Raw genomic sequence first — 57,671 nt, 5'->3', positions numbered from 1 at the left:
GCCACCGCCGGACGCGCCGCACGCCATGAGCGCACCCGCCAGCCCCGCCACCGCCGCCGCGCAGAAGCTGAGTCAGCACCCGCGGTTCCTGCGGGTGTGGGCCAGCCAGTCCGCCGGGGCCGTCGCCGACCAGATCCTGCCGGTCGCGTTCGCGCTGTACGCCGTACAGCGCGGGGCCGGTGCCGGCACCATCGCCGTCATCCTCGCCGGCCGGGCGATCGCCCTGGTGGTCTGCCTGCTCGCCGGCGGCATCCTCGCCGACCGCGTCTCCCGGCCCCGGATCCTGTTCACCGCCGACCTGATGCGCACCGCCATCGTCCTCGGCACGCTGCTCGCCCTGAACGATCTGCCCCTGGCCGCGCTCGGCATCGTCACCGCGCTCTCCGGCGTGGCCGAGTCCCTGTCCCGGCCGGCCATGCGGTCGTTGATCCCGGCGCTGCTCCCCGCCGGCCTGCTGGAGCGCGGCAACGCCCTGATGTCCGCCGTGCAGCGCTCCGCGACCCTCCTCGGGGCGCTCGCCGGCGCCGCGATCGTCACCGCCATCGGCATCCACGCCGCGCTGGGCCTGGCCGCCCTCCTGTTCGCGACCGGCGCCCTCGCGGTGCTGGGCGTACGCGACGTCGCCGCCGACAACCGGCCCCGGACCAGCGTCCTGGCCGACGCCGCGGCCGGCATCGCCACCGTCCGGCGCCGTCCCTGGGTCGCCGCCGTCATGGCTGCCGTCGCGGTCCAACTCTTCGCCGGCACCGCGCCCAGCCTGACGCTGCTGCCGCTGATCGCCGCGGACCGCCTCGGCGGCGAACTCGCCTACGGGCTCGTCCTCGCGGCGGCCGCCGCCGGCGCCCTCCCGGCCATCGCGCTGGCCGGCCGGTGGCGACCCCGGCGACCCGGCACGGTCAGCATGCTCGCCCTCACCACCTACGCCGCCCTGCCCGCCAGCCTCGCCTTCGCCCTGCCGCTACCGGTCACGGCGCTCTGCTTCGCCCTCGGCGGATTCGTCGTGGAGATCTACTTCATCTCCTGGCTCTCCGCCCTGCAACGCGAGATTCCCGCCGAGGTGCTGGGCAAGACCCTCGCCCTGGACCAGCTCAGCGCCTTCGCCCTACTGCCGGTCGGTTACGCCCTCACCGGGCCGGCGGTCGCGGCGTTCGGGATCCAGCCCACCCTCGTCGCGGCGGCCGCCCTGACCGCCGCGGCCAGCGCCGTCACGCTGCTGGTCCCCGGCGTCAGCACCTTCAGCGACCCCGGCCGCGCCCACGCCACCGGCTCGACGGCGGGCGGCGCGGACCGCAGCGGATGACCCCGTCGGGTACGCGCAACGGGCCGTGACCGGCTGGCGGTCACGGCCCGTTGCGCGCGGTGGACACCGCCGTCAGGTCAGCCCACCCGGGCGGCGCCGGCGGTGACGCCCGTGACGCCGCTGCCCGACTTCGTGACGTGGTAGGTGACGGTCGTGCCACTCCAGAAGTGGAAGGTGAGCGTCACCCGGGCCCCCTCGTCGACCTCCGCGAAGAAGGCCTCCGTCAACGTGATGCGGTTGCCGGTGTAGTCGGGGGCGAAGGCCACGTCGAACTCCTTGAACGGCGTCCAGTCGTGCGGGCCGGCGTTGCTGCCGTCGGCGTACTTCGCCTCCATGGTGGCGAGCTGGTCACCCCGGAACTGGGTCGGCACGGCGAACGAGGTGGTGTTCCCGGTCGCGTTCGATAGCACCGGCGGGTCGTAGGTGACCACGTCGACCCGCCACGGCACCCCGGCGGAGAACCGCGCGTGCAGGGTGGCGTTCACACCGTACGCCCGGCTGCCGACCAGCCGGGTCAGCGCGCTCGCGGTGAGCGTGAGCTGGTTGCCCGACACGGTGTAGTCGGTGCCCCGCACGAGGGCGGTGCCGCCCTGGTACAGCCCCTGGAAGGTGGTGCCGTTCGGGTTCAGGGTCAGCGACCTGGCGGTGATCGAGCCGGTACGCGGCACGTACACCTGGTCGGCGGAGGCGGTCCCGGACCGGCCGGTCCAGCTCGACCTGATCTGCGCGAACAGCTCCGGGTCCTTCCACCGGAAGCCGAGCCGGTCGAAGTGCTGCCCGTTGTCCCAGAGCTGGGTGGTGATCTGCCTGGTCTTCGCGTACCAGCCGAGGAACTCGAAGAACTTCAGCTTCTCGCCCTGCTGGATCGTGCCGGTGTGCCGGTCGAAGCCGAGCAGACCGTACTCGCCGATGACCACCGGGATGCCCTTGGCGACGAAGGCGTTGTGCACCCGGTCGAAGGCGTCGGTCAGGTCCTTCTGGGTGGTGGCGTCGAACCGGGTGCCCCCGGCGACGTTCACGCTGAACGGCCAGTAGCCGTAGAAGTGCACGGTGGCGATGAGGTTGCGGTCGCCCAGCTGGGTGAAGGTGCTCGTCAGCTCGTCGATGCGGGGTTGCTCCGACGAGGTGTGCAGGGTCGGCAGCACGAGCATCCGGGTGGCGTTGTTGCCGCCGGAGGCCCGCACGATCCGGTGGAAGGACGTGTTCAGCTCGTGCAGCAGCTGGGCGTTCTGGGCGTCCCCGGAGCTGTTGGCGAACTGCGGCTCGTTGACGCTCTCGAAGTGCAGCTTCGGCGAGGCGTCCCGGAACGCGGTCGCGATCTGGGTCCAGAGCGCGTTGTAGCGGCTGAGGACGGTGGTCCGGTTGGCCGGCATCTCGTTGATCCACTGCCACGAGTCGTGGTGAATGTTGATCATCACGTAGAAGCCGTCGTCCAGGGCCCAGCCGACGACCTCCTTGATCCGGTTCAGCCACGCCGGGTCGATGGTGTACGCCGGCGCCGGGCCGTGGTGGTTGCTCCAGGTGACCGGGATCCGGATGCTGTTGAAGCCCTGTGCCCGGATGGCGTCCAGCTGCGCCTGGGTGACCCGCGGGTTGCCCCAGGCCGTCTCGTCGCTGCCGACCGCGTCGAACGTGTTGCCGAGGTTCCAGCCCGGCTGCATCGCGGCCACGTAGGCCAGCGGGTCGCCGACCGGCGGCGGAGTGGTCGGCGGCGGAGTGGTGGGCGGCGGAGTGGTCGGCGGGGCGGTGGTCGGCGGCGCGGTGGTGGGGCCGACGCCGCCGGTGCAGGTGACGCCGTTGAGGGCGAACGACGTGGGGGCGGTGTTGGCGCCCGACCACGAGCCGTTGAAGCCGAAGGACACCGTGGCGTTGGTGCCGATCGCGGCGTTGTAGCCGACGTCGGTCGCGGTGGCGTCGGCGCCAAGGGAGGTGACGTTGGCGTTCCACGCCGAGGTCACCCGCTGCCCGGAGGGGAACGTCCAGGTCAGCCGCCAACCGTCGATCGGGTCACCGAGGTTGGTCACGCCCACGTTCGCGGTGAAGCCGCCGGGCCACTGGTTGGCCGAGTACGCCACCCGACAGCCGGCCGCCGCCTGCGCGCTCACCGCGAACGGCAGACCGAGGCTCACCAACAGCAGGGTGAGGGCGCTGGTGAACAGGCTCAGCCGCCATCGGGTTCTTCTCGTCGTGCCTCGCATCTCGGCCATGACGCTCCTCGCCTGGGGTGCCGCTGGGACGGGCTCGCGGCAGGCGCCACCACGAACGCGGCCGCACCCGATCGCGAACCGCAGATTAAGTTTGGATTCCAAACTTTGTCAATCGGCATACCTCTATCTGAGCGAGGGCGCGGGACAGCGACGCGGGGCGGCCGGAGGTTCGACCGCCCCGCGCCGTGCCTCACTGGTTGCGGCGGTACACCTCGATGTACGCCGCGGCGCGGTACTGCTGCCGCACGTCCTGGGCCAGCACACCGATCCACAGCGGGCCGGTGCCGGTCTTCGAGCTGACCGTCGTGTGCGCCTGATCCAGGGCGCCGGTGGGCAGGAACGCCGGCTGCTCCACCACCGCGGAGTGGTACGCGTCCGTGCCCCCCAGCCACCAGACCAGCACGTCCCTGGCCACGACGTTGCGCGCGTTGTCGATCCGCCCGAGGGTCTGGTACTCGTCGGCCAGCACCTGCGGCAGGAAGCCGCCCCACACGGTGTACCTGTGCGCCCCGAAGGTGCCCAGCGAGTAGCCGTGGCAGAAGAACCTCTGGTCACCGGTGACGGTGGGCCCCGCCCGCCACGCCTCCACGCGGGTGCCGAGATCGGTCCGTACGGACAGGTTCATCCCGCTGACGTTGTTCGCCAGCGCGGGCTGGTGGAGGATCTGGTCGCCACTGGTCAGGTCGAACGGCTGCATGGGACTCCTCGGACGCACGTGCGGCGGATGTGAGCAGGGTTCGACCCTCGGCCATCCGGTCACGCACGGCAAGCGTGCGGTCACCAACCCGACCCGGGCGGGAGCGCGGTGCTACGACGCCGGAAAGCCCAGCCGCGCGTTCCGGTCGGGGTCCGCCCGGACCACGTCCATGACCCGTGCCGCCACGGTGGCCGTCCGGCGGTCGCGGAGATCCAGCACGGTGCCGGGAACGCTCACCCGCTCGGTCACGAGCAGCCGCATGATGTCCAGCAGGGCGTCGAACCGGCCGGTCAGGTCGAACCGCCGGCCGTCGGGTCCGACCACCACGGCCGGGCTCACCCCGGCGGCGAGGGCGCTGCGCTCCCAGTCGATCTCGTACGACCGGCCGTCCGGGCCGACCCGCACGACGAGCTGCTTCGTGCGGTGCAGCAGCGCGAGGTAGGTCATCGGCACCGTCAGCTTCTTGCCGACGTCGATCGGGCGGGTGCCGTCGGCGGGGAAGACGCGCAGGACGGTCTCCAGCACCGGGCCGCAGTACTGGAAGGTCGTCGTGCCCCGCAGTTGCAGCAACCGGCCGCGGATCAGGTGTCCGCCGCGGCGTGCCCACCGGCGGTCCACGCCGCCGAACGCCCCCTTCTCGCCGGCCAACACGTCGACCACCCACCTGGCCCGCCCGTCCGGCACCGGCTCGGGCGTCGGCCACCCGCCGGCAGCCCGTTCGACCAGGCCCTGGAGCCGCCTCGCCACGGCGGGGTCGACGCGTCGCAGGTCGATCGTGTCGCCGTCCATGGTGATCCGGCCGGCGGCCCCGGTCCCGGTGATCCGCCACAGCTCCAGCAGGAGATCCGGGCGCCCGGTCAGCGCGGCGTACCGGCCGTCGAGACCGAGCAGCCCGCACGTCCGGACGCCCGACAACAGGGCGCTGCGCGGCCAGTCGATGTCGAACTCCTCGGGGACGTCGGGTTGGACGACGGCGGCGAGTCGCCCCGCGGTGACGGCCGCCAGGCACAGCGACGGCACGCGCCACGTCTGCGTCGACTCGAACGGTGCGCCGCCCTCGGGATGGACCCGCAGCCTGAGCCGGATGCGCGGCTTCGGCTCGTCGGGGTCGACGTCGCCCCCGTACTCCTGGTACGTCGCCTCCCAGTCCTCGCCGTACGACACGAACGTCGCCTCGCGCACCTCGGCCACGGCCAACCGGCCGCCCTGGATCGGGGTCCGGGCGCGGGGCGTCCACAGGACGAATGTGTGATCGTCGCAGTGGAACGCCGTGGAGACCCGGTCCCGGTCGGTGATGACCCGGAAGTGCTTCCGGGTGAAGCGGAACGCCGCGACGGCAATCGCGAGGGTGAACACCAACCCGGTGAGAAGGAAGGCCAGCGGGACTCCCCGTTCGCCGCCGCCGGCATCGGCGACGCCCAGGGCGCCGCAGACGAGCAGGATCGGCCCCGCCACTCCGAGGAGGGTGAAGAGCGCGAGGTTGCCGACGAACGTACGGGCGAAGTTCTGCACTGCCCCTCCTCGGCCGGTGTCGGTCCTTGATACCACCCGCGCGAGACTTTCCGGAGGGCAGCGCGCCCGGCCGGAGTCGGCGGTGCCCGCCGACCGTGTGGGCGGCGGGCACCGTGGTGTCGGGCGTCAACCGGCGCAGCAGCCACCGGCCTGACCGCCGGCGGGCGCGGCCTCGAGGGTCGCCAGGTGCAGCGGCGTGGACAGCAGGCCCCCGGAGAGGCCGGTGGCGAGACCACGACCGGCCGGCTCGACGGCGGGAGCGGGACCGCAGCAGCCGTCGCCGTCGACGGCCTCGGTGGGGTTGCCGTTGCACACCCCGGTCTCGGGCAGCTCCAGCTGGACGTCGCGGGCGGCCTCCCAGTCCCCGGCGAGGGCGGCGACGACGGAGCGGACCTGCTCGTAGCCGGTGGCCATGAGGAACGTCGGCGCCCGACCGTAGCTCTTCATGCCGACGGCGTAGTAGCCGGTCTCCGGGTGGGACAGCTCGTCGACCCCGTGCGGGGGCACGGTGCCGCAGGAGTGCTCGTTCGGGTCGATCAGCGGGGCCAGGGCACGGGTGGCACCCATCACCGGGTCCAGGTCCAGTCGCAGCTCGGAGGCGATCGAGTGATCGGGCCGGAAGCCGGTCGCGGCGACGATCCGGTCGACCGTGATCGACTCCTCGCCGCCGTCGGCGTGCCGGACGACCACCGCGACGCGGCCCCCGGCCGGGGCGAGCGCGTGCACGGAGAAGCCGGTGAGCAGCCGGATCCGGCCGGCGTCGACGTGCCCGCGCAGCCGGGTGCCGAGGGCGCCGCGCGCCGGGAGGGCGTCGGCGTCCCCGCCGCCGTAGGTGCGGGTGGGGCTGGCCGAGCGGATCGCCCAGGTGACCGTGGTGCCGGGTTCGGCGCCCGCCAGTTCCGCCAGGGACAGCAGCGTGTTCGCGGCGGAGTGACCGGCGCCCACGACGAGGGTGTGCCGGCCGGCGAACCGGGTCCGGTCCGCGCCGAGAACGTCCGGCAACGCGTGCTCCAGGAAGGCGGCGACGTCGGCCTCACCACGGGCGGGCAGGCCGCAGGCGCCGAGGACGTTCGGGGTGGACCACGTGCCGGAGGCGTCGATGACCGCACGGGCGAGGATCTCCTCGCCGTCGGCGAGGCGGATCAGGAATGGGGTCCGCTCGCGGCCGGCGGTGCGCAGCCGGTCCAGGCCGAGGCGGCTGATCGCCTCGACCCGGGCGCCGTGGCGCAGGTGCGGCTTGAGGCCCGGCAGGTCCGCCAGGGGCTGGAGGTAGTCGCTGACCAGTTCGGCGCCGGTGGGCAAGGCCCCCGGGTCGGGGACGACCCAGCCGGCGGCGTCCAGGAGCCGGCGGGCGGCGGGGTCCACGTTGTACCGCCACGGGGAGAACACCCGCACGTGGCCCCACTGCCGTACCGCCGCGCCCGGGGTGTCGCCGGCCTCCAGGACGGTGAAGGCGATGCCGCGCTCGTGCAGGTGCGCGGCGGCGGCCAGGCCCACCGGTCCGGCGCCGATCACCACGACGGGCAGGTCGTTCAGGTTCTTCATCAGACCACTCCACTGTGTAGACATTTATCGAATCAAAAGGGTTGAGTGCGGCACCGTCACCGGGGCGGGGCCGGTCAGGTGATGACGGGACTGCGCCGCTCGAGCAGGACGACGTCGCGCCACCGGCCCCGGTGGCGACCCACCCGTTCGCGGACGCCGACGACCCGGAAGCCGGCCCGCCGGTGCAGGCCGAGGCTGGCGGTGTTCTCCGGGAAGACACCGGACTGGATGGTCCAGATGCCGGCCGCCTCCGTGGACGCGACGAGCGTGTCCAGCAGGAGCCGGGCCACGCCACGCCCCCGCGCGCCGGGGTCGACGTAGACGGAGTGCTCCACCACGCCGGCGTAGACCGCGCGGGTCGAGGTCGGCGAGACGGCGACCCAGCCGACCACGGTGCCGCCGTCGACGGCCACGAAGCGGTGCTCGGGCAGCCTGGCCGCGTCGAAGGCGGCCCAGGTCGGCGCGCTCGTCTCGAAGCTGGCCTCGCCGTCGTCCAGGCCGGCCTGATAGATCGCCAGCACCCGCTCGGCGTCGTACGGACGCATCGGGCGGACGGCGGTGTCGGCCATCAGCGGGCTCCGTGCGGACCGGAACCGGCGACGGCCGGGGCGGGGCCCGGTTCGTCGCCGGCCCCACCGGCCCTCGCCCGACCCGCCGTCGACCATCGGTCCTCGCCGACCATGCCGTCCCCCTCCACGAGCCCTGCCTTGACGTTCGTCTAAGCAGACGGTTGCACGTTGATTAGAAGAATGTCAACCTAGAGGAATGTCGAAGCAAGCGGCGCCGCTCGCCCTCCTGGATCTCACCGCCGACGCGGCCTGCTGCCCTCCCCTGGCGCAGCGCCGCGTGCCGGCCGAGACGGCCGCGGCGCTCGCCCCCGCGTTCAAGGCGCTCGGGGATCCGGTGCGGTTGCAGCTGATGTCGATGATCGCCTCCGCGGAGGGCGGCGAGGTGTGCGTCTGCGACCTCACCCCCGCCTTCGACCTCACCGGCCCGACGATCTCGCACCACCTGAAGACACTGCGCGAGGCCGGCCTGGTGGCCGCCGAACGGCGCGGGACCTGGGTCTACTACCGCGCCCGCCCGGCCATCCTGCGCCAACTCGCCGCGCTGCTCACCGTCGAGCCGGCCCCCGCCCCGTAGACCACGGCCGCTGTTCCCGCACGGCGGCGTCGAGAGGCTCCCGGGGCTGCTCACCCGCCGTCGGGCTCCTCAGGTCGATGACCGGCAGGTCGGGATCCCGCCGGCGGTCGGGCCGGGGCCGGTCCGCGTCAGCCGGCCGCTTCGACGTACGCCGCCAGGTTGGCCAGCGACGAGGCGATCCCGGCCTCGTGGTCCGCCTGGTCGATGCCGGGTGGCACGTCGGTGGCGGTGACGGTCACCAGCGTCCCCGCGCCGGTGGCGGCGAGGTGCCAGGTCATCGTCATGGTGCCCGCGTACGACGGGTCGTCGGCCTCGAACACCGCCCGCTGCACCACGCGCTCGGGGGGCACCAGGGCGGCGAACCCGACGTCTACGACATCCGTCGCATCCGACGTCTTGCCGGGGCTGTCGGCGGCGTCGAGGTAGGTCAGCACCATCCGGAACCCGCCACCGGGGCGCGGATCCCACCGCTCGACCCGCCCGCGCATGCCGTCCGGCGGCAGCCATGCCTCAAGCGACTCCCGGTCGAGCAGGGCGCCGTAGACGGTCGCCGGTGGTGCCGCGATCACCCGGCTGGCGCGGTCGGTCCTTCCCATGACCCGATCCTAGGACCGGGGCTCCGGCAGGCCCGTCCTCACCGGCCGGCCCGCGGGCGGTGGGGGTCAGCTCAGTTTCGAGCCGGTCACCGTGGGGTTGCGGGCGCCGAGGAAGAAGATGCCGGGGTAGCCGCGCGTCTCGAAGCCGTCGCTCGGGTTGCGGCGCAGGGTGGAGTTCTCGATCCGCATGGTGCCGGTGCGGTCGTTGCTGACGAAGAAGACGGCCCCGCCGCCCTCGTTCGCCCTGTTGCCCTCGATGATCGTGCCGGCGATCCGGACGGTGAACCCGTTGCCGTCGCAGTAGATCGCCCCGCCGCTGCCGCCGCCCGGCGTGCCGGCCCTGGCCGGGTTGGCGCCGGCGCCGACCGCCCGGTTGTCGCGCAGGACGCTGTTGAGCACCACCCAGCTGACGCCGATGCTGCTCACCGCGCCGCCGTTGGCGCAGACGCCGCCGTCGAACGTGCTGCCCACGACGTACACCGGCTTGTTCTCGTACTGGCTGAGTACCCGGATGGCCGCGCCGCCCAGGTCCGGGCCGGTCCGGTCGCAGCGGTTGCGGACGAAGCGCGAGTTGACCACCTTGAACCGGCCGCCCCGGACGAAGATCGCCCCGCCGCCGCCACCCTCGGCCCGCTCGCCGGTGGAGTTGCCGTCGGCGAAGGTCAGGTTCTGCACGGTGAGCTGCGGGTGGTCCTGGTTCTGGCAGTGCGAGGTGGTCCAGCCCTGGGCGCCGTCGCAGGTGTTCATGTAGAGGATCCGCCGCCGTCCCGCACCGCTGAGGGTGACCTTGCCGCCGCCGTCCAGCACGACCCTGGGCCCGTTGGCGTTACGGATCTTGGCCGTCGCCGTCATCTTGATCGTCACCGGTGCCGACCCGCAGTCGAACGTGATGACGCCGCCGGCCGCGACCGCCTTGACCACCGCGGCCGAGGTGCAGCTGGCGGCGGTACCGCTGCCGATCGTCCGGGTCGGTTTCGACGTGTCGACGGCGCGCGCCTCGGCCGGCACGTCCGCGCCGCCGTTCGGGTTGCCGGCCTTCAGCACCCCGGCCTTCGTCGAGGGCTTCGGGCTGGCACTCGCCCCGGGCCCGCCGAGGCCGGAACGGGCCGCCGGGGCCCCGCGGCCGGGCGCCCCGACCCCGCCGGCCGACGTCGACGCAGCGACCGGAGTCGGCGGTGGGTCGCCGTCGGGGACGGAGTTCCCGCAGGCGGGCAGGCCCGCCCCGGCGACAGTCAGGACGAGCAGGGCGGCAAGCGACTTCACACGCACCCCGTGATGCTAGGAGCCACCCGGACCGGTGAGCCAATCCGCCGCACGGGCAGACGAGCCCCCGGTCGATCGACCGGGGGCTCGTCGTCCGGAGTCGCGTCAGGCGAGATCGAACCGGTCGAGTTCCATGACCTTGGTCCAGGCCGAGACGAAGTCGGCGACGAACTTCTCGCGCGCGTCCTGGCTGGCGTAGACCTCGGCGAGGGCCCGCAGCTGGGAGTTGGAGCCGAAGATGAGGTCGACCGCGGTGGCGGTCCACTTCACCTCGTCGGTGGCCAGGTCCCGGATCTCGTACACGTGCTCGTCGGACTCCGACGCCTTCCACCGGGTGCCCGGGGAGAGCAGGTTGGCGAAGAAGTCGTTGGTGAGCACGCCGGGCCGGTCGGTGAGGACGCCGTGCCGCGTGCCGCCGACGTTCGCCTCGAGGGCGCGCAGGCCGCCGACGAGGACGGTCATCTCGGGCGCGGTCAGGTTGAGCATGTAGGCACGGTCGAGGAGCAGCACCTCCGGCTGGGTCTTCTCGCCGGGACGCAGGTAGTTGCGGAACCCGTCGGCGCGCGGCTCGAGGACCCGGAAGGACTCGACGTCGGTCTGCTCCTCGGTGGCGTCGGTGCGGCCGGGGTGGAACGGCACGGTGACCTCGACGCCGGCGTCGCGCGCCGCCTTCTCCACGGCCGCCGAGCCGGCCAGCACGATCAGGTCCGCGAGCGAGATCTGCGCGCCGCCGGCGGAGTTGAACTCCCGCCGGATGCCCTCCAGGGCCTCCAGGACCGTCGCGAGCTGCTCGGGCTGGTTGACCTCCCAGCTGCGCTGCGGCTCGAGACGGATCCGCGCGCCGTTGGCGCCGCCGCGCTTGTCGGTGGACCGGTAGCTGGCGGCCGAGGCCCAGGCGGTGGAGACCAACTGGGCGGTCGTGAGGCCGGCCTGGAGGACCTTCGCCTTGAGGGCGGCGACGTCGGCGTCACCCACGAGCTCGTGGTCGACGGCCGGCACCGGGTCCTGCCACAGCTGGGGCTCCGGCACCCACGGCCCGAGGAAGCGGCTGACCGGGCCCATGTCGCGGTGCAGCAGCTTGTACCAGGCCTTGGCGAAGGCCAGCGCGAACTCGTCGGGGTGCTCCAGGAAGCGGCGCGAGATCTTCTCGTACGCCGGGTCGACGCGCAGCGACAGGTCGGTGGTGAGCATCGTCGGCTTGTGCTTCTTCGACGGGTCGTGGGCGTCCGGGATGATCGCCTCGGCGTCCTTGGCGACCCACTGCTTCGCGCCGCCGGGGCTCGTGGTGAGCTCCCACTCGTAGCCGAAGAGGATCTCGAAGAAGCGGTTGCTCCACTGCGTCGGCACGTCGGTCCACGTCACCTCGAGACCGCTGGTGATCGTGTCGCCGCCCTTGCCGCTGCCGTGGGTGCTCAGCCAGCCGAGGCCCTGCGCCTCCAGCGGGGCGGCCTCGGGCTCGGGGCCCACGTGGTCGTCGGCGACGCCGGCGCCGTGGGTCTTGCCGAAGGTGTGGCCACCGGCGATGAGGGCGACGGTCTCCTCGTCGTCCATCGCCATCCGGGCGAAGGTCTCGCGGATGAAGTGCGCCGCCGCGGCCGGGTCCGCGTTGCCGCGGGGGCCCTCCGGGTTGACGTAGATGAGACCCATCTCGGTCGCCCCGACGCCGGCCGCCATCTCCTTCTCGGAGGTGTAGCGCTCGTCGCCGAGCCAGGTGTCCTCCGGACCCCAGAAGATCTCCTCGGGCTCCCAGACGTCCTCCCGGCCGAAGGCGAAGCCGAAGGTCTTGAAGCCCATCGACTCCAGGGCGACGTTGCCGGCGAGCACGAGCAGGTCGGCCCACGAGATCTTCTGGCCGTACTTCTGCTTGACCGGCCACAGCAGCCGGCGGGCCTTGTCGAGGTTGGCGTTGTCGGGCCAGCTGTTGAGCGGGGCGAACCGCTGCCCGCCGTCGCCGGCGCCGCCGCGACCGTCCTCGATGCGGTAGGTGCCCGCGGCGTGCCAGCTCATCCGGATCATCAGGCCGCCGTAGTGGCCGAAGTCGGCCGGCCACCAGTCCTGCGAGGTGGTGAGCACCTCGACGATGTCCCGCTTGAGGGCCTCGACGTCGAGCTTGGCGAACTCCCTGGCGTAGCTGAAGTCCGCCCCCAGCGGGTTGCCCTTGGACGAGTGGGCGTGCAGCACCGACAGGTCGAGCTGGTTGGGCCACCAGTCCCGGTTGGTGCGCGGACGGCCTCCGGTCTTGGGCGTCGGCGAGTCGATCGCCGGGTTCTCGCTCTCGCTGCCGTGCGCGGTCACGGAGTCGTGCGCGACCGGGCAGCCGGCCGCCTCCTTCTTGTCCACGCCCTGCGCGCTGACGGGGCCGTTGTCCTGGGTGTCGCTCATGTGCTTCCTTCCGAACTGGCGGATCACTGAACGGTGCGTTCGGTCGCGCAGTCGGGGCAGGTGCCCCAGTAGACGACCTCCGCCTCGTCGACCGCGAAGCCGCGGTCGTCGGAGGCGGTGAGACAGGGGGCATGGCCGACGGCGCACTCGACGTCGGCGATCGCGCCGCAGGAGCGGCACACGACATGGTGGTGGTTGTCGCCCACCCGGGACTCGTAGCGGGCGGTCGCCCCGGCGGGCTGGATGCGCCGCACCAGACCGGCGTCGGTGAGCGCCCGCAGCACGTCGTACACCGCCTGGTGGGAGACCGTGGGCTGCTCCGCCCGCACCAGGGCGATCACCGTGTCGGTGTCGACGTGCGGATGGTCGCGCAGCGCTCTGAGCACCGCCAACCGGGGCCGCGTCACGCGCAACGAGACCGCCCGCAGCTGGGTCTCGAAGTCGGGCGTCACGTGATGAACATAGTCCAGTATTTTGGAACGGATCAAGTTTTTCCCGGGTTCGACCCGCCCACCTCCGACGCGGCCCCCGGCCGGACGACCGTGGGTCCGAGGTCGATCACCGACGGCTTCCGGATCGGCTGTCGGACCGCAGCAGCTCGTCCACGCTGTCGCGCAGCGCCCTGCGGTTCGCGTGCCCGGTCTTGAGCAGCAGGCTGGCGACGTGCTTCTCGACCGTACGCGGCGAGAGATGCAACAGCGAGGCGAGGTCCTGGTTGTCGTGGCCCTTCGCGAGCAGCACGAGCACCTCGTGCTCGCGGACGGTCACCCCGACGGCGCGCAGCCGGGCCGGGATGCGGTCGTGACCGGAGCGCCGTTGCCCGAGCGATGCGCCGGCCTGACGGAGCAGGCCCCGGCAGGCGCCGGCGATCACCGGCGCGTCGACGTTGTGGAAGTGGTCCTCCGCCGCCCGCAGCCAGGCGACGGGCTCGCCCCACCCGTCGGCGAGCGCGGCCTCGGCGACCAGACGCAACCCCAGGTGGTGGGACATGCGGTACGGCGCCGCGGCCTCCAGGGCCAGCGCGACCTCCGCGGCGGCCCGCTCGCGCTGCCCCGCGCGCCCGTACACCACCGCCTTCGCCAGGTGCAGGAACTGCCGGTTCCAGCGCAGGCTCGCGCCCGGCGCCAGCGCCACCGCCTCCATGCCGGTGCGGTCCAGCGACCCGGCCAGCGCGTCGAGCAGTGGCCGCAGCCCGAAGCGACCCGTCATGTAGTAGGTGTTCGGGTGGTCGTCCTCCCACGCCCGGGCCAGGTCGAGGGCCCGGATCGCCGCCGGCCGGTCCTCCTCCAGCAGCGCGCAGACGGCTTCGCAGAAGCCGTAGGCGAGGGGCACGTGCCCGGACTCTCCCCCACCGACCGCCCGGAACTCCTCGAGCCGCTGCTCCATCAGTCGCCGTCGCCCCCGGTGGGCGGCGGAGGCGGCGGCCGTCACCAGCGCGAACTGCTGGTCGTCGACGTTGCGCAGCCGGGCGGTCGCCGCGGCGCACCGGGCGGCGAGCTCGTCACCTGTCGCGTAGTCGCCCTGCATCACGGCACGGATCGCGTACACGCCCTCGATGCTCTGCCCGAGCATGATGGCGCCGGACAGCTGCGCGGCCTGCTCCGCCTGGCGCAGCAGCGTCTGCTCACCGGTGCGCATGCTCTGGTTGACCCCGAGCCGGAACAGCGCGTTGATGCGCCACAGGGGCAGGCGGTGCTCCTCAGCCATCGCCAGCATCCTGGTCAGGTAGGACTCCGCCTCGTCGAAGCTCCGGCTGCGGGCGATCATGGCGAGGAGTTGCAGGGCCTGGCACGCCGTCTCCGCCATCGGCACCCGCTCGGCGACCGCCAGGGCCTGGAGCACGAGCTGCTCGGCCTGCGTGGTCCGGCCGCAGCCGTCGCCGTCACCGAAGATCAGGTGCGCCTCGACCACGTCCACCCGGGCCGCCGGCCCCGGCGGCGGGTTGCTGCCGAGGATCGCCCGGGCGATGCGTACCTGGGTCGCGCCGTCGGACCACCGTCCGGTCATGACCGCGACCCAGGCGAGCCGGGTCCGGATGCTGACGTGCTGCTCGACGCCGAGGGTCACGGCGTTCACCCAGGTCGCGTCGTCGACCAGGGCGAACGCCCGGTTCGCGTGGCCGGCTTCGGCCAGGGCGTTGAGCAGCGACTCGAGGATGCCGGCTCGTGCCTCGGGGTCGGGCGGGTCGGACGTCAGCCCGTACGCCCGGTCGAGCAGGGTGACGGCCGAGGTCGTCGCGCCGTCGCCGAGGGCCCGCCGGCCCGCCTCCGCGAACAACAGGCCCGCGGCGTGGTTGTCGCCGGCGGTCTGCCTGAGTTCGGCCGCGAGCTGGCACCAGTGTCCGGGCAGCCCGGCGTACGCCGACTCCAGCGCGTCGGCGGCGCGTTTGGCCAGCGCGGACCGTTCGGCGGGGGTGAGCGTGGCCAGGATCGCGTCGGCGGTCAACGCGTGGCGGAAGGAGTACCAGTCGGGGGTGGACCGGTCGGGCATGATGACCTCGACGTCCACCCCGGAACGCAGGTGGCTCAGCATGGCCCGCTCCTCCAGACCGGTCGCCGCCCGGACCGCGGCCACGGGGAAGCGACGGCCCAGCACCGCGGCGGTGTGCAGCAGCGTCCGCGCCTGCGGATCGAGGCTGGCCAGCCGGCGCGTCACGCTGAGCGTGACGGTGTTCGGCAACGCGATGCCCGGGTCGTCGCTGAACCGCCAGCCGTCGCCGTCGCGGACCAGTGCGCGCGCGCCGATCATGCTGTTGAGGAGTTCCTCGGCGACGAACGGGTTGCCCTCGCTGTCGCGTACCAGCCGGTCGGTCAGTTCGGCGGGCAGGGCATCGGTGTCGAGGCAGGCGGAGGCGAGCTCGTGGACCTCCTGATCGGACAGGGGGCGCAGTTCGACGACGGTCGCGGACCGACGCACGGCCGCGGCCCAGGCCAGCTCCGTCGCGGGGCCGCTGCCCGGCCGCATGGTGGCCACCATCAGGATGGGCAGGTCGGCGAGGTTGTCGACCAGATACTCCACGACGGCGTGGGTCTCGGCGTCGGCGTCGTGGATGTCCTCGAGGATGAGGACGCAACCCCGGCCCCCGGCCACGGCGGTGACGAGCCGCAGGACGGCCTCGGCCAGTTCGACGATCGAGGCCACCCGTTCCGGCACCGCCGGGTCCCGCCACTCGGGGATGAGCCGGGCGAGGGCCGGGCGGTAGGGCGCCAGCTCGGTGTTGTCCGGCAGCCGGCCCGTGCGCGACAGCGAGAAGATCGCCTCGGTCAGCGGGCGGAACGGGACGATGGGGCCGGTGGAGCTGCTACGGCCCCGTAGCAGCTCCATACCGGCCTCCGCCGCCGCGTGCGCGCAGTGTTCCGCGAGCCGGGTCTTGCCGATCCCCGCCTCGCCGATCAGGAAGATCGCGCCGCCGGACGAGGCCCGCGTGGCCGTCAGTCGAGCGTTGACGGTGCGGAGTTCGGCATCACGTCCGATCACCACCGGCGAGGAGAAACGCATGCCCGCAGGCTAACGTGAGCGGCACCCGCATTACCGCGTCGAACACGGGGCGCCCGCTGTCGATGACACGACACGGGAAGGTGCCGCTCCCCGGCGGGGGCTCACTCCGACGAGTGACCGCCCGTACCGCCGGTGTCGATGATGGCCGCGATGGCGGGCGCGGCGATCATCAGGCCGGTCAGGATGCCCGTCCGCCTCCCGACGTGCCACAGGAAGCTGAGCTTGATCTCGCCCGCCGGGTGCGTGTCGGCCGACCCGGGTTCCTCCGCCGCCGCCGGTCGAGGAGCAGTCAGGTCGTTCCGCATGTCTTCCCCCTTGTTCCGCATATCTTCCCCCTTTATCTGGTTCTCGACACCGCGTCAGGATGTCGTCGGCTCGGCATGCAGCAGCAGTGCCGAGGGCACATGATCGGCGAAGCCGATTCGGAGCAGACCGTGGCCGATCCCGGCCAGGCCATCCAGCAGGCCGGGGACGCTCACGCCGCCGGCGGCACCGCACCTCGGGCCGGCCTGGTCCAGCGCGGCGACCAGTTGCCCGGCCTGGTCGGAGCGAACGCTGACGGCGGCCTGCCGACCGCGTGCGGCGGCGACCGACAGCATCTCCTGCCTGCCCAGCTCCCCGTGGCAGAGGCTGTGGTCGCCGACCAGCCCCGATCTCGACACGGCGGTCGCCGCGCGGTCCACGAAGGCGGCCAGCGCGGGGTCCGCCAGCAGCCGGCCCTGGTCGGCGATGGCGACCGCGATTCCGGGGACGCCGTGGCACCACGAGTGCGCCGACAGGTCCGGGAAGGGGCCGGTGGCGGCACGGGCCAGCATCTCGCTTCCGGCCTCGGCGTACCGCTCGTCGCCTTCCGCCTGGGCGAACCGCAGCAGGGCCCAGCCGATCCCGGCCGTACCGGTGGCGAAGCCGGGCTGTGCGGGCAGCGACGGAGCGGCCGCCAGCAGCCGCTTGGCGCAGTCGCGGGCCGTCTCGGCGGCGAGCGGCAGGCCGGTCAGCTCGCTGACGGCGAGCATCGCGGCGAGGCAGCCGGCGAGCCCGTCGAGCACGCCCAGCTGGGGTTCCGTCGCGGCGGCGATCGCCGCGAGGCGTACCGCCGGCTCGACGGAGTCGCCGAGCGCGTCGTCCTGGAGCAGGTCGGCGAGCCGGGCCGCCGCGTAGGCGATGCCCCCGAGGCCGGTGAACCCGCCGCTGCCGACCGTGCTCGCCAGGTGCGGCCGGGCCTCCATCGCGGTGAGCAGCACCGGGAGCTGGCGCACCGCCCGGCCGGCGGCCTCGGCGTAGCGGTCGACGTCCGTGAGCCGGGCCAGTTCGGCCAGGAAGAGGGCGGTGCCCGGGTATCCGTTACCCAGCCCCGCGCCCAGCGGCATGATCGTGCTGTGCCCGCCGTCCACCGGTTCGAGGCCGAGCCAGTTGGCGAACACGCCGTCGTCGTACGCGTCCGCGATGATCTTGTCGGCGATGCCGCAGGCGACCGTGAGCAGCCTGCCCGGGTCCGGTGCCGTGGCCTCCCACCGGACGGCCACCGGCTCGGCGCACTCGTGGCGTGCCCCGCCGAGCCGGCCGGCGAGCGCGGCCTGGACGATCCACTCCTGGTCGCGCTGGTCGACGGCGCCCATGGCGGCGATCTTGCGCAGCGTGGTCGCCAGCACCGGCTCGTCGAGCACGTCGACGAATCCGACACCGTCGCCACCGGTCAGGTCGCGGTCCTCCGGGCGGCAGGTGAACAGGGGGACGTCGCCGTCCCAGAGCTGTTCGATCTCGCGGGACACCAGTCGGTTCCGCACCGGGTCGTCCACCGAGGCCGCCCAGAGCAGGTCGAAGATCTGATCACGGTCGAGCGCGTCGCGCAGCACGTCGGGGTGGGTGGACTCGCTCAGCAGCACGGTGTAGGTCCGCGTCGACCGGGCGATGACCCGCAACTCGTCGGCGGCGAACCGCCGGAGCAGGCCGTCCGGGCCGGTCAGGTCGCCGGCCCGCCGGGCGATGGCGCGGTACCCGGCCCGGAAGCCGGCGAGCAGCTCGCCCGTGTATTCGGCGGCATCGGCCGGGACGCCATGCAGCGTCGGGCGGTTCTCGGCCGCCCGCATGGGCGCGGCACCACGCACCAGGTGCATCGTGTCGGTGCCGGCCGCGGCCCACTCGACGGCCTCCCGGAGCTGTTGCGCGCCGGGGTCGCCACCGAGGCCGGAGATGTCCAGCACGCCCCGCTCGCCGATGAGCGGCTGCGGCAGCAGGGCGGTGCGGTACACCGAGGTCCGCAGCGCCCGGGCGGCGGGGTCGGGCGCGGCGGTCGGTACGGGCAGGTCGGGGTGCAGCAGCGTCTCGACGTCGACGAGGACGGGCTGGTCGGCGCAGGCGATCAGGTTCTCGTGGTGGATGTCCGTCATGCCCAGCAGATAGAGCAGCGCGAGCAGCACCCCCTGCCGGCGGTAGAACGCGCCGACCTCGGCGGCGTCGGAGCAGGCGGCGCGGTCGACGACCTCGATCCACCCGTAGCCGTCGCGGGCGAGCACCGTCAACGTGCGCAGCTCCAGCTCCGGCAGCAACCCGTTAAGCCAGTCCAGGACCTCGTTGAAGTGCACGTGGACGGCGACCGAGCGCGGCCGGTAGACCATCCGGGCGCCGGAGGCGAAGCGCAGGAGCGCCACCGCCCGCCCGTGCCCGTGCGAGTCCCCCGCCACGTCGACTCCGGCCAGCGGTCCCGGATCCCGGCCGGGGAACAACCGCCGGAGGATCTCCGCCCGGTCCGCGACGTACCGGTCGAGCAGCTCGGCCGTCGCCTCGACGGCGTGCCGGCAGGCGGTCGCCAGGATCCGCGCCAGCACGGGGTAGTCCGTCATCACCCGGGTCAGCCGCCCGCGCTGGGCGAGGTCGGCCACGAAGGCCGCGAACCGGTGCTCGGGCGTGGGACCCACCAGCCGGCCGGCGGCGCGGGCGGCGTTGAGTTCCAGGACGAAGGTACGCGAGGCCATCGCGACCAGCCTCTTGCGGAGCGCGTCGGCGAATCCGGCGTACACCGCGGCGAGGTCCACCACCGCGGACGTCCCGGGAGCCCGTACCCGCTGCCGCAGGTCGGCGCAGGCGGCGGTGACGAACGGCGCCAGCACGCCGGCGAACGCGTCGGACCACGGGGTGCCCGTGGACGGGTGGGAGGCGCCGCCGGGGGCGAGGCCGAGCGCCCGCTCGGTGAACTCGGCCCAGGCGGGCGCGCCCGACCCGTCCGCCAGCGCCGCCGGCGGGGTGTCGAGGAGGGCCAGGAACTGCCGCTCGGTGATCCTCAGGGCCGCCAGGCGGTGCGCGAACTGACCCGTCGTCCCCAGCTCGTACGCCGAACGCCAGTCCCGCAGCCGCCGCACGGCGTGCTCGGAGACGGCGTCGGCGGCGACGGACCCGCCGTGCTCGGCTGCCCGTACCCGTTCGGCGAGCGTGAGCCCGGGCGCCCACCACGCGCCGCCCGCACCGCCCACCACCGCCGTGTCCCGCGTCCCCGATCTGTCCACGCCGATATCGTGCCGGCGCCCCGCAGGGGTCACATGGGTAACCGGTACCCATATTTCGCCGGCGCCGGCGCACCGCCTCCGACCTGCGGCGATCCGCCACGCGACGAGGGCGACCGGCCCGCCGGTGCTCCCGCTCCCGCCATCGGGGCCGCCGTGGTGCGGGTCGGACAGATGCCGCACCGACCGGCGGCCGGGCTCACCCGGCGCACCACTCCAACGCGGCCTGGGCGCTGGACATCTTGTGCCTGGCCTGGTCGAAGGCGATGCTGCGGGGACCGTCCAGCACCTCGGCGGTGACCTCCTCGCCCCGGTGGGCCGGCAGGTCGTGCATGAACACCGCCCGCGGGCTCGCCGCCAGGGCCGCCCCGTCGACCTGGAACGGCGCGAAGACGCGCCGCCAGTCCGGGTCCGGCTTGCTGGTGCCGGTGGTCTGCCAGCGGGTGGTGTAGACCACGTCGACCTCCGGCAGGTCCGACATGTGGTGCGCCTCGGCGACCGACGAGCCGCTCCGCCCGGCGGCCACCCGGGCGGCGGCGAGGACGCCCGGGTCCAGCCCGTACCCGGGCGGCGTGCGCAGGTGCAGCCGCGTCCCGGTGAACCGGGTGAGGGCGAGCGCGAGCGCGGCGGCGGTGTTGTTGCCCTCCCCCACGTAGAGCACCCGCAGCCCGTCGACCCGACCGAACCGCTGGGTCATGGTGCTCAGGTCGGCCAGCGCCTGCGTGGGGTGCTCCTCGGCGCTCATCGCGTTGATCACCCCCATCCGGTCCTGCGCGGCGAACGCCCGCAGCTCGGCGACCGGGTCGGCGGTCCGGGCGACGAACAGGTCGACCATCTCGGACAGCACCCGGGCGGTGTCCCCGACCGTCTCGCCGGTGTTCAGTTGCAGGTCCCCGGGGCCGTAGCTGATCAGCTGCGAGCCGAGCCGCAGGGCTCCGCTGGAGAAGGCGGTGCGGGTCCGGGTCGAGGTGCGGCGGAAGTAGACCGCGGTGACCAGGCCGCGCAACCGGTCGGCGGGGCGGACCCGACCGGCGGCGTAGTCGGCGCTGCGGGCCACCAGGTGCCGCAGGTCGGCGTCGCCGAGGTCCTGGATCGACAGCAGGTGACGGCGGGGACGGCGGTCCATCGGGATCCTCCGGGAACGGTCGCGGGAGTCGGTCAGCTGGCCTGGATGGCCCGGTGCAGGACGGTGAGGCCCCGCTCCAGCCGGGCGAGGTCGATGGTGAGCGGCGGCATCACCTTGATCACTTCGTCGTCGCGCCCGCAGAGTTCGACGATCAGCCCGGTCTCGAAGCAGCGCCGCTGGATCCGGTCGGCCCGCTCGGCGCCGCCGGCCGCCCGCAGGTCGATGCCGAGGACCATGCCCAGGCCCCGGACGGCGAGCGCCGGTTCGCTGTCGCGCAGTTCGGCGCCGAAGCGCTCCAGTCGCCGGGCGCCGACCGCGGCGGTGGTGCGGAAGCCGTCCTGGCCCCAGAGTTCGCAGGCGGCGGCACCGGCGACGAAGGCGAGCTGGTTGCCCCGGAAGGTGCCCGTGTGTTCCCCCGGCGACCAGACGTCGAGTGCCGGTCGGAACAGCACCATCGACAGCGGCAGCCCGTAGCCGCCGATCGCCTTGGAGACGGTGACGATGTCCGGCACCACGCCGGCGTGCTCGAAGCAGAAGAACGTGCCGGTCCGTCCGCAGCCGGACTGGATCTCGTCGAAGATGAGCAGGACGCCGTACCGGGTGGTCAGCTCGCGCAGCCGGCGCAGCCAGTCGGCCGAGGCCGGGTACACCCCACCCTCCATCTGCAACGGTTCGACGATCACCGCGGCCGGCAGGTCCAGCCCCGACGACGGGTCGGACAGCATCCGCTCCAGGTAGCCGATGGAGTCGAAGGGCCCCGCCGGACCGTCCTCGTACGGCACGAACGTCACGTCCGCCGTGCCCACCTGCCCGGCGGCGCGGGCCCGGCGGCCGCCGCTGACCGCCAGCGACCCGCGGGACATGCCGTGGTAGGCCCCGGTGAAGGCGACGACGCCACGGCGTCCCGTGGCCCGGCGGGCCACCTTCAGCGCCGCCTCCACCGCGTCGGTGCCCGTCGGTCCGCAGAACTGCACCTTGTGGTCCAGCCCTCGCGGGGCCAGCACCTGCTCCCGGAACCGGCTCAGGAAGGTCCGCTTCGCCACGGTGTACATGTCCAGGCCGTGCATCACGCCGTCCCTGGCGAGGTACTCGGTGAGGCGACGCTTGAGGTAGGGATGGTTGTGGCCGTAGTTCAGGGTGCCGGCGCCGCAGAAGAAGTCGGTGAACATCCGGCCGTCCTCGGCGTAGAGCTCGGCGCCCCGGGCCCGGTCGAACACCACCGGAAACTTGCGGCAGTAGTAACGCACCTCCGACTCCATCGCCTCGAAGAGGGAGAAGTCGTAGGCCGCCTTGTGCGGCGGGACGGTCTCGTCCACCAGCATGGTCATCGGTCCGGGGTCTCCTCGGTGGTAGTCGTCTCGTCGTCGGAACAGGTCGTCGGGTGCGTGCTGCCCGACCGGCGGGCGGTCGATCGGTCCCGGCCGGGCCGGGACGTGTGCGGGGGCGAGACCGGAACGGTCCGGGGCCATCCGGGACCCCGGATCACGTCAGCCGCGGGTGGTCAGCGCGACCTGGCCCAGGGCGCCGAAGGAGGCCCGCACGGTGTCACCCGGTACGAGGTCCACGGCCGCCGCCCAGGAACCGGAGAGCACGAGCTGCCCGGCCCGGATCCCGGTGCCGAACCCGGACAGGATGCGGACCAGACACGCCACGGACTCGGCCGGGTGACCCATCACGGCGCAGCCCCGCCCCGCCTGCACGCCGTGGCGGCTACGCAGTTGCATGCGCGCGTCGGCCAGGTCCGTCGTGTCGGGCGGCACGCCGGCGCCGAGGACGGCCAACGCCGACGAGGCGTTGTCGGCGACGGTGTCCACGAGGCCGATCCGCCAGTCCTGGATCCGGCTGTCGAGCACCTCCAGCGCCGGCAGGACCTCCGCGGTGGCGGCCAGCACGTCCTGCGCGGTCACGGTCGGGCCGGTGAGGTCCGCCGCGAACCGGAACGCGATCTCGCCCTCGACCTTCGGCGCGATGAACCGGCCCAGGTCGAGGTCGGCGCCGTCGTCGAGCACCATCCGGTCCGTCAGGTAGCCGAAGTCGGGATGGTCGATGCCGAACATCGACTGGATCGCCTCGCTCGTCGCACCGATCTTGAGCCCGGCCAGGACCGCGCCGTCCGCCAGCTCCATCTCGCGCAGCTCGCTCTGGACGGCGTAGGCGTCCGCCAGGTCGAGCTGCGGATGCCGGGTCGAGATCGGCGGCACGGCACGAAGGGTCCGCGCCGCCGTCCGGAGCTCCCCCGCGAGTTCGCGGTGCAGCGACGGCTTGGCGGCCACTACCTGGCCGCCACGAAGAGCCGGCCACCGGGCACGCCGAGCGGTACGCACCCGGTCTCGGAGAAGCCGGCGGCCCGGAACGTGTCCAGCCACTGCCGCTCGGTCGGGAGGGTCACCCGCATGAAGCTGGCGTGCAGGTAGGTGAAGAGCGCGCTGAACCTCCGCTCCCCGGGATCAGGCGCATAGGAGACCGCGTCGGCGACCGCCATGAACCCGCCCGGAGCCAGCGCGTCGCGGCAGGCGCCCAGCACGGCCTTGGCCACCGACTCGTCCGCCACGATGTCGTGCATGACGAAGCACGCCAGCACGGCGTCCGCGCCCTCGATCGGCCCGGGATCGTCCGCGAGGGACTGGACCGTACGCTCGACGACCTTGAGCCGGTCGTCCACCCCCGCGGCGGCGGCGGCCTCCCGCGCCGCGGCACACGCGGCGCCGCTGCTGTCGAGCGCCACGCCCGTACGCCCCGGATCCTGTCCCAGAAGCTCGATGAGCAGTCCGCCGGCGCCGGCGCCGAGGTCGGCCACGTGCGAGGCACCGGCCGAGGCGACCCGGTCGATGATCGGCGGATAGAACGCCCGCTCGCCGATCCACCGCGAGCTGACCGCCACTCGGCGTCCGTCGCGCCGGTGGACCCGGGCGGCGGCGTCGCGGTCGGTGAGGAACTCCCGCGCGTTGGCGAGGAACGGTCCGTTGGCGCTCATGGCCCAGGACACGTAGCCGGCCGCGTACCGCCGGTCCGGGTAGTCCTCGGCCGCCTGGAAGCGGTTTGGCACGTCCGTGCCGACCACCAGCCCGGCGGCGACCAGCGCGGCAAGGTAGTCGTCCACGCCGGCCTGCGGAAGCTCGGCGGTCCTGGCCAGATCGGCGGCGCTGAACGTGCCGCCCGAGTCCAGCAGTCGGTCCACTCCGATCTCCGCGCCGATCTGCAGCAGCGCGGCGACCGCGGCCAGGTCGGCCGCCTCGTCGAGCGTGGAAAGGCGTTGCATTGCTCCTCCTATGTCCTGTGATGCGAACCCTGACGACCGCTCACACCTGGCTCGACGCCTCCTGCTCGGCGGCCAGCGACATGGCGACCTCGATGATGGTGTCCTCCTGGCCGGCCACCACCCGGCGGTTGCCCAGCTCCAGCAGGATCCGGCGGGGGTCGACGCCGAAGCGGGCGCTCGCGCGCCGCACCGGCGCCGCGAACCCGGAGAACACCCCGGCGATCCCGCTGGCGATGGTGACGCTGTCGTTGGTGGGCACGTGCTTGACGAACCGCTCCTGTGCCACGTCGGCTGCGTCCAGCGCGCCGAAGAGCTGGATGTCGGTCTCGACCTGCCCGACGTGCAGGTTGGCCGCGACGAGCTCGATCGGTGCGTTGCCCGCACCCGCGCCGAAGCCGCGCGCCGTGACGTCGACGATGGTCGCCCCGGCCTCGATCGCCGTCATGCTGTTGACGACCGACATGCCGAGGTTGTTGTGCGCGTGGAAGCCGACCGCGATGTCGAGGTTCTCGACGAGCTCGCCGACCTTCTCGCGGACCTTCTCGGGCGTGTACGCGCCGGCGGAGTCCATCAGGATGACCGCCTCGGCGCCGTAGCCCTGCATGAGCCGGGCCTGTTCCACCAGCTTCGCCGCCGAGGCCATGTGGCTCATCAGCAACATTCCCTTGACGGCGACGCCCATCGCCCGCAGCATCGTGACCTGCTGCCGGGTGACGTCCGCCTCGGTGCAGTGCGCGCCGACCCGGACCTCGTCCACGCCGCAGTCCAGCGCCGGCTTGAGGTCTCGCTCGACGCTGGCGAACCCGGGGATGGACAGCACGCCGAGGCGGGCCGTACGCAGCTCGGCCTTGGCGGCCCGCAGCATCTCGGCGTCGCTAAGCGCGGCCATGCCGACCTGGATGGACGATGCGCCGAGCCCGTTGCCGTGGCCGACCTCGACGACGTCCACGCCGGCCGCCTCGGCCGCCCGCGCGTACGCGCTGATGTCCGCGCGGCCGAGTTGGTGGCCGACCGCGTGGTTGCCGTCGCGCAGGGTCGTGTCGCAGATGCTGAGTTTCGGTGCGCCGCTCATGACCGACCCCGTTCCGCCCGGGCCTCCGCGACCGCGAGCGCGGCGCAGGTGATGATGTCGAGATTGCCGGCGTAGCGCGGGAACCAGTCGCCCCGGCCCTCGACCTCCACGACGATGGTGGTGCGGTCACCGACCGCCACCGGCGGGACGACGACGCGGTAGCCGGGCACGTACGACCTGATCAGCTTCTCCATCATGGCGACGGAGGCGCGCAGGGCGTCCAGGTCCAGCCGTTCGGCGTTCGTCACCGCGATGGAGTTGCGCATGACGATGCCGGGGTCGGCGGGGTTGATGATCAGCACGGTCTTGGTGCGCCGCACGCCGCAGAACTCGATGGTGGCCTGCTCGGTGGTGTGCACGTACTCGTCGAGGTTGGCCCGGGACGCGGGGCCGACGGTGGCCGAGGCGCTGGCCGAGACGATCTCCAGGTAGTCGATGCCCTCCGCGGCCTCCGCCATGCAGTGGGCCATCGGGACCGCCGCCTGTCCCCCGCAGGTGACCATGCTGAGGTACTGCTCGTCCAGGCAGTCGTCCAGGTTGAGCGCCGGCACGCAGAACTTGCCGAGGTGCGCCGGCGTGAGGTCGACGAACGGCAGCCCGGTGGGCGCGACGACGGACCAGTGGCGGGTGGCGTCGTCGGCCGAGGTCGCGTCGAAGACCAGGTCGACGTGCTCGGCGCGGGCGGCGACGGCGTCGATGCCGGCCACGCTGGTGGGCACCCCGTGGCGCTCGGCCAGCTCGATCCCGGGTGATCCGGCGCGGCGTCCGGCGAACAGGACGCACTCCAGCAGGGGGGACGCCCCGACCTTCAACAGCAGGTCGGTTCCGATGTTGCCCGTGCCCACGATGGCTACCCGTAGGGGTGGCGGGCTCGTGTGGGTACTCATCCGGTTCTTCCTCTCGTCCGGCCGCGCCCGTCGGGCGCGGCCGGCATCCGTGACAACGGTCAGCCCTCACCCAGCACGTCGGCGATGACGCGGGCGAGCCTGGTGACGTGCGGCGGCTTGATGACGCTGAAGTGGTCGCCCGGCACCCGGTGCACGCGCACGCCGCCGGTGCAGAGCTCCTCCCAGCGCGCCAGGTAGTCCGGGTAGCTCTGGCCGGAGGTGACCTCGTGCCGGCCGTCGGCGAGCTCGTCGCTGACGATCAGTTCCAGCCGCCCCGGCCAGGGACGGTGCCGGTACTCGACGTCGACCTCCATGACCTCGCGCCAGATCCGGACCTGCCGGGGCCACGACTCCCCCACGCCGCGCTCGGGCAGCGTGACGCCGGTCTCCTCGTCGACGTCGTCGACGAGGTGCTCGAGCAGGTCGAGGATCTCCCGGCGGCGTTCCGGCGTGTCGGCCTCGTCGCCGCCGGTGCCCACCTCCTCCAGCAGCAGTTCGAGGCGGCGGATGAGGGCGAGCTCGCTCCAGGCGTCGGTGCGGGTGTGGATGTCCAGGCCCGGATCGAGCAGGATCAGCGTCACCTCGTGCCCGTCCTCGACCAGCCGGTGGGCCATCTCGCTGGCGATGCCGCTACCGCCGCACCAGCTGAACAGCCGGTACGGGCCGTGCGGTTGGGCCCGGCGGAGTTCGTCGCCGTAGCGGCGCGCAATCTCCGCCGTGGTGGGCGTGCCCTCCGGGTGCGGGCCCGGCCATTCGAACGCCGCCACCGGCTGGCCGGGGGGCAGGTGCGGGGCCAGGCGCAGGTACCAGTGGGCGCTGCCGCCACCGGGGTGCACGCAGAACAGCGGGGGCCGGCCGTCGCCGTCGCGCCGCAGCCACATCATCGCGCCGGCCGTCGCCGCCGGGTCCTGAAGTGTCGCGGCCAGCCCGGCGACGGTGCGGTGTTCGACGAACGAGCCGAAGGTCAGCTCGTAGCCGTGCCGGCTGCGCAGCGTCGCGGTCAGCCGCATCATCGCCAGCGAGTGGCCGCCGAGCGCGAAGAAGTCGTCGTGCACACCGATCCGCTCGATGCCGAGCGCCTCGCTCCAGGCGGTGGCGATGTGCTGCTCGACGTCCGAGCGCGGCGCGACGTACTCGACGTCGGTCACCGGCCGCGAGCCGTCCGGCGCCGGGAGGGCGCTCCGGTCGACCTTGCCGTTGCGGGTGTACGAGAAGTCGTCCACGGACAGGTAGTGGTGCGGGACGAGGTGCTGCGGCAACCGCTCACGCAGATGAGCGCGCAGCGCGGCCGCGGACGCCGCGGTGCCGTTCGCGGGGCGGGTGTACGCGACGAGCGAGGCGTCCGGGGTCCCGGCCCGGTGCACGGCGACCACGGCGGCGGCGACCGCCGGGTGGGTGGCGAGGGCGTGCTCGATCTCGCCCAGCTCGATCCGGAACCCGCGGACCTTGACCTGGTGGTCCCGGCGCCCATGAAAGTGCAGGGTGCCGTCGGGGTCGCGGGAGACCACGTCGCCGGTGCGGTACATGCGCTCGCCCGGCCGGGACGCGTACGGGTCCGGCACGAAGCGCTCGGCGGTGAGTGCCGGCCGGTTGAGGTATCCGCGCACCACGCCCGCCCCGCCGAGCACCAGTTCCCCGCGTACGCCGGGGGGCAGCAGGCGCAGTTCGTCGTCGACGACGTAGGCGCGCACGTTGTCCAGCGGGAGCCCGATCGGCGGCGGAGCCGTGTCCGTGGCCCGCAGCTCGGCGATGGTGGCGACGACGGTGGTCTCGGTGGGCCCGTACGCGTGCAGGACGCGGACCCGGTCGGCCCACCGCGCCGCCTGGTCGGCCGTGCACGCCTCGCCGCCGGTGACCAGCACCCGCAGGCGCGGGAAGGCGGCCGGGTCGAGGCGGTCCAGCAGCGGCGGCGGCAGGGTCATGTGGGTCAGCTCGGCCGCGTGGCGACGGAGGTCACCGGGGTCGGCGTCCGGCGGGGGCAGCACCAGCGTCGCGCCGTTGGCGAGGGCCAGCAGGATCTCCCAGACCGACGCGTCGAAGCTGGGCGAGGCGAACTGGAGCACCTCGTCCCCGGTGTGGGCGGCCAGGATCCGCCGCTGGGCGTGGCAGAAGTTGAGCACGCTGCGGTGGGTGACCGCGACGCCCTTGGGCCGTCCGGTGGAGCCCGACGTGTAGATGACGTAGGCGAGGTTGTCCCCGCTGAGCCGTACCGCCGGCGGGTAGGCCGCCCGGGGTCGGCCGTTCGCGAGGTCGGCGACCAGCACCGTCGCGGTCGTGCGCGGCAGCCCCGGGGCCAGGTCGCCGTCGGTCAGCACCACCACGGGCGCCGCGTCGCGGATCATGTCGCCGACCCGCTCGGCGGGATAGGCCGGATCGAGCGGCAGGTACGCACCGCCGGCCTTGAGGACGGCCAGCATCGCGACGATGAGGTCGGTCCCGCGGGGCAGGTGGATGCCGACGACCGTGTCGGCCCGGACGCCCAGCTCTGCCAGGCGCGCGGCGAGGCGGTCGGACCGGTCGTCCAACTGCCCGTAGGTGAGCATGGCGTCGCCGTGCCGCACCGCCACCGCGACGGGCGCGGCGGCCGCGCGCTGGGCGACGAGGTCGTGGACGAACGGTTCCGCCGGGAACCGCTCGACGGGCTGGTGCGCCTCGACCGCCCAGGCCCGGTCGGCGGCGCTCAGCCCGACGTCCGTGTCGCCGTCCGGGTCGGCCGCCATCGCCTCCAGCACGTGTCGGTAGGTCCGGGCCAGCAGTTCGAGGTACGGCCGGTCGATGTCGGCGGGCCGGGCGCCCAGCCGCAGGACTCCCGGGAAGGTCCACACGTCCAGCCCGACGCTGCTCGGGCTGAAGTCGTCGACCATCTCGACCGACTCGGCGGGGCCGTCGAGCACGTGGAAGTCCAGGTACGAGAAGCCGACCCGCAGCAGCGGCGTGCCGTTGCCCCACTGGCGTTGCATGGCCGGCAGCGGGTAGCGGCGGTGCGGCCAGAGGCGCGCCTCGCCGGCGAAGACGGCCTGGACCAGAGTCCGCCAGGTACGGGCGGAGGTGTCGGCGGCGAACGGCACGGTGTTGAGGTACATGCCGAACACCTCGTCGCCGCGCAGCTGCTCGGGCCGGCCGTTGCAGAGCAGGCCGCTGAAGAACCGCTGCCGGCCGGTGACGATGCTCATCACCTTGAGGTGCGCGGCGTGCAGCACGCTCTTCAGGGAGGTGCCGGCGGCGGCGGAGAGCCGGCGCAGTGCGGGACGCAGGTCGGCCCACGGCACCTCGATGACGGTCGCCGGGGCGTCCGGCCCGGTGCCCCACTCCGGCGGGAGTTCGAGCCGGTCCGACCCGGTGACAGTCGCCGCCCAGAAGCCGCGGTCCGTCGCCGAGGCGAGGGACTCGCGCTCGCGGGCGACGAGGTCGGCGAAGCGCACCGCCGGCGGGGGCGGCAGGTCGGGCCGCTCGCCGCGGCGCAGCGTCCGGTACAACGAGATCAGCATCGCCACCGTGGAGGTGTGGCTCCAGCCGTCGAGGATGGCGTGGCTCTCCGAGTGGGTCAGCCGCCATTCGGAGTCGCCGAGCTGGTGCACGTGGTAGCGCAGCAGCGGCGCCGTGGTGATGTCGAACGGCCGGACGCGCTCGGCCCGCAGGTGCGCGCGTACCGCCTCCTCCTGCTCGTCGGGCCGCAGCCCGCGCAGGTCGTCGTAGCCGATCGGCAGGTCCACCGACGCGTGGACGAGTTGCATCAGCTCGGAGTAGCCGGACAGGTCGAACGACGTACGCAGGATCTCGTGCCGGTCCGTGAGCAGCCGGCCGGCCTCCCGCAGCGCGTCCAGCGAGAAGGGCAGTTGGTCGGTGATCCCGTAGCAGGAGACGTTGCGGTAGACCGGCCGGTCCCCGCCGGAGAGCATCTCGAACAGCATGCCCGCCTGGTTCTGGGTGATCGGATAGGCGTCGACGAGCCCGTCCGGCAGCCGGCTGCGGTCCGCGTCGCCCACCAGCGCGAACCGGCCGACGGTCGACTGCGCCTCCTCGGCCGGCCCGGTCCGCCCGACCACACCCGCCAGCTCGGCCACGCTCTGGTGCGTGAACAGGTCCTGGACCGACACCGCGAGGCCGGCCGCGCGCAGCAGCCCCACCATCCGGATCGCCCGCATCGAGTCGCCGCCGAGCAGGAAGAAGCTGTCCGTCACACCGACCGTGTCGATGCCGAGCGCCACGCCGAACGCGTCGGCTATCCGCTTCTCGGTCTCGTCGCGCGGGGCGACGTGGCCGTCGCCCGCCGCGCCCGGCACCGGGTCGGGTGCCGGCAGGGCGCGGCGGTCCACCTTGCCGCTGGCGGTCAGCGGCAGGGCGGGCAGGATCGTCCAGCGCGCCGGGACCATCGCGTCCGGCAGCCGATCCAGCAGGTACGCGCGCACCCGGTCGACGGTCTCCGGCCCGACGAGGTGGCCGACGAGCTGCCCGTCGTGGACGGCCACCGCCGCCGCGGTGACGCCGGGAGCCTCGTGCAGCACGGCCTCGACCTCGCCGAGCTCGATGCGCTGACCCCGGATCTTCACCTGGTCGTCGATCCGGCCGAGGTACTCGATGCTGCCGCAGGGACGGTAGCGGGCCAGGTCACCGGTGCGGTACAGGCGCCGCCCCGGCGCGGTGGCGAACGGGTCGGGGACGAACCGTTCGGCGGTCAGCGCGGCCCGGCCGAGGTAGCCCCGGGCGAGCTGCACGCCACCGATCAGCAGCTCGCCGGGGACGCCGACCGGGGTGGGCCGCAGGGCCGCGTCGACGATGTGGGCCGTGGTGTTGGCGATCGGGCGGCCGATGGTGACCGGCTCGCCGGGCTCGCACCGCGCCGCGGTGACGTCGACCGCGGTCTCCGTCGGGCCGTACAGGTTGTGCAGCTCGCAGCCGATCCGCTCGTGCACCCTGGCGGCCAGCTCGGCCGGCAGCGCCTCGCCGCTGCAGATCAGCCGCCGCAGGGACGGCAGCGCCCCGACGGGCTCGGCCAGGAAGGCCCGCAGCATCGACGGTACGAAGTGGAGGGTGGTGATCCCCTCCGTCCGGATCGTCTCGGCCAGGTACGCCGGGTCGCGGTGCCCGCCGGGGCGGGCGAGGACCAGCGTCGCGCCGGTGACCAGCGGCCAGAAGAGCTCCCACACCGACACGTCGAACCCGACCGGCGTCTTCTGCAACACCCGGTCCGAGGAGTCGAGGCGGTAGGCGTCCTGCATCCACAGCAGGCGGTTGACGATCGCGCCGTGCTCGATCAGGGCGCCCTTGGGCCGGCCGGTCGACCCGGACGTGTAGATGAGATAGGCGGCGTGCCCGGGCGTGATCCGCTCCGACGGCGACGGATCGCCGGCGGGGGACGCCCGGTCCTCGGCGGCCAGGAAGTCCTCGGTGATCACCAGGCGGGCGCCGGAGTCGCGCACCATGAAGGCGCGGCGCTGCGCCGGGAGGTCCGGGTCCACCGGCAGGTAGGCGGCGCCGGCCTTCAGGACCGCCACCAGCGCCCGCATCAGGTCCAGGCCGCGGGGCAGGCAGACGGCCACGACGGACTCCGGTCCGACCCCGGCGTCGCACAGGCGCCGCGCGAGGACGCCGGCCTCGGCGTGCAACCGGCGGTACGACAGCTCCTCGCCGTCGAAGCGCAGCGCGACCGCGTCGGGCGTACGGGCCGCCTGCGCGTCCAGCAGCTCCGTCAGGGTGTGGTGGGGGTACTCGACGGCGGTGTCGTTCCAGGCCGCGAGTTGGGCCGTCTCGGTGTCGGTGAGCATGGGCAGCCGGGTGACCGGGGCGTCCGGGTCGGCGACGACGGCGCTCAGTAACTGCCGGTAGTGCCCGGCCAGCCGCCGCACGGTCGCGGTGTCGAACAACGCCGTCGGGAAGTCCACCCCACCGGAGAGGGAGCCGTCCGCCTCCTCGACCAGCCCGAGCGTCAGGTCGAACTTCGCCGTCGTGGGGCCGGCGGACAGCTCCTCCCCCACCAGGCCGCCCGCGTCGAAGCGGGCCGACCCGCCCTCCTCGAAGAGGAACATGGTCTGGAACAGCGGGTTGCGGGACAGGTCCCGCTCCGGCGACAGCGCGTCCACGATCCGCTCGAACGGCACGTCCTGGTGCGACTGCGCGTCCAGCACCGCCTCCCGCACCCGGGCCAGTACCTCGACGAAGCTCGGCTCGCCGGACAGGTCGGTCCGCAGCACCAGCGTGTTGAGGAAGAGTCCGACCAGGCCGTGCACCTCCAGGCGGTCCCGGCCGGCGGCCGGGGTGCCCACCGCGACGTCGGTCTGCCCGGTGTAGCGGGCCAGCAGGAGCTGGAACGCGGCCAGCAGCACCATGAACGGGGTGGCGTTCGACGCCCGGCCCAGCTCCCGCAGCCGGCCGGCGACGGCGGCCGGCACCGTGAAGGTGACCAGCCCGCCGGCCGGGTTCCACACCGGCGGCCGGGGCCGGTCGGTCGGCAGCTCCAACGGCCTCAGCCCGGCCAGCCGGTCCCGCCAGTGCTCGACCTGCCGGTCCAGCCGGTCCCCGACGAACCGGGCCCGCTGCCAGACCGCGAAGTCCGCGTACTGGATGGGCAGCGGGGCCAGCGGGGAGGGCCGGCCGGCGACGTACGCGTCGTACAGGGCGGCCAGTTCACGGAGGATGATCCCCTCGGACCAGCCGTCGGAGGAGATGTGGTGCATGGTGAGCGCCAGGGCGTGCTCGTCCTCGGCGAGCCGGACCAGCCGGGCCCGCAACGCCGGGCCGGCGGCCAGGTCGACCGGGTCCGGCGCGCCGAGCAGCTCGGTGAGGCGCTGCCGGGCCGTCTCCCGGTCGGTGTGGCCGAAGTCGGTCACCGTCAACTCGACCGGGGCGGGCGGGTCGACGACCTGTGCCGGCTCACCGTCGACGACGACGTACCGGGTCCGCAGGATCTCGTGCCGGGCGACCAGTTCGGTCAACGCCCGGCGCAGCGCGGCGGGGTGCGGCGTGCCGCGCAGCCGCAGGCCGACGGACATCAGGTACCCGGTGCCGTTGGGCTGCAACTGGTCGAGCACCCAGAGCCGGTGCTGCCCGAAGGACAGCGGCAGCGGGCCGGTGCGGGGCACCGGGGTGATGGTGTCGGCGCGGCGGGACTGGCCGGCGCCGCGCAGGCGCCGCTGGAGCAGTTCCTGTCGCGAAGACGCGCTCGGGGTGTGGCTGACGGTCACAGGTTGCCCTCCTTCAGCAGTTCCGCCACCTCGGCGTCGGAAAGCCGTGAGATCTCGTTTTCGATGGCCGTGTGCACCGCGTCGGCGAGGTCGGCCACGGTCGTCCGCTCGAACAGCAGGCGCAGCGGCAGGTCGAGGTCGAAGCCCTGCCGCAGGTGCGCGAGCACCCGGGTGGCGAGCAGCGAGTGACCGCCGAGGTCGAAGAAGTCGTCGTGGACGCCGACCCGGTCGACCTCCAGCACGGTGGCCCAGATGTCGGCCACGGCCTCCTCCAGCGGGGTACGGGGTGCCTCGTACGCCCGGCCGGTGTCGGCGCGGACGGGTGTCGGGGCGGGCAGCGCCCGGCGGTCGACCTTCTTGCTGGTGGTCAACGGCAGTGCGTCCAGCACCATCCACTGGGCCGGCACCATGTAGTCCGGCAGCCGGTCCCGCAGGTGGGCCCGGAGTTCGGCGACCGCCGGCGGGGTGCCGTCCCGGCAGACCAGGTAGGCCACCAGGCCCTTCTCCCCCGGCTGGGTCTCGCGGGCCACCACCGCGACCGCGCGGACCGCCGGGTGCTCGGCCAGGGCCGACTCGATCTCGCCGAGTTCCATCCGGAAGCCCCGGATCTTGACCTGCTGGTCGATCCGGCCGAGGAACTCGATCGTCCCGTCCGGCCGGTACCGGACCAGGTCGCCGCTGCGGTAGAGCCGGCCGCCGGGGCCGTCGCCGAACGGGTCGGGCACGAACCGGTCGGCGGTCAGTGCGGGCCGGTCCAGGTAGCCCCGGGCGAGCCGTGCCCCGCCGAGCAGCAGTTCACCGGGCACCCCGACCGGTACGAGGTTCAGGTGCTCGTCGACCACGTAGGCGCGGGTGCCGGGGACCGGGCGGCCGATCGGCAGCGCCTCTGTCCGCTCGCCGGGCGGGTCGCCGGTGACCGGGTGCAGCAGGCAGGTGACGGTCGCCTCGGTCGGGCCGTAGTTGACCAGGAACCGGCCGGGCAGCCCGGTGGCCGCCCAGCGCCGGGCGTCGGCGACGGTGACCACGTCGCTGCCGACGTTCATCAGCTTGAGGTGCCGCGGCCGGTCGTCGCCGGCCGGCAGGGCGTCCATCACCTCCCGGTAGTAGGCGGGGGTGATCTCCATGTGGGTGATCCGGTGTTGGGCGAGCCGGTCCGGCAGCTCGGCCGGGCTCCAGAAGACCGGGTCGCTGACCACCAGGGTCGCGCCGGCGAGCAGGGTGGCCATCATGCCGTCCATCGCCACGTCGAAGGTGAGCGCGGAGAGCAGCACCACCCGGTCGCCGGGTTCGATGTCGTACGTGCGGGCGATGACCCCGCAGTGGTGGGCGTACGCGCCGTGCGGGATCATCACGCCCTTGGGCCGGCCCGTGGAGCCCGAGGTGTAGATGACGTAGGCGAGATCGTCCAGTCCGGTCGACGGGTCCGGCGCGGTGGCGTCCCGACCGGCGATCACCGCCCGGTCGGCGTCCACGGCGACCACGGCCACGCCGTCGGCGGCGACCCGGTCGGCGAAGCGCGCCTCGGTGACCACCACCGCGGCGCCCGCGTCGGCGAGCATGAAACGCAGCCGCTCGGTGGGGTGGTCCGGGTCGACCGGGAGGTACACCCCGCCCGCCTTGAGCACCGCGAGCAGCGTGACCACCACCTCCAGGCCGCGTTCGAGGCAGACCGCGACCGGGACCTCCGGGCGTACCCCGAGTCCGCGCAGGTGGTGGGCGAGCCGGTTGGCCCGGATGTCCAGCTCGGCGAAGGTCAGCCGGCGGCCGTCGAACTCCACCGCCACGACCTCCGGGTGCTGCCGGACCCGCCGGCCGAACAGCTCCACCACGCCGACGCCGACCGGTCCGGCGTCGCCCAGCGGCGCGGCCGGCTCGCCGGCCCCCGGTCCGACGAGGTACGCCCGCTCCGCGCCGGTGGGCAGGGTCAGGTCACGCAGGGCGGTTTCCGGCGCGGTCGCCACCTGGTCGAGCAGGTGCAGGTAGTGCCCGGCCATCCGCTCGACGGTGGGGCGGTCCCAGAGCGCGGTGGCGTACTCGAACCAGCAGCGCAGCCGGCCGTCCGGGTGCTGCTCCACGGAGAGGGTGAGGTCGAACTTGGCCACCGGGCAGGCGCTGTCGACGTGCTCGATGGTGGTCGGGCCGAGGGTCGCGGTCATCCGTTCCAGGTGTTGCAGTTCGAACATCACCTGGAACAGCGGGTTGCGGGACAGGTCCCGGTCCGGCCGCAGCGCGTCGACCAGCCGTTCGAAGGCGACGTCCTGATTGCGGAACGCGTCCGTCACGGTGCGGCGCACCTGGTCGAGCAGGACCGCGAAGGGCTGGTCGTCGACCAGTTCGGCGCGCATCACCAGGTTGTTGACGAAGAAGCCGAGCAGGTCCTCGGTCTCCTGCCGGGTCCGGCCGGCGACGGGGGTGCCGACGACCACGTCGCGCTGCCGGGCGTACCGGCCGAGCATGACCTGGAAGGCCGCCAGCAGCACCATGAACAGGGTGACGCCCTCCCGGTTTGCCAGCTCGGCCAGCGCCCGCCCGACGTCGGTCGGTACGTCGACGACGACGTTGTCGCCGGCCGGGTCCCGCAGCGCCGGGCGGGGCCGGTCGGTGGGCAGCTCCAGCGGGGTCGACCCGGCCAGCTGCCGGGACCAGTAGGCGAGCTGCGCGTCCAGTTCCGGGCTGTCCTGGCGGGCCGCCTCCCAGGCCGCGAAGTCCGCGTACTGCACCGGCAGGTCGGGAAGGACGGTGGCGGCGCCGCCCCGCGCGTACCTGCGGTAGAGGGTGTCGAGTTCGCGCAGGAGGATCTCCATCGACCAGACGTCGAACGCGATGTGGTGCAGGGTCAGCGCGACCAGGTGCTCGTCGGCGGCGACCCGGATCACCTGGGCCCGGATCGGGCGTTCGGTGGCCAGGTCGAAGGGCCGGCCGGCCGCGACCCGCAGCAGCGCCTCGGCCCCCTCGACGCCGTACGGCGCGCCGCTGAGGTCGATCAGCTCCCACCCGACCGGTCCCGGCGGGTCGACCACCTGCGCCGGCTCGCCGCCGACCGAGCGGTAGCGGGTGCGCAGGATCTCGTGCCGGTCGACGACCTCGTCCACCGCCCGCCGGAACACCGCCACGTCGAACGGGCCGGTCAGCCGCATCGAGATCGGGATCAGGTATTCGAGGCTGCCCGGTTCGAGCTGGTCCAGGAACCACATCCGGCGCTGGCCGAGGGAGAGCGGCAGGTCCCCGTCCCGCGCCACCGGTCGGATCGCCGTGTCGGCCGGCTCGTCGGCGCCGGGGCGGGCCTCGTCGACCAGGGCGGCGAGCGCGGCGACGGTGGGGGCGGTGAAGAGCTGCCCGACGGTCAGCTCCACGTCGAGTGCCCGGCGCACCCGGAGCACGCCCCGGATGGCGAGCATGGAATGGCCGCCGAGGGTGAAGAAGTTGTCGTCCCGGCCGATCCGCTCGACGCCCAGCAGCTCCGCCCAGATCCCGGCGACGACCCGTTCGGTGTCGGTGGCCGGCGGCAGGTAACTCCGGTCGGCACCGGGGCGGGGGCCGTCGGGCGCCGGCAGGGCCGCCCGGTCCAGCTTGCCGTTCGCGGTCAGCGGAAGGGTCTCCAGGCTGATCACGGTGGAGGGGACCATCGCGGCGGGCAGCCGGTCGGCGAGCGCGTCGCGAAGGCTGTCCGGATCGATCCGGGCACCGCCGGCGGGGACCACGTACGCGACCAGCTCGGCGTCGCCCGACGGCGGCCGGTGCAGGGTCACCACCGCCGCGTCGACGCTCGGGTGCCGCCGCAGGGCCGCCTCGACCTCGCCCGGCTCGATGCGTACCCCGTGCAGCTTGACCTGGTGGTCGAGGCGGCCCAGATACTCCAGGCTGCCGTCGTCGCGCCACCGGGCCAGGTCCCCGGTCCGGTACAGGCGCTCGCCCGGCGTGGCGCCGTACGGGTTGGGGGTGAACCTCTCCCCGGTCAGGGCGGGCCGCCCCAGGTAGCCTCGCGCCAGGCCGACCCCGCCGAGGCAGAGCTGACCGGCCACCCCGACCGGCACCGGCCGGTCGCCGGCGTCGAGGACCAGCACGGTGCAGCCCGGCAGCGGCCCGCCGATCGGCACGGTCCCGGCTCCCTCGTCGCCGCGGTAACGCCAGGCGGTCGCGTCGATCGCGCACTCGGTGGGGCCGTAGGTGTTCCAGATCTCCACGGCCAGCAGGGCGCGAAGCTGCTCGCAGAGCGCCACCGGCAACGGCTCCCCCGCGGAGCAGACCACCCGCAGCGCGGCACACCCGGACAGGTCGGATTCGTGCAGCAGCACCCGCAGCACGGACGGCACCAGTTGCAGCACCGTGACGTCGTGTGCCCGCACCGCCCGCAGCATCGCGCCCGGGTCGCGGTGGGCGTCCGGGGCGGCCAGCACGACCGCGCCGCCGCTGACCAGTGGCGCCAGGAACTCCCACATGGAGGCGTCGAAGCCGAGGGCGGTCTTCTGGAGCACCCGGTCGGCGGCGGTGAGCCGGTACTGCTCGACCGACCACAGCACCCGGTTGCGGATGCCGGCGTGGGTGACCACGACGCCCTTGGGCCGGCCGGTCGACCCGGAGGTGTACATCACGTAGGCGGCGGCGTCGGGGTCGGTGGCCGGCGGCGACCATGCCGCGGCGCCGTCGCCGCGACCGTTGTCGGCCCCGGTGACGTTGCCGGCGGCGGTTCCGGTGTCGTTGGCGGCGTCGACGAGCACCACCGGGGCGTCACCGGCCGGCAGCAGGCCCCGCAGGGCCGATTCGGTGACCAGCACCGACACCCCGGCGTCGGCCGCCATGAACTCCAGCCGGCCCACCGGCTGGTCGGGGGCGAGGGGCACATAGACGCCGCCGGCGAGCAGCACCCCGAGCAGCGCGGTCACCAGATCCGGTCCACGGTGCACCGCGACCCCGACCGGGGTGCCGACGCGGACCCCGACGGTGTGCAGGCGCGCGGCGAGATTCCGGGCGCGTCCGGCCAGCTCGGCGTAGCCGACCTCGGTGCCGTCGTCGGCGATCAGCGCGGTCGCGTCGGGGGTCGCCGCCGCCTGGGCGAGGAAGAGTTCCGGCAGCCCCGGGCCCGCGGCCCGGTCGGCGCCCCGGCTCCACCCGCCGAGCACCTCCCGGCGCTCCCGGGGGGCCAGCAGGTCCAGCTCGTCCAGGGGGACCCGGCCGGCGGCGACGACGGCGGTCAGCAGTTGCAGGTAGTTGGCGACCATGCGGTGCACCCGGGGGCCGTCGAACAGCGCGGTGGGGAAGACCACCTCCCCGTGGTACGAGCCGTCCGGTCGCCCCACCAGTTGCAGGGAGAGGTCGAACGCGGCCGAGGTCCACGAGGTGGGCTGCTCGGTGACGGCCAGGCCGGGCAGGGCGAAGGGTGCCCGGTCGGCGTTGTGCAGCCCGAACCCCACCTGGAACAGCGGGTTGCGGGACAGGTCCCGCTCCGGGGACAGCTCGGCGACGATCCGGTCGAACGGCACCTGCTGGTTGTCGTAGGCGTCCAGGGTGGCGCCGCGGACCTGGTCGAGCAGGTCGAGGAAGCACGCCGGAGCGGCCAGGTCGGCCCGGAGCACGACGGTGTTGACGAAGAGGCCGATCAGGTCCTCCAGCTCGACCTCGTGCCGCCCGGCCACCGACACCCCGACCGCCACGTCGGTCTGGCCGGCGTAGCGGCCGAGCAGGAGCTGGAAGGCGGCGAGGAAGACCATGAAGGGGGTGGCGCCCCGGTCCGCGCCGAGCCGGGTCAGGGCGGTCGCCAGGTCCGCCGGCACGGTGAAGGTGAGGCCGTCGCCGGCGGCCTGCCAGTGCGCGGGCCGGGGCCGGTCGGTCGGCAGGTCGAGCGGGGCGAGCCCGGACAGCCGCTCCCGCCAGTAGTCGACCTGGGCGTCGACGTGCGGCCCCGACAGCCAGTTCTCGCGCTGCCAGGCGGCGAAGTCCGCGTACTGCACGGGCAGCGGCGGCAGCGGGCCGGGCCGGCCGGTGACGGACGCCCCGTAGAGGGCGTGCAGTTCCCTGGCGAGCACGCCCCAGGACCAGCCGTCGAAGGCGATGTGGTGCACCACGAACAGCAGGACGTGGTCGTCCGCCGCGCAACGGATCAGCCGGGCCCGCAGCGGTGCGTCCTTGCGCAGGTCGAACGGGGCGTCGAGGGCCGCGTCCAGTGCCTCGTCGAGGCGGCGGTCCCGGTCGCCGGCCGGCGAGCCGGCCAGGTCGACGAGGTCGATGTCGACCGGGCCGGGCGGGTCGATCACCTGTACGGCACGTCCGTCCACCGTGTCGTACCGGGTCCGCAGGATCTCGTGCCGCGCGCTGATCCCGGTCAGCGCGGCCCGCAGCGCCGATGTGTCGAGTGGGCCGCGCACCCGTACCGCCTGGTGCAGGAGGTACTCGCTGGCACCGGAGCGCAGCTGGTCGACGAACCAGAGCTGTTCCTGCGCCGACGACACGGCGTGGCCGTCCTCGTGATCGGGCAGCACCGCCCCGCCGGTGCCGACGTACCGGCTGTCGCCGTCTGCCATCAGTCTTCGCCTCCGTGTCCGGGCCGGGCATCGCTGCGATGCCGTCGGGAGTTGCCGTGGGCGGCGCCGGCCGCCGCGAGCGCCGCGCGGTACGGCTCGGCCATCGCCACGGCGATCCGGCGGTCGCCGGTGAACGGTTCCCGGGCGTGCGCGGCGAGCATGTTGTCCACCACCAGGACGTCGTCGCGCTGCCAGTCGAAGCGCCGCTGGGCCGCCCGGTAGCAGTCCCGAAGGTGGGCCACCACGTCGTCCGGGATCCGCCCGCCGTCGCCGTAGTAGGTGTTCGTGGGCAGCTCGGTCTCGTCGAACAGCTCCCGCAGCCCGGCGCAGACCTCCTCGGCCAGCGTGGTCACGTGGAAGAAGGTCACGTGGTTGAACCAGAGCAGCTCACCGGTCCCCGGGTGCCGGTGCACGGCATCGCGTCGGGCGCGGGTACGCAGCCCCGAGCCGGTCCACTCCACCTCGATGCCGCTGCGGGCGCAGTAGCGCGCCACCTCGTCGCGTTCGTCGGTGTTGAACGCCCGCTGCCAGGGCACGCCGAAGCCCTCGTGGAAGTTGCGCACCACCAGCCAGCCCCGGGCGATGAACTCGGCGGACACCGCAGGGTCGATGCGCTGGCGCACCAGGCGGGTGTCGGCGAGCGGGGTGGCGCCCAGGGTGGCCGGCGTACGCAGGCAGTAGAAGTAGAGCGTCATGGGCCAGTCGGCCTGGTAGGAGTTCTCGTTGTGCAGGAAGATCTCCTCGGCCGGCGGGAAGTCCGTCGAGGTGTAGACCCGCCCCTGGATGGTGCTGCGGGGCGACGAGCGCTCGGCGTAGTCCAACGGCTCACCGGAGAGCGCCCGGACCACCCCCTCGAAGCCGGCCACCCCGCCGACATCGAACCCGCGCAGCAGGACCGCCCCGTGCTCACGCAGCCGGGCCCGGATCGCGGCCCGGTCGGCGGCCAGCCGCCCGCCGATCGGCTCCCCCGGCGCAGCGGCGGTCAGGACGAACGGAAGCGGTTTCTCGGCCGACCCGCGCGGCAGCGGCGGCACCGTCATCCGGGGCGTACTCATCGCTTCTCCTGTCGGCCTCTGGGCTGCCGGTCACGCGGCACGGCTCAGCCTGTCCGCTGAGGCACGGGTCAGAAAGAGAATCCCCGGCAAGGCTCGTACGCGTTTTTCTGCCAGTTCTTCTCTACGTACGGCGATCGGCGTCCCGGCAGGGTGTGACCGGCAGTGGGACCAGTGTCGTGTCGTACGACACGGCTGCCCTTTCCCGAGGAGGAGCCGGCATGTCCGACGAGAACACCGATGAGCGCGCGTACCGGGTCGTGGTGAACGACGAGGAGCAGTACTCGATCTGGCTGGGCGACCGGGATCTGCCGCTGGGATGGCGCGCGGAGGGCACCGAGGGCACCCGCGAGGAGTGCCTCAAGCGGATCGACGAGGTGTGGACCGACATGCGCCCGCTCAGCCTGCGCCGGCGTATGGAGCAGGCGGCGGGCCGGTAGTCGTGACCGCCATGGCGAAGCTGACCGCGGCCGACGGGCACCGGGTCCCGGCAGGGTGGAACGACACCGAGGTCGGGTACCCGGCCGACCCGTGCCTGCACGAGCTGGTCGAGGAGCAGGTACGGCGTACCCCGGACGCGATCGCCGTGGTGTCCGACGAGCGGACCGTCCGCTACGTCGAGCTGAACCGCGAGGCCAACCGGCTCGCGCGCCGGCTGCGGGCAGCCGGCGTGCGCGCGGAGTCGGTGGTGGGAGTGTGCCTGCACCGGGGGGTCGACCTGGTGGTGGCCCTGCTGGGGGTCCTCAAGGCGGGCGGCGCCTACCTGCCGGTGGACCCGGACCAGCCGGCGGACCGGATCCGCTACCTGCTGACCGACTCGGCGGCGACGACCGTCGTCACCGGCCCGGGTGTCGACCACGGGCCGCTGGCCGCCGCCACCGGCGCCCCGGTCCGGGTCGACGAGGACCTCCGGGGGCTGCCGGACGGCGACCCGGAACCGGTCGTCGGCCCGGCCAACGCCGCCTACGTCATCTACACCTCCGGCTCCACCGGCCGCCCGAAGGGCGTGGTCGTGGAGCACCGGTCGATCGTCAACCGGGTGCGCTGGAGGCCGGACGCCCGGGGCGCCGACGGCGGCGTGGTGCTCCAGAAGACACCGTTCGGCTTCGACGTCTCGGTGTGTGAGCTCTTCTCCCCGCTGACCACCGGGGCGACGCTGGTGATGGCCCGTCCCGGCGGGCACCGCGATCCGGCGTACCTGGCCCGGGTGGTGGCCGAACGGCAGGTCACCTCGATCCGGTTCGTGCCGTCGATGCTGCGCGCCTTCCTGGACGTGCTGCCCGCCGGCCGGACCAGCCTGCCGTCGATCCGGCAGGTGCTGTGCAGCGGCGAGGCGCTCCCCGCGGACCTGGTGGCCGCGGCGCACGACCGGCTCGACTGCGAGGTGTTCAACCTGTACGGACCGACCGAGGCGGCGGTCGAGGTGACCAGCACCCGTTGCCTGCCCGGCGAGGCGGTGACCATCGGCCGGCCGGTGGCCAACACCCGCACGTACATCGTGGACGGCGAGCTGCGGCCGTTGCCGGTCGGCGAGCCCGGGGAGCTGGTGCTCGCCGGGATCCAGCTCGCCCGGGGCTATCTCGGCCGGCCGGGCCTGACCGCCGCCTGCTTCGTCCCCGACCCGTTCGCCGACCGGCCCGGGCAGCGCATGTACCGCACCGGCGACCAGGCCCGGTACCTGCCGGACGGCAGCATCGAGTACCTGGGCCGGCGGGACCAGCAGGTGAAGATCAGGGGCTTCCGGATCGAACTGGGCGAGATCGAGTCGGTACTCGGCCGGCACCCCGCCGTCCGCGCCGCCGTGGTGGACGTGCGCCACGGCGCGGCCGGCGGCCCGCAGCTCGTCGCGTACCTGCTGCCGGCCGGTCCGGAGCCGGCCGACCATCGGGCGGTTCGCGCGTACCTGGCCGAGCGGTTGCCGGAGCACATGGTCCCGCAGAGCTGGGTGATGCTCGACGAACTGCCGCTGACCGGCAACGGAAAGGTCGACCGCCGGCGGTTGCCGGAGCCTGCCCCGGCCGGCTCGGCGACCGGCGGACCGACGGTGGCGCCGCGTACCCCCACCGAACGGGCCGTCGCCGAGGTGTGGGCCGAGGTGCTGGGCGTCGACCACTGCGGAACACACGACGACTTCTTCGACCTCGGCGGTCACTCCCTGCTGGCCACCCGGGTCGTCGCGTTGCTGCACGAACGGTTCACGGTCGACCTGCCGGTCAGCGCGGTCTTCGAGGCACCGACCGTGGCAGAACTGGCGACGGTGCTCCAGCGGGCCGTCGAGGAACGGGTGGCGGGAATGTCCGAGTCCGAATTGGAGAGAATGTTGGCACAGGTGGGCGAGGAATGACGATTCCCGAGGACCCGTCCCCGACCACGACCGACGCCCGTCGTCGGGCGCTGGTGGAGGCGCTGCTGGCCGGGCGGGCCCCGGACCGGTCGCCGGCCACCCCGAGTTCGCCGCAGCGGCCGACCGGCCCGCTGCCGCTGTCCTACCCGCAGCAGGGGGTGTGGCTGCTCGACCAGATCCGGCCCGGCGGCGCGGAGTACGTCGTACCGTTCAGCTGGCGGTTGACCGGTCCGCTGGACCCGGTGGCCCTCCGCGACGCCTGGCGGGAGGTCATCCGGCGGCACGGGGTGCTGCGGACCCGCTACCAGGTCGTGGACGGCCGGCCGAGCCAGGTGGTCGGTCCGGCCGAGCCGGTCGAGCTGCCCGTCGTCGACCTGACCGGCTGCGTCGCGACGGAGCGGCGGGAGCGGCTGGACGCGCTGATCCGCGACGAGGCGAGCACCCCGTTCGACCTGGGTCGGGACGCGCCGCTGCGGGTCCGGCTGGTCCGGCTCGCCGAGGACGAGCACGTCATGGTGCTGGTCGCCCACCACATCGCGTTCGACGGCTGGTCGGTCGGCGTACTGGCCCGGGAACTCGGCGCGCTCTACCCGGCGCTGGTCGCCGGCGAGCCGTCCCCGCTCGCCCCGCTGCGGTTCCAGTACGCGGACTTCGCGGTGCGGCAGCGGGACCGGGCGGCCGGCCTGGCCGGGCAGCTCGACCACTGGCGCGACCGGCTGGCCGGCCTCGTGCCGCTGGAGCTGCCGACCGACCGGCCCCGCCCGCCGGTGCAGGACCCCCGGGGCGCGACGCTGCCGTTCACCGTGCCGGCCGACCTCGGTCGCACCCTCGCCTCGATCGGGCGGCGGCACCGGGCGACCCCGTTCATGGTGCTGCTGGCCGCGTTCCAGGTCCTGCTGACCCGCTACACCGGGCAGACCGACGTCGCGGTGGGCACCCCGGTCGCCGGGCGTACCCGCCCCGAGGTCCAGGACCTGATCGGGTACTTCGTCAACACGCTGGTGCTGCGGACCGACCTGTCCGGCGAGCCGAGCTTCGTCGAGGTGCTGGCCCGGGTGCGGGAGGCGGTGCTGGACGCGCAGTCGCACCAGGACGTGCCGTTCGAGCGGATCGTGGACGCGCTGTCGCCGGAGCGGGACCTGTCCCGCAACCCGCTGTTCCAGACCATGTTCGTGATGCAGAATGCCACGGCCGCCGACTTCTCCGGGGCGGGGCTGCGGGCGCGGCAGGTGCCGACGCTCTGGCACACCGCGAAGTTCGACCTGACCATGCAGATGACCGAGGAGGCGGACGGCTCCTTCTCCGGGGTCGTCGAGTACGCGACGGCGCTGTTCGACGACGCGACCGTACGGCGGCTGGCCGAGCACTACCGTCAGCTGCTGAGCGCCGTCGTCACCGATCCGGACGCCCCGGTCACCCGGCTGCCCATGCTCACCGACACCGAGACTGCCCAACTCACGGCCTGGAACGACACCGCCGTCGACCACCCCCGCCACACGCTGCTGCACCGGCTGATCGAGGCCCAGGCCGACGCCACCCCCGACGCGGTCGCCGTGGCCGACGACCAGCACGAGCTGACGTACGCCCAGCTCGACGCCCGCGCCAACCAGCTCGCCCACCGGCTGATCGCCCTCGGCGCCGGCCCCGAGCGGATCGTCGCCGTCAGCGCGCGACGCCGCGTCGCCCTCGCCGTGGCCCTCGTCGCCGTGCTCAAGACCGGCGCGGCCTACCTCCCGCTCGACCCCACCCACCCCGTCGACCGGCTCCGCTGGACGCTCGCCGACGCCGGCGACCCCGTCACCCTGGTGGATGCCCCCGACCAGCACGACTGGCACCCCGGCCCGCTGGTCCACCTCGACGACCCGACGCTCGCCGACGAACCCGCCGGACGACCCGGCGCCACCGTCGACGACCGTAGCCCCGCCTACCTGATCTACACCTCGGGCTCCACCGGCCGCCCCAAGGGCGTCCTCGTCGACCACCGCGCCATCGTCAACCGGCTCCGCTGGATGCAGGACACCTACCGCCTCGACCACACCGACCGGATCCTGCAGAAGACCCCGCACACCTTCGACGTCAGCGTCTGGGAGTTCTTCTGGCCCCTGACCACCGGCGCGACCCTCGTCATGGCCCGCCCCGACGGGCACCGCGACCCCACCTACCTCGCCGAGACCATCAACCGGCGGCGTGTCACCACCGTCCACTTCGTCCCCTCGATGCTGCGCGCCTTCACCGCCCACCTCGTCACCACCCGCACCGCCCTGCCCCACCTCCGCCGCATCGTCTGCTCCGGCGAGGCCCTCCCCGACGACCTCGCCACCGGCGTGCACGCCCACCTCGACGTCGAGCTGCACAACCTCTACGGACCCACCGAGGCCGCCGTCGACGTGACGGCCACCCGCGTCCACCCCGGGCAGAGCGTCACCATCGGCTCCCCCATCGCCAACACCGGCGCCCACATCCACGACCCCTGGGGCAACCCGGTCCCCGTCGGCGTCCCCGGAGAACTCCTCCTCACCGGTGTCCAACTGGCCCGCGGCTACCACCGCCGGCCCGCGCTCACCGCCGCCCGCTTCACCCCCACCGACGACGGGCAACGCGCCTACCGCACCGGCGACCAGGCCCGCTGGCGTCCGGACGGCACCATCGAGTACCTCGGCCGCCTCGACCACCAGGTCAAGATCCGCGGCAACCGCATCGAACTCGGCGAGATCGAGACCACCCTCGCCGACCACCCCGCCGTCCAGGCCGCCGTCGTCCACCCGCACGGACCCGGCGACGACCGGCGACTCGCCGCCTACCTCGTCGCCGCCGACGGCCACACCGTCGACGCCGACACCCTGCGCGCCCACCTGCGCGCGCGGCTGCCCGAGTACATGGTCCCCACCCACTGGACCACCCTCACCGAGCTCCCGCTCACCAGCAGCGGGAAGATCGACCGCAACGCGCTCCCCCCGCCTGACGCCTCCGCCGCGCGGACCGCCGACCACACCCCGCCCGGCACCCCCACCCAGCACCTCATCGCCGCCGCCTACGCCCACGCCCTCACCGACGGCCGTGGGGCCGACCCCGCCGACGCGGGCGGGCACGACCGACCGGTCGGCATCCACGACCGCTTCTTCGACATCGGCGGCGACAGCATCCGCGCCATCCGGGTCGTCGGACACCTCCGCGACCAGGGGCTCGACCTCACCGTCACGGACCTCTTCCGGTACCGGACGGTCGCCGAACTCGCCGAGGCCGTCGACGCCCGGCAGTGCGGGCTGCCGGCCGAGGCCACCCGCCTGGTGGACCGGTTCGCGCTGATCGGCGAGGAGGACCGGGCCCGACTGCCCGAGGGCGTCGTCGACGCGTACCCGCTGTCGATGGTGCAGGCCGGCATGGCGTACGAGACGCTCGCCGACCCGACCGGCGACCTCTACCTGAACAGCCTCTGCTACCCGGTCGAGGGCGACGCGTTCTCGCTGCCCGCCCTGCACGCCGCCGCCCAACTGCTCGCCGCCCGGCACGAGATCCTGCGGGCCTCGATCGACCTGACCGGGTACCGCGAGCCGCTCCAGCTGATCCACCCGACCGCGGAGATCCGGGTAGGCCACACCGACCTGCGGGGCGTACCAGCCGCCGAGCAGGAGAGCACGGTGGCCCGGCTGGTCGCCGAGGAACGGCGGGACCGGTTCGACCTGGGCACGCCGTCGCTGCTGCGGCTGCACGCCTACCAACTGGGCGACGGCCGGTGGCGGCTGCTGGTCGCCTACAGCCACGCCATCCTGGACGGCTGGAGCCAGAACTCGCTGGTCCCGGAGCTGCTGGCCTACTACCGGCGGATCCGGGACGGGCAGGATCCGCGGCCCGCCCCCGTACCGGCCGTCCGGTTCGCCGACGCGGTGGCGCTCGAACGCCGGGCGGTGGCCGCCGGGGTGGACCGGGAGTTCTGGGCGTCCCGGGTACGGACCCACGAGCGGCTGGGCATCCCGGCGGCGTGGGCCGGCGAGGGGGCCCGGTACCGGGCGGTGCGGTTGCCCTTCGCCGACCTGGTGCCGGACCTGCGGGAGCTGGCCCGGACGGCGGACGTACCGCTGAAGAGCCTGCTGTTCACCGCGCACCTGACCGTACTGGGCATCGTGACCGGGCAGCGGCGCTTCCACACCGGGCTGGTCTGCAACGGACGGCCCGAGCTGACCGACGGCGACCAGGTGCGGGGGATGTTCCTCAACACCGTGCCGTTCGCGGTGGAGCTGACCGCGTCGACGTGGGCCGAGCAGGCCCGCCTGGTCTTCGCCGGGGAGGTCGCGCTCTGGCCGCACCGGCACTACCCGCTGCCGGCGATGCAGCGCGAGTGGGGCGACCAGAGGCCGCTGGTGGACGTCTTCTTCAACTACACCGACATGCACGTGCTCGACCTCGACGGCATCGACCGGTCGGCGATCACCGACACCACCCCGAACGAGTTCGGCCTCTCGGTGTCCAGTGAGCCCGGTCAGCTGATCATCGAGGCCGGCACCGACCGGATCTCCGACGGCCACCTGGACCTGGTCACCCGCAGCTACCGGCGGGTGCTGGAGGCGATGGTCGCCGACCCGTCGGGTGACCCGCGCCGGTGCGGACTGCCGGAGCCCGACCGGCGCGTCCTGCTCGACCTCGGCGCCGGCGGAGCGCTGCCGGTCCCGGACCTGACGCTGCCCGAGCTGGTCGCCCGGCAGGTGGCGGCCACCCCGGGCGCGGACGCGGTGGTCTTCGGCGACGACGTGCTCAGCTACGCCGAGCTGGAGCGCCGGACCAACCGCCTCGCCCACCACCTGCGGGAGCTGGGCGTCGGGCCGGGGACGCTGGTCGGGGTGCACCTGAACCGGAGTGCGGACCTGGTCGTGGCGTTCCTCGCGGTGCTGGCCGCCGGTGGCGCGTACCTGCCGCTGGACCCGGACCACCCGACGCAGCGGACCGCCTTCATGCTGGCCGACGCCGGTGCGCAGGTGATGGTGACGGAGACCGCGCTGGCCGGGCGGCTGGACGCCGCCGGAATCCGGACGGCACTGCTGGACGCCGAGCGCGCGGCGATCGCCGCCCGTCCCGAGCAGCGGCTGGCCGACCGGCCGTCCGCCGACGACCTGGCGTACGTCATCTACACCTCGGGATCGACCGGCACCCCGAAGGGGGTGATGATCAGCCACCGGGGGCTGGGCAACTTCCTCGCCGCGATGCGGCACCGGCCGGGTCTGCCGGCGGGGGCCACCGTGGTCGGCCTGACCACCGTGTCGTTCGACCCCTCGGTGCTGGAGCTGTACCTGCCGCTGCTGGTCGGCGGCCGGGTGGTGGTGGCCGACGCGGAGCAGACCCGGGACCCGCAGCGGATGGCCGAGCTGATCCGCACCGCCACGCCGGCGGTGCTCCAGGCCACCCCGGTGACGTACCGGATGCTGCTGGACTCCGGCTGGTCCGCACCGCCCGGTGCGACCGTCCTCTGCGGCGGCGAGAAGCTGCCGACCGAGCTGGCGGTCCGGCTCGCCTCGACCGGGGCCACCGTGTGGGACATCTACGGGCCGACCGAGACCACGGTCTGGTCCACCACCACCCGGCTGGCTCCGGACGGTCGGCCCGTCGACTTCGGCATGGCCCCGAACGCCGGGCTCCACGTGCTCGACGAGCGGCTGGAGCCGGTACCGGTCGGCGTCCCCGGTGAGATCCACATCGGCGGGGACGGGGTCGCCTGGGGCTACCGCGCCCGGCCCGCGCTCACGGCGGAGAAGTTCGTTCCCGACCCGCACGCCGGGGTGCCGGGTGCCCGCATGTACCGCACCGGTGACCTGGCCCGCTGGCACGCCGACGGGCACCTGGAGATCCTCGGCCGGGTCGACCACCAGGTGAAGATCCGGGGGCACCGGATCGAACCGGCCGAGATCGAGGCGGCGCTGCTGGCCCACGACGGCGTCCGGGCCGCCGTGGTGCACCCGCAGCGGTACGGCGGGGAGCAGGAGCTGGTCGCGTACCTGGTCGGCGGGGGACGGCACCCGGTACCGACCGGCGAGCAGCTGCGCGAGTTCCTGCTGCGTACCCTGCCGGACTACATGTGCCCGGCCGCCTACGTGACGCTGGACGCCTTTCCGCTCACCCCGACCGGCAAGGTCGACCGGAACGCCCTGCCGGTGCCGCAACCCGGTGCCGCCGGGCGGCGGGAACCCGTGCGGGTGGCGCCGCGCACCGGCGACGAGCGGACGGTCGCGCGGGTGTGGGGCGAGGTGCTCGGCACCGACGAGGTGGGGGTGCACGACAACTTCTTCCAGATCGGTGGGCACTCGCTGCTGGCCACCCGGGTCGCGGTCCGGCTCCGTACGGTGCTCCGCGTCGACGTGCCGGTCCGGGCCCTGTTCGACCACCCCACCGTCGCCCGCCTGGTCGGGGCGCTGCCCGGCTACCCGAAGCTGGACGGCCGGCCGGCGGTCCCCAGGCTGAGCGCCCGCAACCGGCTGGCCGACGTGGCCGCCCGCCGGGGTGCCCGGTGACCCCGCGCGGGGGCCCGGCCGGTCGCCGCCCGATCGGCGGCGACCGGTGAGCCGGGTCGACGATCCGGTCGCCGGGGAGCGGATCCCGCCGCTGCACCGCAACCGGGACTTCCTGCTGCTGTGGAGCGGGTCGGCGGTCTCCATGCTCGGCTCGACCGCGTCGCTGGTGGCGTACCCGCTGCTGGTGCTGGCGCTGACCGGCTCGCCGGGCGCCGCCGGGCTGGCCGGTTTCGTGGCGCTGGTGCCGACGCTGCTGTTCCAGCTGCCGGCCGGGGCGCTGGTCGACCGGTGGGACCGCAGGCGGGTGATGATCTGGTGCGACGTGCTGCGGGCGCTGGGGGTGGGCAGCATCGTGGCGGCGATCGCCGTCGACGAGCTGCACCTGTGGCACGTGCTGGCCGTCGGTTTCGTCGAGGGGACGTTGTCGGTCGGGTACGAGCTGGCAGCCGGTGCCGCGATCCCGAACGTGGTGCACCCGAGCCAGGTGACCACCGCGCTGTCGCGCAACGAGGCCCGTGAGCGGGCCGCGGTGATGGCCGGTACCCCGCTCGGCGGGGCGCTGTTCGGGCTGGGGCGGATCTGGCCGTTCGTACTGGACACGGTCTCCTACCTGGTCTCCCTGCTGACGCTGCTGTTCATCCGCCGCGACTTCCAGGCCGGGGCGGGCAGCGCGACCGGCGCCGGAGCCGGCACCGGGAAGCTGGCCGCCGAACTCACCCACGGGCTGCGCTGGTTGTGGGGGCAGCCGTTCCTGCGCACGGCCACCCTGCTGGTCGCCGGCAGCAACCTGCTGTTCCGCGTCCTGTTCCTGATCATCATCGTGGCGTTCGAGGCCGCCGGGGCGGCCCCGGCCGCCATCGGCCTGCTGCTCGGTGTGGCCGGCACCAGCGGGGTGCTCGGTTCACTGGTGGCGACGTGGTGCGCCGGGCGCTTCCCGATGCGCGCGATCGTCATCGCCGCGAACTGGGTGTGGGCGCTGATGACCTGCGTCATCGCCCTCACCGACGACCGCTACCTGATCGGCGCCGCGTACGCCCTGATGTGGTTCGTGGGGCCGATCTGGAACGTGGCGGTCGCCGGATACCAGATGGCCCTCACGCCCGACCACATCCAGGGTCGGGTGCTCAGCGCGGTCAGCCTGCTGGCCAACGGCGCGGTCGCGCTCGGTTCCCTGGCCGGGGGCTACCTGCTGGAGTCGCTCGGGCCGGCACACGCCGCGTGGTCGATGGCCGTCTGGATGGTCCTGCTCGCCGCCCTGGCGACGCTGAGCCGCTCGATACGACGAGCGAGCTTTCTGCCGATCGAGCCCTCAAGGAGGAGCTGAAGGTGTTGCGCACCATACTCAAATCGAAGATCCACCGCGCGGTGGTCACCCAGGCCGACCTGCACTACGTCGGCTCGCTGACCATCGACGAGGACCTGATGGACGCCGCCGACCTGCTCGCCGGCGAGCAGGTGCACGTGGTGGACATCAACAACGGCGCCCGCCTGGAGACGTACGTGATCCCCGGCAGGCGCGGCAGCGGGGTCATCGGGATCAACGGGGCCGCCGCCCGGCTGATCCACCCCGGCGACCTGGTCATCATCATCAGCTACGCGGCGATGATCGACCCGGACGCCAAGGGGTACTCGCCCCGGGTGGTGATGGTGGACGAGGCCAACCGGATGCTCGGCACCACCGACGACCCGGCCGAGGCGATCCCCGGCACCGCGACCATTCCCGGTGACACCCTGCGGGCCGCTACGGATCCCCGTAGCGGGAGTGAACATGCGGGCCGATGAGACCGACGTCGGCGGGGTGCTGAACACGATCGGCGGCTCCCCGCTGGTCCGGCTGGACAAGCTCATGCCGGACGCCCCGTTCACCCTGTGGGCGAAGTTGGAGGCGCACAACCCGGGCGGCAGCATCAAGGACCGCTCGGCGCTGGGCATGCTGATCGACCGGCTCCGGGCCGGGGAGCTGCAACCCGGTCGGTCGGTGGTGGTCGAGTCCAGTTCGGGCAATCTCGGCATCGGGCTGGCCCAGGTGTGCCGCTACTTCGGCATCCGGTTCATCTGCGTGGTGGACCCCCGGACGAACGCGCAGAACATCGCGGTCATGCGCGCGTTCGACGCCGAGGTGGAGGTGGTGACCCGTCCCGACCCGGCCACGGGCGAGTACCTGCCGCAACGGATCCGCCGGGTCCAGGAACTGGTCGACACCATCCCGAACGCCTGGTGGCCGGACCAGTACGCCAACCCGCTGAACCCCCGCGCCCACGAGACCACCATGCGGGAGATCGTCGAGGCGGTGCCCGCCCCGCTGGACTTCCTGTTCTGCGCGACCAGTTCCTGCGGCACGCTGCGCGGCTGTGCCGACTACGCGCGCCGGCACGAGCTGGCGCTGACCATCGTCGCGGTGGACGCCGCGGGCAGCGCGATCTTCGGTGACCACCCCCCACGCAAGCGGCTCATCCCCGGCCACGGCGCCGGGGTCCGACCGAAGCTCTACCGCGACGGGCTGGCCGACAAGGTGATGCACGTCGACGACCTGGACTGCGTGGTCGGGTGCCGCCGGCTGGCCCGCCGCGAGGCCATCCTCGCCGGTGGTTCGTCCGGCGCGGTGGTGGCCGCCCTGGAGCAGTTGCGCGACCTGATCCCGGCCGGCGCGACCTGCGCGCTGATCTTCCCCGACCGGGGTGAGCGCTACCTGAACACGATCTACGACGACGACTGGGTGACCGGGCACTTCGGCGACGTCACCCACCTGTGGAGGGACCGGACCATGGACGTGCCGCCATGCTGATCGTATCCGCCGGCGAGGTCCGGCAGATCCTGGCCGACCGGGAGGACGCCGTCCTGGACGCGGTCCGCCGCGCCTACGTCCTGCACGCGCGGGGGCGTACGGTGCTGCCGCACTCGGTGTTCCTGCGGTTCCCGGAGGACGCCCGCAACCGGATCATCGGACTGCCCGCGTACCTGGGCGACGACTCCCCGGTCGCCGGCATGAAGTGGATCTCGTCGTTCCCCGGCAACATCGACCGCGGGCTGGCCCGCGCCTCCGCCGCGATCGTCGTGAACTCGATGGCGGACGGCCACCCGGTCGCGCTGATCGAGGGCTCCACGATCTCCGCCCGCCGGACGGCCGCCAGCGCCGCCCTGGCCGCCGGCGCCCTCGCCCCGCCGGCCGGCGGCGTCTCCCTGATCGGCTGCGGCGTGATCAACTTCGAGGTGCTGCGATTCCTCCGCGCGGCACTGCCCGGCCTGACGGAGGTGACCCTCTTCGACCTGGACGCCGGGCGGGCCGCCGCGTTCGCCCGGCGCTGCGCGCGGTGGGACCTGAAGGTGAGCGTCGCCGGCGACGTCGAGGAGGCGCTCGGCGCCCACCCGCTGGTCTGCCTGGCGACGACGGCGGGCGTACCGCACCTGGGGCTGGCGCACTGCCGGCCGGGGGCGCTCGTGCTGCACCTGTCGCTGCGGGACATCTTCCCGGCAGACATCCGCACCGCGGTCAACGTGGTCGACGACGCCGACCACGTCTGCCGGGCGGCCACCTCGCTGCACCTGGCGGAGCAGGAGAGCGGCGACCGGGACTTCATCGCCGCCGGCATCGGCGAGGTCCTGGGCGGGGCCGGCTGGCGGCACGACCCGGAACGGGTCACCGTCTACTCGCCGTTCGGGCTGGGCGTGCTCGACCTCGCCGTGGCCGAGCTGGTGCGGCGGGCCGCGGAGCGGGACGGCGTCGGCACCCGGCTGCCGGACTTCCTGACCCTGCCGCCGGAGGACCCGGATGCCGACTGAGCCGGGCGTCGCGCCGTGGAACGACACGGCCAGGAGGTACCCGGGACGACCGGCCCTGCACGAGCTGGTGCGCGAGCAGGCGGCGCGCACCCCGGACTCCGTGGCGGTGGTCACCGAGCGCGGACGGCTCAGCTACGCCGGACTGGTGGGGCGGGCCGACCGGCTCGCCGACGTGCTGGTCGCGCGGGGCATCGGTCCGGAGTCCCGGGTCGGGGTGTGCCTGCACCGGGGTGGCGACATGGTGGTGGCCCTGCTCGGCGTCCTCACCGCCGGAGCCGCCTACGTGCCGCTGGACCCGGACCACCCGGCCCGACGGCTCGCCTTCCTGGTCACCGACGCGGGGCTGGACACCGTGGTGGCCGAGGCGGACCTGCCGGTGCTCGCCGAGCTGGGCCGCAGCGTCGCCACCGTGTCGGTGAGCCGGGAGACCACCGGTCGGCCGGCCCGGGCGCCGCGGGTCACCGTCGACCCGGAACACCCGGCGTACGTCATCTACACCTCCGGGTCAACCGGCCGGCCCAAGGGCGTGGTGATCCCGCACCGCGCCATCGTCAACCGGGTCCGCTGGGGGCTGGACGCGCATCCGCTGGGCCCCGACGACCGGGTGCTCCAGAAGACCCCGTACGGCTTCGACGTCTCGGTGCCGGAGGTCTTCGGCACCCTGGCCGCCGGCGCGCGGCTGGTGATGGCCCGCCCGGGCGGACACCGCGACCCGGCCTACCTGATGGACACGATCCGCCGGTACGGGATCACCGCGGTCCACTTCGTACCGTCGATGCTGCGGGTGTTCCTCGCCGAGGTCCGCGACACCGGCGCCCGCTTCCCCACCCTGCGCCGGATCGTCTGCAGCGGCGAGGAGCTCACCGACGACCTGGTCACCGAAGCCGACGAGCTGATCGGCTGCGAGCTGCTCAACCTCTACGGCCCGACCGAGGCGGCGGTGGAGGTGACCGGGTCGCGCTGCCGCGCGGGTGAGCCGGTCAGCATCGGCCACGCGGTGGCGAACACCCGCACCCACGTCCTGGACGAGCGCGGCGAACCGGCGGAGGTCGGCGAACTCTGCCTGGCCGGCGCGCAGCTCGCCCGGGGCTACCTCGGCCGGCCCGGGCTGACGGCCGAGCGGTTCGTCCCCGACCCGTTCGGCCCGCCCGGCTCCCGGCTGTACCGCACGGGAGACCTGGCCCGGCGGCTGCCCGACGGGGCGGTCGACTACCTGGGCCGGATCGACCACCAGGTCAAGATCCGGGGCCACCGGGTCGAGCTGGGTGAGATCGACGCCGCGCTGCGTACCGTGCCGGGGGTGCGGGCCGCCGCCACGGCCGTGCACGCCGGGCAGCTCGTCGGCTACGTGGTGGCCGACACCGTCCCCGGCGTCCGGGTGCTCCGGGCCCACCTCGCCGAACGGCTGCCCGGGCACATGGTCCCGGCGGTGTTCGTGGCCGTACCGGCGTTGCCGGTCGGCCCGAGCGGCAAACTGGACCGGGCGGCCCTGCCCGCGCCCGACGGGCACCGGCTCGTCGGCGGCGGGAAGCGGGTCGACCCGCGTACCGACGACGAGCGCCGGCTCGCCGGCCTCTGGGCCGAGGTGCTCGGCGGCGGGCCTGTCGGGGTGCACGACACCTTCGTCGAGCTGGGCGGCGACTCGCTCGCGGCCACCCGGGTCTGTTCCCGCGTCCGCCACCTGTGGGGCCGGTCGCTCTCCCCCGCCGACGTGCTCACCGCCACCGTGGCCGAACTCGTCGGGTTGACTGTCGGGGGTGGAACGGCGACCGGCGGGGGTGCCGCGGCCGGCCGGCCCCGGTCGGCTGCGCCGGACGTCGACGCCGACCGGCCGGCCACCGGGTCGCTCAGCGCCGCCCAGCACCGGATCTGGTTCGCGGACCAGCTCGACCCGGGGTCGACCACCTACACGATCACCGAGTCCTACCGGCTGCGCGGACCGGTCGACGTCGACGCGCTGCGCGCCGCCCTCGCGGACACGGTGCGCCGGCACCCGGCCCTGCGGACCACCTTCGGGTCCCGGCGCGGCGTGCCGTACGCGGAGACCGGGCCGGACGCCCGGGTGCCGATCGAGGTGCGCACCGTCGCCGACCTCGCCGAGGCGCGGGTGGCCGTCGACCGGCTCGCCGCCGTGCCGTTCGCGCTCGCCGAGGGGCCGCTGCTGCGGGTCGCCCTGCTGCGGCTGGCCCCCGAGGAGCTCGTCCTGGCCGCCACCATCCACCACATCATCGCCGACGACTGGTCGATGGACGTGCTGTGGCGCGACCTCTGCCAGGCGTACGCGCGGCGCCGTCAGGGCGACACGGTGGCCGGCGACCCGCTGCCGCCGGCCCTGCCGCCGCCGACCGAACCGGCCGACCTCGACTACTGGCGTCGGCACCTCGCCGGCGCGCCGCCCACCCTGGATCTCCCGACCGACCTGCCCCGGCCGGCGCGGCTGCCGCAGACCGGGGCCACCGTCCGGTTCGGCCTGTCGGCGGAGACCACCGCCGGGGTGCGGACGCTGGCCCGGGCCACCGGCTCGACCCCGTTCATGGTGCTGCTCACCGCATTCACCGTCCTGATCGGACGGCTCGCCGGCCGCGAGGACCTGGTGGTCGGCACGTTCGCCGCGAACCGCGACACGGAGCAGGCCGAGAACGGGATCGGGATGTTCGCCAACACCCTCGCCCTGCGGCTGCCCTGCCCGTCCGAGGCGGCCTTCACCGACCTGCTGTTCCGGGTACGGGACGTGGCGCTGGCCGGGTACCGGCACCAGGGACTGCCCTTCGACCGGCTGGTGACGGCGCTGCGTCCGAAGCGCGACCTGCGCCGCAACCCGGTGGTCCAGGTCGCCTTCCAGCTCCTCGGCGACCTGACCGGCCGGCTCCGTCTGCCCGGGGTCGCCGCCGAGCCGTTCGGGCACGGCCAGGGCGGTTCCCCGTTCGACCTGCTGCTCACCGTGCGGGAGGAAGGGCCGCGGCTGGCCGGGTGGTTGCAGTACCACGACGACCTGTTCACCCCCGACCGGGCGGCTTCGTTCGCCGACGGCTTCAGCGGGATCCTCGCCGCGGCGGTGCGTCGTCCCGAGCAGCCGGTCGGGCGGCTGGCCCGGCAGCGGGTCGTTGACCCCGGCGTGGGAAATGCGGGGGCGGCGGCCGGCAATCTGGGGGAAGCGGCCCGATGAGCGGGCGACGAGCCGTTTTTAGCCTGGGTCGGTAGGTCACACCACACCGCCCAGGAGACGATCATGAGGAACGCGTCGAAGCCCGTACTCACCGCCCAGCAGCTCCGGGTGCTCGAACTCGTCGCCGAGGGGTACGACAACGCGGGCATCGCGCGGGAGCTGCGCTGCTCACCACACAGCGTGAAGAACATGATCTACGACCTCATGGCCCGGTTGCAGGTCTCCAACCGGGTCCATGCGACCGCGTACGCCATCCGGCACGGGCTGATCTGAGCCGGCTCAGATCAGCCCCTCGCGCAGGGCGCAGGCCACGGCTTGCGCCCGGTTGCGCACCTGCCAGCGGCGGGTGATCGTGTGCACGATGCCGGTCACCGTACGGACCGAGTAGGCCAGCGAGCGCGCGATCTCCTCGGTCTCGTGCCCGTCGGCGAGCATGAGCAGCACCGCCCGCTCCCGCTTGGTGAGCTGCCGGGCCGCCGGCCGTTCCGGCACCCGGTCGGCGGCCCGGGTCAGCAGGTCCGACGGCACGGTGAAGCTGCCGTCCGCCGTCGCCCGGATCGCCGGACGCAGCCGGTCCGGGCTGACCTCGCACCGGCGCAGCAGCCCGCCGGCCCCGGCCTCCACGGCCCCGACCACGTCCGACTCCCGCAACCTGTCGGCCACCAGCAGCACCCGCCGGCCGGCGCGGGACAGCGAACGCACCAGGACCAGCACCGCGTCGCCGACCTCGTCGGTCACCATCAGCACCACGTCCGGCCGGTCGACCACCACGGTCAGCTCGGGGCACACCTGCACCATGTCGTCGACACCGACCCGTACCGCCGGGTCGGCGGCGACGACCTGCACCCGTATCCGCTCGTCCATGCGCACCACTCCAGAAACTCGTCGCTGACGGACGGCAACGAGAATGTCACCGGGGCTGCGGCGACCGGTACGGGGAACGGCCCCCATATTCCTCATCGGCCGGCGGCCCGGCCGCCCGGATTCCGTCCCGCGGTGGGGCGCGCGTCACTTGCGCTTGCGGATCTCCTCCGCGGCCTGCGGGACGATCTTGAACAGGTCGCCCACCACGCCGAAGTCGGCCAACTCGAAGATCGGCGCCTCGCCGTCCTTGTTGACCGCGACGATCGTCTTCGACGTCTGCATACC

31 protein-coding genes and 3 pseudogenes are annotated in these 57,671 nt (G+C 73.8%); 11 read left to right on the top strand and 23 right to left on the bottom strand.

Annotation, left to right across the window (positions count from 1 at the left end; translation table 11 throughout):
* The first annotated feature begins 25 nt into the window (after nt 1-25).
* Nucleotides 26-1,300 (top strand): MFS transporter, encoded by a 1,275-nt coding sequence (locus ACLQ22_RS29995; protein WP_425695267.1) that lies wholly within the window; start codon nt 26-28, stop codon nt 1,298-1,300.
* Nucleotides 1,301-1,377: 77 nt separating this feature from the next.
* On the opposite strand, the gene ACLQ22_RS29990 is transcribed toward ACLQ22_RS29995, so the two are convergent.
* The 5 genes from ACLQ22_RS29990 to ACLQ22_RS29970 form a co-directional block, all read right to left on the bottom strand.
* On the bottom strand, nt 1,378-3,507 hold the full coding sequence (locus ACLQ22_RS29990) for a cellulase family glycosylhydrolase (RefSeq protein WP_425695266.1): 2,130 nt from the start codon (nt 3,505-3,507) through the stop codon (nt 1,378-1,380).
* 190 nt (nt 3,508-3,697) lie between these two features.
* Nucleotides 3,698-4,204 carry a hypothetical protein gene (locus tag ACLQ22_RS29985; RefSeq protein ID WP_425695265.1) on the bottom strand — a complete coding sequence of 169 codons (507 nt, stop codon included), beginning with the start codon at nt 4,202-4,204 and terminating at the stop codon, nt 3,698-3,700.
* A 111-nt stretch (nt 4,205-4,315) separates the two neighbouring features.
* Nucleotides 4,316-5,716 (bottom strand): hypothetical protein, encoded by a 1,401-nt coding sequence (locus tag ACLQ22_RS29980; RefSeq protein ID WP_425695264.1) that lies wholly within the window; start codon nt 5,714-5,716, stop codon nt 4,316-4,318.
* A gap of 126 nt (nt 5,717-5,842) precedes the next feature.
* Nucleotides 5,843-7,261: an FAD-dependent oxidoreductase gene (locus ACLQ22_RS29975; RefSeq protein ID WP_425695263.1), complete on the bottom strand. Its 1,419-nt coding sequence runs from the start codon at nt 7,259-7,261 to the stop codon at nt 5,843-5,845.
* Nucleotides 7,262-7,335: 74 nt separating this feature from the next.
* The gene (locus tag ACLQ22_RS29970) at nt 7,336-7,830 is read right to left on the bottom strand and encodes a GNAT family N-acetyltransferase (RefSeq protein WP_425695262.1); all 495 of its coding nucleotides are present in this window, start codon (nt 7,828-7,830) and stop codon (nt 7,336-7,338) included.
* Between the two features lie 196 nt (nt 7,831-8,026).
* On the opposite strand from ACLQ22_RS29970, the gene ACLQ22_RS29965 reads away from it, so the two are divergent.
* Entirely contained in the window at nt 8,027-8,404 is a 378-nt protein-coding gene (locus tag ACLQ22_RS29965; RefSeq protein ID WP_121401300.1) for an ArsR/SmtB family transcription factor, read from the top strand.
* A gap of 128 nt (nt 8,405-8,532) precedes the next feature.
* On the opposite strand, the gene ACLQ22_RS29960 is transcribed toward ACLQ22_RS29965, so the two are convergent.
* The 16 genes and pseudogenes from ACLQ22_RS29960 to ACLQ22_RS29885 form a co-directional block, all read right to left on the bottom strand.
* On the bottom strand, nt 8,533-9,000 hold the full coding sequence (locus ACLQ22_RS29960) for an SRPBCC family protein (RefSeq protein ID WP_425695261.1): 468 nt from the start codon (nt 8,998-9,000) through the stop codon (nt 8,533-8,535).
* Between the two features lie 66 nt (nt 9,001-9,066).
* Nucleotides 9,067-10,269, bottom strand: a complete 1,203-nt coding sequence (locus tag ACLQ22_RS29955) for a hypothetical protein (protein ID WP_425695260.1) — start codon at nt 10,267-10,269, stop codon at nt 9,067-9,069.
* Nucleotides 10,270-10,368: 99 nt separating this feature from the next.
* Entirely contained in the window at nt 10,369-12,645 is a 2,277-nt protein-coding gene (katG, locus tag ACLQ22_RS29950) for a catalase/peroxidase HPI (protein ID WP_425695259.1), read from the bottom strand.
* 23 nt (nt 12,646-12,668) lie between these two features.
* Entirely contained in the window at nt 12,669-13,097 is a 429-nt protein-coding gene (locus tag ACLQ22_RS29945) for a Fur family transcriptional regulator (protein WP_121401296.1), read from the bottom strand.
* A gap of 106 nt (nt 13,098-13,203) precedes the next feature.
* Complete coding sequence (locus ACLQ22_RS29940; protein WP_425695258.1) at nt 13,204-16,143, bottom strand: AAA family ATPase; 2,940 nt, start codon at nt 16,141-16,143, stop codon at nt 13,204-13,206.
* A 101-nt stretch (nt 16,144-16,244) separates the two neighbouring features.
* Nucleotides 16,245-16,448 carry a hypothetical protein gene (locus ACLQ22_RS29935; protein ID WP_425695257.1) on the bottom strand — a complete coding sequence of 68 codons (204 nt, stop codon included), beginning with the start codon at nt 16,446-16,448 and terminating at the stop codon, nt 16,245-16,247.
* A 54-nt stretch (nt 16,449-16,502) separates the two neighbouring features.
* The gene (locus tag ACLQ22_RS29930) at nt 16,503-19,643 is read right to left on the bottom strand and encodes a type 2 lanthipeptide synthetase LanM family protein (protein ID WP_425695256.1); all 3,141 of its coding nucleotides are present in this window, start codon (nt 19,641-19,643) and stop codon (nt 16,503-16,505) included.
* Between the two features lie 196 nt (nt 19,644-19,839).
* The gene (locus ACLQ22_RS29925; protein WP_425695255.1) at nt 19,840-20,766 is read right to left on the bottom strand and encodes an ornithine carbamoyltransferase; all 927 of its coding nucleotides are present in this window, start codon (nt 20,764-20,766) and stop codon (nt 19,840-19,842) included.
* Nucleotides 20,767-20,798: 32 nt separating this feature from the next.
* Complete coding sequence (locus ACLQ22_RS29920; RefSeq protein WP_425695254.1) at nt 20,799-22,094, bottom strand: aspartate aminotransferase family protein; 1,296 nt, start codon at nt 22,092-22,094, stop codon at nt 20,799-20,801.
* Nucleotides 22,095-22,253: 159 nt separating this feature from the next.
* A complete protein-coding gene (locus ACLQ22_RS29915; protein WP_425695253.1) occupies nt 22,254-22,967 on the bottom strand; it encodes a 2-keto-4-pentenoate hydratase in 714 nt (237 codons plus the stop codon).
* Nucleotides 22,968-23,038: 71 nt separating this feature from the next.
* Nucleotides 23,039-24,025, bottom strand: a complete 987-nt coding sequence (locus ACLQ22_RS29910; protein WP_425695252.1) for a class I SAM-dependent methyltransferase — start codon at nt 24,023-24,025, stop codon at nt 23,039-23,041.
* A gap of 40 nt (nt 24,026-24,065) precedes the next feature.
* A complete protein-coding gene (gene dmpG, locus ACLQ22_RS29905; protein WP_425695251.1) occupies nt 24,066-25,097 on the bottom strand; it encodes a 4-hydroxy-2-oxovalerate aldolase in 1,032 nt (343 codons plus the stop codon).
* On the bottom strand, nt 25,094-25,984 hold the full coding sequence (locus ACLQ22_RS29900) for an acetaldehyde dehydrogenase (acetylating) (RefSeq protein WP_425695250.1): 891 nt from the start codon (nt 25,982-25,984) through the stop codon (nt 25,094-25,096). Before ACLQ22_RS29900 ends, dmpG begins: the two co-directional genes overlap by 4 nt.
* Before the next feature lie 59 nt (nt 25,985-26,043).
* A complete protein-coding gene (locus ACLQ22_RS29895) occupies nt 26,044-33,165 on the bottom strand; it encodes an amino acid adenylation domain-containing protein (RefSeq protein WP_425695249.1) in 7,122 nt (2,373 codons plus the stop codon).
* Nucleotides 33,162-39,638, bottom strand: coding sequence for an amino acid adenylation domain-containing protein (locus ACLQ22_RS29890; protein ID WP_425695282.1), 6,477 nt, complete (start codon nt 39,636-39,638; stop codon nt 33,162-33,164). Before ACLQ22_RS29890 ends, ACLQ22_RS29895 begins: the two co-directional genes overlap by 4 nt.
* Nucleotides 39,639-39,763: 125 nt before the next feature.
* Nucleotides 39,764-40,738 (bottom strand): annotated as a pseudogene (locus tag ACLQ22_RS29885) (TauD/TfdA family dioxygenase); the annotation flags it as partial.
* A gap of 218 nt (nt 40,739-40,956) precedes the next feature.
* Between ACLQ22_RS29885 and ACLQ22_RS29880 the strand changes: the two are divergent.
* The 9 genes and pseudogenes from ACLQ22_RS29880 to ACLQ22_RS29840 all read left to right on the top strand — a co-directional run bounded on the left by ACLQ22_RS29880 (nt 40,957) and on the right by ACLQ22_RS29840 (nt 56,795).
* The gene (locus ACLQ22_RS29880) at nt 40,957-41,175 is read left to right on the top strand and encodes an MbtH family protein (RefSeq protein ID WP_425695248.1); all 219 of its coding nucleotides are present in this window, start codon (nt 40,957-40,959) and stop codon (nt 41,173-41,175) included.
* A 20-nt stretch (nt 41,176-41,195) separates the two neighbouring features.
* Nucleotides 41,196-43,043 (top strand): annotated as a pseudogene (locus ACLQ22_RS29875) (non-ribosomal peptide synthetase); the annotation flags it as partial.
* 32 nt (nt 43,044-43,075) lie between these two features.
* The gene (locus tag ACLQ22_RS29870; protein WP_425695247.1) at nt 43,076-49,576 is read left to right on the top strand and encodes an amino acid adenylation domain-containing protein; all 6,501 of its coding nucleotides are present in this window, start codon (nt 43,076-43,078) and stop codon (nt 49,574-49,576) included.
* A 46-nt stretch (nt 49,577-49,622) separates the two neighbouring features.
* On the top strand, nt 49,623-50,900 hold the full coding sequence (locus ACLQ22_RS29865) for an MFS transporter (RefSeq protein WP_425695246.1): 1,278 nt from the start codon (nt 49,623-49,625) through the stop codon (nt 50,898-50,900).
* 2 nt (nt 50,901-50,902) lie between these two features.
* Entirely contained in the window at nt 50,903-51,358 is a 456-nt protein-coding gene (gene panD, locus ACLQ22_RS29860; protein ID WP_425695245.1) for an aspartate 1-decarboxylase, read from the top strand.
* Nucleotides 51,345-52,361 carry a 2,3-diaminopropionate biosynthesis protein SbnA gene (gene sbnA, locus ACLQ22_RS29855; RefSeq protein ID WP_425695244.1) on the top strand — a complete coding sequence of 339 codons (1,017 nt, stop codon included), beginning with the start codon at nt 51,345-51,347 and terminating at the stop codon, nt 52,359-52,361. Before panD ends, sbnA begins: the two co-directional genes overlap by 14 nt.
* Nucleotides 52,355-53,356 carry a 2,3-diaminopropionate biosynthesis protein SbnB gene (gene sbnB, locus ACLQ22_RS29850; RefSeq protein ID WP_425695243.1) on the top strand — a complete coding sequence of 334 codons (1,002 nt, stop codon included), beginning with the start codon at nt 52,355-52,357 and terminating at the stop codon, nt 53,354-53,356. The genes sbnA and sbnB overlap by 7 nt, the downstream gene beginning before the upstream one ends.
* Entirely contained in the window at nt 53,346-56,522 is a 3,177-nt protein-coding gene (locus ACLQ22_RS29845) for an amino acid adenylation domain-containing protein (RefSeq protein WP_425695242.1), read from the top strand. Before sbnB ends, ACLQ22_RS29845 begins: the two co-directional genes overlap by 11 nt.
* A 63-nt stretch (nt 56,523-56,585) precedes the next feature.
* Nucleotides 56,586-56,795 (top strand): response regulator transcription factor, encoded by a 210-nt coding sequence (locus tag ACLQ22_RS29840; protein WP_121401277.1) that lies wholly within the window; start codon nt 56,586-56,588, stop codon nt 56,793-56,795.
* A 6-nt stretch (nt 56,796-56,801) separates the two neighbouring features.
* Here ACLQ22_RS29840 and ACLQ22_RS29835 read toward each other — a convergent pair whose 3' ends face one another.
* Both ACLQ22_RS29835 and ACLQ22_RS29830 read right to left on the bottom strand, forming a co-directional pair.
* On the bottom strand, nt 56,802-57,386 hold the full coding sequence (locus tag ACLQ22_RS29835; protein ID WP_425695241.1) for a LuxR C-terminal-related transcriptional regulator: 585 nt from the start codon (nt 57,384-57,386) through the stop codon (nt 56,802-56,804).
* Nucleotides 57,387-57,530: 144 nt separating this feature from the next.
* Nucleotides 57,531-57,671 (bottom strand): annotated as a pseudogene (locus ACLQ22_RS29830) (electron transfer flavoprotein subunit alpha/FixB family protein); the annotation flags it as partial.

Origin of the sequence: Micromonospora sp. DT178 (assembly GCF_049841695.1) — a bacterium.
Taxonomy (GTDB): Bacteria; Actinomycetota; Actinomycetes; order Mycobacteriales; family Micromonosporaceae; genus Micromonospora.
The sequence above is the reverse complement of the archived record's forward strand: the minus strand, read 5'-3'. Positions and strand labels throughout refer to the sequence as shown.

Bases quoted from the DNA above. Each gene is read 5' to 3' on its own strand.
- ACLQ22_RS29910 (WP_425695252.1), bottom strand. From the start codon at position 24,025: ATGCAACGCCTTTCCACGCTCGACGAGGCGGCCGACCTGGCCGCGGTC.
- ACLQ22_RS29870 (WP_425695247.1), top strand. From the start codon at position 43,076: ATGACGATTCCCGAGGACCCGTCCCCGACCACGACCGACGCCCGTCGT.
- ACLQ22_RS29965 (WP_121401300.1), top strand. From the start codon at position 8,027: ATGTCGAAGCAAGCGGCGCCGCTCGCCCTCCTGGATCTCACCGCCGAC.
- ACLQ22_RS29925 (WP_425695255.1), bottom strand. From the start codon at position 20,766: ATGGACCGCCGTCCCCGCCGTCACCTGCTGTCGATCCAGGACCTCGGC.
- ACLQ22_RS29845 (WP_425695242.1), top strand. From the start codon at position 53,346: ATGCCGACTGAGCCGGGCGTCGCGCCGTGGAACGACACGGCCAGGAGG.
- ACLQ22_RS29970 (WP_425695262.1), bottom strand. From the start codon at position 7,830: ATGGCCGACACCGCCGTCCGCCCGATGCGTCCGTACGACGCCGAGCGG.
- sbnA (WP_425695244.1), top strand. From the start codon at position 51,345: ATGCGGGCCGATGAGACCGACGTCGGCGGGGTGCTGAACACGATCGGC.
- ACLQ22_RS29975 (WP_425695263.1), bottom strand. From the start codon at position 7,261: ATGAAGAACCTGAACGACCTGCCCGTCGTGGTGATCGGCGCCGGACCG.
- ACLQ22_RS29900 (WP_425695250.1), bottom strand. From the start codon at position 25,984: ATGAGTACCCACACGAGCCCGCCACCCCTACGGGTAGCCATCGTGGGC.
- ACLQ22_RS29840 (WP_121401277.1), top strand. From the start codon at position 56,586: ATGAGGAACGCGTCGAAGCCCGTACTCACCGCCCAGCAGCTCCGGGTG.
- ACLQ22_RS29935 (WP_425695257.1), bottom strand. From the start codon at position 16,448: ATGCGGAACGACCTGACTGCTCCTCGACCGGCGGCGGCGGAGGAACCC.
- ACLQ22_RS29940 (WP_425695258.1), bottom strand. From the start codon at position 16,143: ATGCGTTTCTCCTCGCCGGTGGTGATCGGACGTGATGCCGAACTCCGC.
- ACLQ22_RS29995 (WP_425695267.1), top strand. From the start codon at position 26: ATGAGCGCACCCGCCAGCCCCGCCACCGCCGCCGCGCAGAAGCTGAGT.
- ACLQ22_RS29920 (WP_425695254.1), bottom strand. From the start codon at position 22,094: ATGACCATGCTGGTGGACGAGACCGTCCCGCCGCACAAGGCGGCCTAC.
- ACLQ22_RS29960 (WP_425695261.1), bottom strand. From the start codon at position 9,000: ATGGGAAGGACCGACCGCGCCAGCCGGGTGATCGCGGCACCACCGGCG.
- ACLQ22_RS29990 (WP_425695266.1), bottom strand. From the start codon at position 3,507: ATGGCCGAGATGCGAGGCACGACGAGAAGAACCCGATGGCGGCTGAGC.
- dmpG (WP_425695251.1), bottom strand. From the start codon at position 25,097: ATGAGCGGCGCACCGAAACTCAGCATCTGCGACACGACCCTGCGCGAC.
- katG (WP_425695259.1), bottom strand. From the start codon at position 12,645: ATGAGCGACACCCAGGACAACGGCCCCGTCAGCGCGCAGGGCGTGGAC.
- ACLQ22_RS29880 (WP_425695248.1), top strand. From the start codon at position 40,957: ATGTCCGACGAGAACACCGATGAGCGCGCGTACCGGGTCGTGGTGAAC.
- ACLQ22_RS29835 (WP_425695241.1), bottom strand. From the start codon at position 57,386: ATGGACGAGCGGATACGGGTGCAGGTCGTCGCCGCCGACCCGGCGGTA.
- ACLQ22_RS29985 (WP_425695265.1), bottom strand. From the start codon at position 4,204: ATGCAGCCGTTCGACCTGACCAGTGGCGACCAGATCCTCCACCAGCCC.
- sbnB (WP_425695243.1), top strand. From the start codon at position 52,355: ATGCTGATCGTATCCGCCGGCGAGGTCCGGCAGATCCTGGCCGACCGG.